This window comes from Streptomyces mashuensis, from assembly GCF_014654785.1.
In the GTDB taxonomy this organism is placed as follows: Bacteria; Actinomycetota; Actinomycetes; order Streptomycetales; family Streptomycetaceae; genus Streptomyces; species Streptomyces mashuensis.
The window spans coordinates 1-55873 of sequence record NZ_BNBD01000005.1 but is presented as its reverse complement, the minus strand read 5'-3'; the positions used below and the strand labels follow the sequence as shown (position 1 = coordinate 55873).

General features: G+C 72.6%; 57 protein-coding genes and 1 pseudogene (1 of these 58 cut by a window edge). 35 read left to right on the top strand and 23 right to left on the bottom strand.

Annotated features, from left to right (window positions below):
* A pseudogene (locus tag IE305_RS33775) lies at positions 1-120 on the top strand (DUF3099 domain-containing protein); its annotated part reaches 171 nt to the left of the window's first position; the annotation flags it as partial.
* Between the two features lie 6 nt (positions 121-126).
* Here IE305_RS33775 and IE305_RS14370 read toward each other — a convergent pair.
* Complete coding sequence (locus IE305_RS14370; RefSeq protein WP_190129948.1) at positions 127-492, bottom strand: DsrE family protein; 366 nt, start codon at positions 490-492, stop codon at positions 127-129.
* A gap of 249 nt (positions 493-741) precedes the next feature.
* On the opposite strand from IE305_RS14370, the gene IE305_RS14365 reads away from it, so the two are divergent.
* The 6 genes from IE305_RS14365 (at position 742) to ygfZ (ending at position 6094) form a co-directional block, all read left to right on the top strand.
* Entirely contained in the window at positions 742-1371 is a 630-nt protein-coding gene (locus IE305_RS14365) for a heme-binding beta-barrel domain-containing protein (protein ID WP_190129947.1), read from the top strand.
* Positions 1372-1693: 322 nt separating this feature from the next.
* On the top strand, positions 1694-2713 hold the full coding sequence (locus IE305_RS14360; protein WP_190130314.1) for a FecCD family ABC transporter permease: 1020 nt from the start codon (positions 1694-1696) through the stop codon (positions 2711-2713).
* 2 nt (positions 2714-2715) lie between these two features.
* Positions 2716-3513 carry an ABC transporter ATP-binding protein gene (locus IE305_RS14355; RefSeq protein WP_190130313.1) on the top strand — a complete coding sequence of 266 codons (798 nt, stop codon included), beginning with the start codon at positions 2716-2718 and terminating at the stop codon, positions 3511-3513.
* The gene (locus IE305_RS14350) at positions 3500-4558 is read left to right on the top strand and encodes an ABC transporter substrate-binding protein (protein WP_190129946.1); all 1059 of its coding nucleotides are present in this window, start codon (positions 3500-3502) and stop codon (positions 4556-4558) included. Before IE305_RS14355 ends, IE305_RS14350 begins: the two co-directional genes overlap by 14 nt.
* A gap of 25 nt (positions 4559-4583) precedes the next feature.
* Positions 4584-5093, top strand: a complete 510-nt coding sequence (locus IE305_RS14345) for a Fur family transcriptional regulator (protein ID WP_229890968.1) — start codon at positions 4584-4586, stop codon at positions 5091-5093.
* Positions 5094-5113: 20 nt separating this feature from the next.
* Complete coding sequence (gene ygfZ / locus IE305_RS14340) at positions 5114-6094, top strand: CAF17-like 4Fe-4S cluster assembly/insertion protein YgfZ (protein ID WP_190129945.1); 981 nt, start codon at positions 5114-5116, stop codon at positions 6092-6094.
* A gap of 21 nt (positions 6095-6115) precedes the next feature.
* Here ygfZ and dtd read toward each other — a convergent pair whose 3' ends face one another.
* A complete protein-coding gene (gene dtd / locus IE305_RS14335; RefSeq protein ID WP_190129944.1) occupies positions 6116-6541 on the bottom strand; it encodes a D-aminoacyl-tRNA deacylase in 426 nt (141 codons plus the stop codon).
* Positions 6542-6676: 135 nt separating this feature from the next.
* Here dtd and IE305_RS14330 point away from each other — a divergent pair, with 135 nt between their 5' ends.
* From IE305_RS14330 to IE305_RS14320, 3 genes are all read left to right on the top strand, one after another.
* Positions 6677-7300, top strand: a complete 624-nt coding sequence (locus IE305_RS14330) for an RsiG family protein (protein WP_229890966.1) — start codon at positions 6677-6679, stop codon at positions 7298-7300.
* Between the two features lie 107 nt (positions 7301-7407).
* Entirely contained in the window at positions 7408-8649 is a 1242-nt protein-coding gene (locus tag IE305_RS14325) for a GNAT family N-acetyltransferase (protein WP_190129943.1), read from the top strand.
* Between the two features lie 199 nt (positions 8650-8848).
* Positions 8849-9445 (top strand): NADPH-dependent FMN reductase, encoded by a 597-nt coding sequence (locus IE305_RS14320; protein ID WP_190129942.1) that lies wholly within the window; start codon positions 8849-8851, stop codon positions 9443-9445.
* Positions 9446-9461: 16 nt separating this feature from the next.
* Here the strand turns inward: IE305_RS14320 and IE305_RS14315 are convergent, their stop codons facing one another.
* On the bottom strand, positions 9462-10277 hold the full coding sequence (locus tag IE305_RS14315; RefSeq protein WP_190129941.1) for an SDR family oxidoreductase: 816 nt from the start codon (positions 10275-10277) through the stop codon (positions 9462-9464).
* Positions 10278-10359: 82 nt separating this feature from the next.
* On the opposite strand from IE305_RS14315, the gene IE305_RS14310 reads away from it, so the two are divergent.
* From IE305_RS14310 to IE305_RS14300, 3 genes are all read left to right on the top strand, one after another.
* Positions 10360-13494, top strand: a complete 3135-nt coding sequence (locus IE305_RS14310; protein WP_190129940.1) for an AfsR/SARP family transcriptional regulator — start codon at positions 10360-10362, stop codon at positions 13492-13494.
* A 19-nt stretch (positions 13495-13513) separates the two neighbouring features.
* Positions 13514-14434 carry an LAETG motif-containing sortase-dependent surface protein gene (locus tag IE305_RS14305; protein WP_190129939.1) on the top strand — a complete coding sequence of 307 codons (921 nt, stop codon included), beginning with the start codon at positions 13514-13516 and terminating at the stop codon, positions 14432-14434.
* A 170-nt stretch (positions 14435-14604) separates the two neighbouring features.
* Positions 14605-15372 (top strand): putative protein N(5)-glutamine methyltransferase, encoded by a 768-nt coding sequence (locus IE305_RS14300; RefSeq protein ID WP_190129938.1) that lies wholly within the window; start codon positions 14605-14607, stop codon positions 15370-15372.
* A gap of 243 nt (positions 15373-15615) precedes the next feature.
* On the opposite strand, the gene IE305_RS14295 is transcribed toward IE305_RS14300, so the two are convergent.
* The 4 genes from IE305_RS14295 to IE305_RS14280 form a co-directional block, all read right to left on the bottom strand.
* The gene (locus IE305_RS14295) at positions 15616-15978 is read right to left on the bottom strand and encodes a hypothetical protein (RefSeq protein ID WP_190129937.1); all 363 of its coding nucleotides are present in this window, start codon (positions 15976-15978) and stop codon (positions 15616-15618) included.
* A gap of 161 nt (positions 15979-16139) precedes the next feature.
* Positions 16140-17564, bottom strand: coding sequence for a hypothetical protein (locus IE305_RS14290; protein ID WP_229890964.1), 1425 nt, complete (start codon positions 17562-17564; stop codon positions 16140-16142).
* 22 nt (positions 17565-17586) lie between these two features.
* On the bottom strand, positions 17587-18066 hold the full coding sequence (locus IE305_RS14285; protein WP_190129936.1) for a hypothetical protein: 480 nt from the start codon (positions 18064-18066) through the stop codon (positions 17587-17589).
* 54 nt (positions 18067-18120) lie between these two features.
* Positions 18121-19089: a GlxA family transcriptional regulator gene (locus IE305_RS14280; RefSeq protein ID WP_190130310.1), complete on the bottom strand. Its 969-nt coding sequence runs from the start codon at positions 19087-19089 to the stop codon at positions 18121-18123.
* A gap of 118 nt (positions 19090-19207) precedes the next feature.
* Here IE305_RS14280 and IE305_RS14275 point away from each other — a divergent pair, with 118 nt between their 5' ends.
* Both IE305_RS14275 and IE305_RS14270 read left to right on the top strand, forming a co-directional pair.
* The gene (locus IE305_RS14275) at positions 19208-20161 is read left to right on the top strand and encodes an NADP-dependent oxidoreductase (protein WP_190129935.1); all 954 of its coding nucleotides are present in this window, start codon (positions 19208-19210) and stop codon (positions 20159-20161) included.
* Positions 20162-20255: 94 nt separating this feature from the next.
* Positions 20256-20918: an SDR family NAD(P)-dependent oxidoreductase gene (locus IE305_RS14270; RefSeq protein ID WP_190129934.1), complete on the top strand. Its 663-nt coding sequence runs from the start codon at positions 20256-20258 to the stop codon at positions 20916-20918.
* A gap of 47 nt (positions 20919-20965) precedes the next feature.
* On the opposite strand, the gene IE305_RS14265 is transcribed toward IE305_RS14270, so the two are convergent.
* Together IE305_RS14265 and IE305_RS14260 are read right to left on the bottom strand one after the other, a co-directional pair.
* Positions 20966-22105: a serine hydrolase domain-containing protein gene (locus IE305_RS14265; protein ID WP_190129933.1), complete on the bottom strand. Its 1140-nt coding sequence runs from the start codon at positions 22103-22105 to the stop codon at positions 20966-20968.
* A 147-nt stretch (positions 22106-22252) separates the two neighbouring features.
* Complete coding sequence (locus IE305_RS14260; protein ID WP_190130309.1) at positions 22253-23155, bottom strand: alpha/beta fold hydrolase; 903 nt, start codon at positions 23153-23155, stop codon at positions 22253-22255.
* A 193-nt stretch (positions 23156-23348) separates the two neighbouring features.
* On the opposite strand from IE305_RS14260, the gene IE305_RS14255 reads away from it, so the two are divergent.
* Both IE305_RS14255 and IE305_RS14250 read left to right on the top strand, forming a co-directional pair.
* A complete protein-coding gene (locus IE305_RS14255; RefSeq protein WP_190129932.1) occupies positions 23349-23978 on the top strand; it encodes a TetR/AcrR family transcriptional regulator in 630 nt (209 codons plus the stop codon).
* 77 nt (positions 23979-24055) lie between these two features.
* Positions 24056-24856 carry a methyltransferase domain-containing protein gene (locus tag IE305_RS14250; RefSeq protein WP_190129931.1) on the top strand — a complete coding sequence of 267 codons (801 nt, stop codon included), beginning with the start codon at positions 24056-24058 and terminating at the stop codon, positions 24854-24856.
* A 37-nt stretch (positions 24857-24893) separates the two neighbouring features.
* Here IE305_RS14250 and IE305_RS14245 read toward each other — a convergent pair whose 3' ends face one another.
* Positions 24894-25265 (bottom strand): VOC family protein, encoded by a 372-nt coding sequence (locus IE305_RS14245; protein ID WP_190129930.1) that lies wholly within the window; start codon positions 25263-25265, stop codon positions 24894-24896.
* Positions 25266-25415: 150 nt separating this feature from the next.
* On the opposite strand from IE305_RS14245, the gene IE305_RS14240 reads away from it, so the two are divergent.
* From IE305_RS14240 to IE305_RS14230, 3 genes are all read left to right on the top strand, one after another.
* Complete coding sequence (locus IE305_RS14240; protein ID WP_190129929.1) at positions 25416-25805, top strand: helix-turn-helix domain-containing protein; 390 nt, start codon at positions 25416-25418, stop codon at positions 25803-25805.
* A 45-nt stretch (positions 25806-25850) separates the two neighbouring features.
* Positions 25851-26465, top strand: coding sequence for a hypothetical protein (locus tag IE305_RS14235; protein WP_190129928.1), 615 nt, complete (start codon positions 25851-25853; stop codon positions 26463-26465).
* A gap of 109 nt (positions 26466-26574) precedes the next feature.
* Positions 26575-26916: a DUF2516 family protein gene (locus IE305_RS14230; RefSeq protein ID WP_190129927.1), complete on the top strand. Its 342-nt coding sequence runs from the start codon at positions 26575-26577 to the stop codon at positions 26914-26916.
* Positions 26917-26948: 32 nt separating this feature from the next.
* Here IE305_RS14230 and IE305_RS14225 read toward each other — a convergent pair whose 3' ends face one another.
* Both IE305_RS14225 and IE305_RS14220 read right to left on the bottom strand, forming a co-directional pair.
* The gene (locus IE305_RS14225) at positions 26949-28211 is read right to left on the bottom strand and encodes a PP2C family protein-serine/threonine phosphatase (protein ID WP_190130308.1); all 1263 of its coding nucleotides are present in this window, start codon (positions 28209-28211) and stop codon (positions 26949-26951) included.
* A 354-nt stretch (positions 28212-28565) separates the two neighbouring features.
* Positions 28566-29753, bottom strand: a complete 1188-nt coding sequence (locus IE305_RS14220) for a C40 family peptidase (RefSeq protein WP_229890962.1) — start codon at positions 29751-29753, stop codon at positions 28566-28568.
* Positions 29754-30187: 434 nt separating this feature from the next.
* On the opposite strand from IE305_RS14220, the gene pstS reads away from it, so the two are divergent.
* The 4 genes from pstS (at position 30188) to pstB (ending at position 34353) form a co-directional block, all read left to right on the top strand.
* Positions 30188-31315: a phosphate ABC transporter substrate-binding protein PstS gene (pstS, locus tag IE305_RS14215; protein WP_190129926.1), complete on the top strand. Its 1128-nt coding sequence runs from the start codon at positions 30188-30190 to the stop codon at positions 31313-31315.
* Between the two features lie 143 nt (positions 31316-31458).
* The gene (gene pstC / locus IE305_RS14210) at positions 31459-32448 is read left to right on the top strand and encodes a phosphate ABC transporter permease subunit PstC (RefSeq protein WP_190129925.1); all 990 of its coding nucleotides are present in this window, start codon (positions 31459-31461) and stop codon (positions 32446-32448) included.
* Positions 32445-33539 carry a phosphate ABC transporter permease PstA gene (gene pstA, locus IE305_RS14205; RefSeq protein ID WP_190129924.1) on the top strand — a complete coding sequence of 365 codons (1095 nt, stop codon included), beginning with the start codon at positions 32445-32447 and terminating at the stop codon, positions 33537-33539. The genes pstC and pstA overlap by 4 nt, the downstream gene beginning before the upstream one ends.
* Positions 33540-33573: 34 nt before the next feature.
* The gene (pstB, locus tag IE305_RS14200; RefSeq protein WP_190129923.1) at positions 33574-34353 is read left to right on the top strand and encodes a phosphate ABC transporter ATP-binding protein PstB; all 780 of its coding nucleotides are present in this window, start codon (positions 33574-33576) and stop codon (positions 34351-34353) included.
* Between the two features lie 121 nt (positions 34354-34474).
* Here pstB and IE305_RS14195 read toward each other — a convergent pair whose 3' ends face one another.
* Positions 34475-35473 (bottom strand): inorganic phosphate transporter, encoded by a 999-nt coding sequence (locus tag IE305_RS14195; protein WP_190129922.1) that lies wholly within the window; start codon positions 35471-35473, stop codon positions 34475-34477.
* Positions 35474-35479: 6 nt separating this feature from the next.
* Positions 35480-36100: a DUF47 domain-containing protein gene (locus IE305_RS14190; RefSeq protein ID WP_190129921.1), complete on the bottom strand. Its 621-nt coding sequence runs from the start codon at positions 36098-36100 to the stop codon at positions 35480-35482.
* Between the two features lie 298 nt (positions 36101-36398).
* Here IE305_RS14190 and IE305_RS33490 point away from each other — a divergent pair, with 298 nt between their 5' ends.
* Positions 36399-36836, top strand: coding sequence for a metal-sensitive transcriptional regulator (locus IE305_RS33490; RefSeq protein ID WP_190130306.1), 438 nt, complete (start codon positions 36399-36401; stop codon positions 36834-36836).
* Between the two features lie 74 nt (positions 36837-36910).
* On the opposite strand, the gene IE305_RS14180 is transcribed toward IE305_RS33490, so the two are convergent.
* On the bottom strand, positions 36911-37096 hold the full coding sequence (locus IE305_RS14180) for a hypothetical protein (protein ID WP_190129920.1): 186 nt from the start codon (positions 37094-37096) through the stop codon (positions 36911-36913).
* A 113-nt stretch (positions 37097-37209) separates the two neighbouring features.
* The gene (locus IE305_RS14175) at positions 37210-38163 is read right to left on the bottom strand and encodes a hypothetical protein (RefSeq protein WP_190129919.1); all 954 of its coding nucleotides are present in this window, start codon (positions 38161-38163) and stop codon (positions 37210-37212) included.
* Between the two features lie 126 nt (positions 38164-38289).
* On the opposite strand from IE305_RS14175, the gene IE305_RS14170 reads away from it, so the two are divergent.
* Complete coding sequence (locus IE305_RS14170) at positions 38290-38475, top strand: hypothetical protein (protein WP_190129918.1); 186 nt, start codon at positions 38290-38292, stop codon at positions 38473-38475.
* A 9-nt stretch (positions 38476-38484) separates the two neighbouring features.
* Here the strand turns inward: IE305_RS14170 and IE305_RS14165 are convergent, their stop codons facing one another.
* Both IE305_RS14165 and IE305_RS14160 read right to left on the bottom strand, forming a co-directional pair.
* Entirely contained in the window at positions 38485-39219 is a 735-nt protein-coding gene (locus IE305_RS14165) for a phosphatase PAP2 family protein (protein ID WP_190129917.1), read from the bottom strand.
* Between the two features lie 226 nt (positions 39220-39445).
* A complete protein-coding gene (locus tag IE305_RS14160) occupies positions 39446-40453 on the bottom strand; it encodes a C40 family peptidase (RefSeq protein ID WP_190130305.1) in 1008 nt (335 codons plus the stop codon).
* Between the two features lie 146 nt (positions 40454-40599).
* Between IE305_RS14160 and IE305_RS14155 the strand changes: the two genes are divergently transcribed.
* The gene (locus IE305_RS14155) at positions 40600-40833 is read left to right on the top strand and encodes a DUF397 domain-containing protein (protein ID WP_190129916.1); all 234 of its coding nucleotides are present in this window, start codon (positions 40600-40602) and stop codon (positions 40831-40833) included.
* 26 nt (positions 40834-40859) lie between these two features.
* Here IE305_RS14155 and IE305_RS14150 read toward each other — a convergent pair whose 3' ends face one another.
* Positions 40860-41921, bottom strand: coding sequence for a serine/threonine-protein kinase (locus IE305_RS14150; protein ID WP_229890960.1), 1062 nt, complete (start codon positions 41919-41921; stop codon positions 40860-40862).
* Positions 41922-42290: 369 nt separating this feature from the next.
* Between IE305_RS14150 and IE305_RS14145 the strand changes: the two genes are divergently transcribed.
* The 7 genes from IE305_RS14145 (at position 42291) to IE305_RS14115 (ending at position 50779) form a co-directional block, all read left to right on the top strand.
* The gene (locus IE305_RS14145; protein ID WP_099199098.1) at positions 42291-42599 is read left to right on the top strand and encodes a DUF8827 family protein; all 309 of its coding nucleotides are present in this window, start codon (positions 42291-42293) and stop codon (positions 42597-42599) included.
* A gap of 138 nt (positions 42600-42737) precedes the next feature.
* A complete protein-coding gene (locus IE305_RS14140) occupies positions 42738-43547 on the top strand; it encodes a hypothetical protein (RefSeq protein WP_190129914.1) in 810 nt (269 codons plus the stop codon).
* Positions 43537-44928, top strand: coding sequence for a hypothetical protein (locus IE305_RS14135; protein WP_190129913.1), 1392 nt, complete (start codon positions 43537-43539; stop codon positions 44926-44928). Before IE305_RS14140 ends, IE305_RS14135 begins: the two co-directional genes overlap by 11 nt.
* A gap of 2 nt (positions 44929-44930) precedes the next feature.
* Positions 44931-46484 carry an SCO6880 family protein gene (locus IE305_RS14130; protein WP_190130304.1) on the top strand — a complete coding sequence of 518 codons (1554 nt, stop codon included), beginning with the start codon at positions 44931-44933 and terminating at the stop codon, positions 46482-46484.
* Positions 46485-46494: 10 nt separating this feature from the next.
* On the top strand, positions 46495-47901 hold the full coding sequence (locus tag IE305_RS14125) for an ATP-binding protein (RefSeq protein WP_190129912.1): 1407 nt from the start codon (positions 46495-46497) through the stop codon (positions 47899-47901).
* A gap of 1 nt (position 47902) precedes the next feature.
* Positions 47903-49387: a type IV secretory system conjugative DNA transfer family protein gene (locus IE305_RS14120; protein ID WP_190129911.1), complete on the top strand. Its 1485-nt coding sequence runs from the start codon at positions 47903-47905 to the stop codon at positions 49385-49387.
* 6 nt (positions 49388-49393) lie between these two features.
* Positions 49394-50779 (top strand): amidohydrolase family protein, encoded by a 1386-nt coding sequence (locus IE305_RS14115; RefSeq protein ID WP_190129910.1) that lies wholly within the window; start codon positions 49394-49396, stop codon positions 50777-50779.
* Between the two features lie 37 nt (positions 50780-50816).
* Here IE305_RS14115 and IE305_RS14110 read toward each other — a convergent pair whose 3' ends face one another.
* The 4 genes from IE305_RS14110 to IE305_RS14095 all read right to left on the bottom strand — a co-directional run bounded on the left by IE305_RS14110 (position 50817) and on the right by IE305_RS14095 (position 54737).
* On the bottom strand, positions 50817-52064 hold the full coding sequence (locus IE305_RS14110; protein WP_190129909.1) for a serine hydrolase domain-containing protein: 1248 nt from the start codon (positions 52062-52064) through the stop codon (positions 50817-50819).
* Positions 52065-52241: 177 nt separating this feature from the next.
* Positions 52242-52910, bottom strand: a complete 669-nt coding sequence (locus IE305_RS14105; protein WP_190129908.1) for a response regulator — start codon at positions 52908-52910, stop codon at positions 52242-52244.
* Positions 52907-54166, bottom strand: a complete 1260-nt coding sequence (locus IE305_RS14100; RefSeq protein WP_190129907.1) for a sensor histidine kinase — start codon at positions 54164-54166, stop codon at positions 52907-52909. The genes IE305_RS14105 and IE305_RS14100 overlap by 4 nt, the downstream gene beginning before the upstream one ends.
* Before the next feature lie 13 nt (positions 54167-54179).
* Positions 54180-54737 (bottom strand): GNAT family N-acetyltransferase, encoded by a 558-nt coding sequence (locus IE305_RS14095; protein WP_190129906.1) that lies wholly within the window; start codon positions 54735-54737, stop codon positions 54180-54182.
* A gap of 48 nt (positions 54738-54785) precedes the next feature.
* Between IE305_RS14095 and IE305_RS14090 the strand changes: the two genes are divergently transcribed.
* Complete coding sequence (locus tag IE305_RS14090) at positions 54786-55790, top strand: hydroxyacid dehydrogenase (protein ID WP_229890958.1); 1005 nt, start codon at positions 54786-54788, stop codon at positions 55788-55790.
* The last annotated feature ends 83 nt before the right edge of the window (positions 55791-55873 follow it).

The following is a 55873-nucleotide window of genomic DNA, read 5'->3' as shown; positions in this document are numbered from 1 at the left end:
AACCGCCGCGGCCCGGACGACCGCTGGTGGGACGACCCGTCCGGCGACCCGAAGTCCGACGAGTGGTGGGACGAGCTGGACGGGAAGCGGAAGCAGCCGCCCGACCAGTGGGGCCGCTGAGACACGTCAGTAGACGAGCGCCTGCACGCCGTCCGCCATCGCCTCGCTCACGAACACCTGCGCGCCCGCGATCCGCGCACCCTCGATGAGGTCCTTCTCCTCGATCCCGCGCCGCGCCGCGCACTGCGTGCACAGCGTGATCAGGCCGCCGGCGGCGCGGATGCCCTCGATCAGGTCCGGCAGCGGGGCCGCGTGCGGCAGCTCGAACTCCGCCGCCCGGCCCGGCAGCGCGAACCACGACGACTCGCCGGTCAGCCACAGCGACACCTCGACGCCGCTGGCCGCCGCCACGGCCGCCACCGTGAACGCCTGCGAGCACCGCTCGGGCGCGTCCGCGCCCGCCGTCACCTTGATCACGAGCTTCTTCGCCATGCCGTCACTCTAGGCGCAGCCCAAACCCGCACGCGCCGCGCCGGGCCCGGCCGACTAGACTCGGCGGCGGTCCGTACATTCCTCACTCCGAACGAGGAGCGCGCTCGTGCTTGAGGCAGTCTTCACCACCCTGCTGGTCCTGGTCGCCGTCGGCGTTCTCGCCTTCGCGGGCCTGACCTGGAAGAAGCTGTACCAGGGCCAGCGCTGAGCCGGTCGTCCGCACGCACCCCCTACAGATCGCCTGAGCTCATGATCGAGATTCCGTCCGACCTCCACCCCGACCTGGTGCCCCTGGTCTTCCTCCTCGGCAAGTGGGAGGGTGCCGGCGTCGCCGACTTCCCCGGTGCCGAGAAGTGCAACTTCGGCCAGGAGCTCTCCTTCACCCACGACGGCCGGGACTTCCTCGAGTACGTCTCGCACACCTGGGTGCTCGACTCCGAGGGCAAGAAGGTGCGCCCGCTGGAGACCGAGAGCGGCTACTGGCGGATCGACAAGGACCGCAAGGTCGAGGTCGTCATGATCCGCGACCAGGGCATCGTCGAGGTCTGGTACGGCGAGCTGGCCGACAAGAAGCCGCAGATCGACCTGGCCACCGACGCGGTGGCACGCACGGCCGCCTCCGGCCCGTACTCCGGCGGCAAGCGCCTGTACGGGTACGTCAAGGGCGACCTGCTGTGGGTCGGCGAGAAGGCCACCCCCGAGGTGCCGCTGCGGCCGTACATGTCGGCCCAGCTGAAGAAGGTCCCCGACCTCCAGTCGTGGGCGGCGAGCCTGCCGGAGGACATGCCCGACGGCGTGGCCTTCTTCCGCGAGGACGGCACCCCGTTCGACCCGACGGCCGGCGTCGAGTCCCCGGCCGACAAGCCGGACGACAAGTAAGCACGCGCGTCACACCAGCAGCACCACCACGCCCCGCGGGGGAAGTCCGGTGAGAATCCGGCGCTGACCCGCAACGGTAAGCGGGCGGAGGCAAGCCTCTACGCACCTGCGTAAGCCTCCGCCCGTGAGCCCGATCGCCCGCGGCGCGTGCGGCTCGCACGAGCACTTCCCGCACACTCGCCGTGGACTGCGAGGGAGGGACCCACCGGCGGCGGCACACCTCGCGCCCCGGACCGGGGCGCCCTGCTACCCGTACGGACGCGGCCCGACGACAGCGAGGCCGTCCCCGTGGCGCCACCCGCCCCCCCGCCGCGTCCCCCTCCTGCCCCTCCTCTGCGCGCTGACCGCCGCGCTCCCCCTGTCGGTGCTGTGCTGCACCGCGCTCGGCGCCTCCGGCGTCGGCTGGGGCGACACCCTCCACTACCTCTGGGCGGGCCTGACCGGCGGAACGATCCGGCAGGACGAGGTCGCCGCCTACACCATCGTCTGGGAGCTGCGCCTCCCCCGGGCCCTGCTCGCCGCCGTCGTGGGCGCCGGGCTGGCCGCCGTCGGCGTCGGCGTGCAGGCCATGGTCCGCAACGCCCTCGCCGACCCGTTCGTGCTCGGCATCTCCTCCGGCGCCGCCGTCGGCGCCAACGCCGTCCTCCTCTTCGGCGCCCTCGGCTCGCTGGGCGTCTGGGCGCTGTCCGGCGCCGCCTTCGCCTCCGCCCTCGCCGCCATGACCCTCGTCTACGCGGTGGCCCGCACCGCCCACGGGCTGACGCCGCTGCGGCTCGTCCTGACCGGCAGCGCCATGTACTACGCGTTCTCCGCCGTCACCACGCTCATGGTCTTCAGCGCCGACCGCGGCGAGGCCGCCCGCTCCGCCATGATGTGGCTGCTCGGCAGCCTCGGCGGCGCCACCTGGTCCTCGCTGCCCATCGCCGCGGCCGCCGTGCTGGCCGGCACCGGCTGGCTGCTGTGGTCCGCCCGCGGCCTGAACGCACTGGCCATGGGCGACGAGACGGCCGCCGCCCTCGGCGTCGACGCGGTACGGCTGCGCCGCGGCCTGTTCCTCGTCACGGCCGCCGTCACCGGCGCCGTGGTCGCCGTCAGCGGCGCCATCGGCTTCGTCGGGCATATGGTCCCGCACGTCACCCGCATGCTCGTCGGCGCCGGCCACCGCCGCGTCCTGGCCGTGGCGCCACTGCTGGGCGCGGTGCTGCTGGTCTGGGTCGACCTGGTGTCCCGGCTGCTGCTGGCGCCCGTGGAACTGCCCGTCGGCGTGATCACCGCCCTGATCGGGGTGCCCGGCTTCGTACTGCTGATGCGGCGGCGCGGCTACGTCTTCGGGGGGTCGTGACCGTGCGCGTCGACATCGAGGGCCTGGCCGTCGACATCGCCGGGACCCGGCTGCTGGAGGACGTGACGCTGCGGGCCGGCAGCGGCCGGGTCGTCGGCCTGGTCGGCCCCAACGGCAGCGGCAAATCGACCCTGTTGCGCTGCGTCTACCGGGCGCTGCGGCCGGCCGCCGGCCGGGTGCTGCTCGACGGCGACGACCTGCACGCGCTGACCGCGCGCGAGGGCGCCCGGCGCCTGGCGGCGCTGCCGCAGGAATCGGCGAGCGAGTTCGACTTCACCGCCGCCGAGGTGGTGGCCATGGGCCGGCTGCCGCACCAGAGCGCCGCCGGGCGCGCCTCGGCCGCGGACGCCGCGGCGTGCGCGGCGGCGCTGGCGCAGGTGCGCGCCGCGCACCTGGCCGAGCGCGGCTTCCTCACGTTGTCCGGCGGCGAGAAGCAGCGCGTGCTCATCGCCCGCGCGCTCGCCCAGCAGCCGCGCGTCCTGGTGCTCGACGAGCCCACCAACCACCTGGACATCGCGCAGCAGCTGGAGGTCCTGGCGCTGGTGCGCGGCGCGGGCCCCACCGTCCTCGCGGCGCTGCACGACCTCAACCTCGCCGCCGGCCACTGCGACGTGCTGTGCGTGGTGGCGGGCGGCCGCGTCGTGGCCTCGGGACCGCCGCACGACGTGCTCACCGACGAGCTGCTGGCGGAGGTGTTCGGCGTCCGGGCGCACCGGGTGCCGCACCCGGCCACCGGAGCGCCGCACCTGCTGTTCGACCGCCTGCCGCCTACCGGGGGGACCCCTGATGCACAGCCGTAGCCGACCCGTCCGTAGCGCCCTGACCCTCCTCTGCGCGCTGACCCTGACGGCCTGCGGGGCCAAGGTCGTGGAACCGGCCGCGGAGAAGCCGTCGGCCGGCGGCCACTACCCCGTCACCGTCGAGAACTGCGGCGTGCGGACCACGTACGACAAGGCGCCCGAGCGCGTGGTGACCAACGACGTGGGCATCGCCGAGATCATGTTCGCGCTGGGCCTGGAGGACCGGATGGCCGGCTACGTGGCGCCCGACTACCGCACCGGCCGCACCGACCCCGGCCGCGAGGAGGTGCCCTGGCAGGACGGCTACCGGAAGGTGAAGTGGCTGTCGAAGAAGGAGATCACCAAGGAGCTCGTCCTCGACGCCCGCGCCGACCTGGTCTTCGCGGGCTGGAACTACGGCTTCGGCGAGGGCAACGGCCTCACGCCCGCCGCGCTGAAGAAGCTGGGCGTCGGCTCGTACGTGCTCACCGAGTCCTGCCGCAACGGCACCGGCGGGTCCGGCGTCACCGGCGGGGCCGCGCGCGGCGTGATGCCGCCGCTGGAGGCGCTCTACACGGACCTGGAGGCGCTGGGGCGGATCTTCCACGTCGAGGACCGGGCGCGGCGCCTCGTCGCGGACTTCCGGCAGCAGGTGGCGCGGGCGCAGGCGGGCGTGCCGAAGGACGGGCGGGCGCCGCGGGTGTTCCTCTACGACGACGGGCAGGACAAGCCCGTCACGGCGGGTGCCTTCGCCGGGCCGCACGACATCATCACGAAGGCCGGCGGCGACCACGTGATGAAGGACCTGAAGGACTCGTGGGTGACGGTGGGCTGGGAGAGCGTCGTCGAGCGCGACCCGGAGGTCATCGTCGTCAACAACTACGGGTCGGTGAGCGCCGAGCAGAAGAAGGAGTTCCTGCTGTCGTACCCGCCGCTGGCGAACGTCTCGGCCGTGAAGAACAAGCAGATCTTCGTACTGGACTACGTGGACCTGGTGGAGAGCCCCCGCAACCCGTCCGCGATCGCCGCCCTCGCCCGCTACCTGAACGGCGTTCGGGACCACTGACACCGCACGGCCCTAGACTGGGAGCGTGGTGGACACCGACTGGCAGAGCGATCTCCGCAAGCGCGGCTACCGGCTGACCCCGCAGCGCCAGCTCGTCCTGGAGGCCGTCGACCGGCTCGAGCACGCGACGCCGGACGACATCCTCACCGAGGTCCGCAGGACCGCGGGCGGGGTGAACATCTCGACCGTGTACCGGACGCTGGAGCTGCTGGAGGAGCTCGGCCTGGTCAGCCATGCCCACTTGGGGCACGGTGCGCCCACGTACCACCTCGCGGACCGGCACCACCACATACACCTGGTCTGCCGCGACTGCACCGGCGTGATCGAGGCCGACCTGTCCGTGGCCGAGGAGTTCACCGCCCGGCTGCGCGACGACTTCGGCTTCGACACGGACATGAAGCACTTCGCGATCTTCGGCCGGTGCTCCGGCTGCGCCGCGAAGGCCGCGGGGAAGACCACGGGCAAGGCCGCCGGGACGGGCCCCGGGGCGGGCCCCGGGACGGCCCCCGGGAAGGCCGCCGCCCCTTCGTCGTAGCGCCGCCGTAGGCTTGCCGCATGCTGCGTCATTCGAAGAGCCCTCTGCTGTCGCTGCCCGGCGCCGTTCCCGCCGAGGGCCCGGACGAAGGCGTCGCCGCGCACTACGGCGATCCGTTCCGCGAGCAGCGCGCCCTCGCGGACGGGTCCGGCTTCGTGGACCTCTCGCACCGCGGCGTCGTCACCGTCTCCGGCCCCGAACGGCTGAGCTGGCTGCACCTGCTCCTCACCCAGCACGTGAGCGAGCTGCCGCCCCACCAGGCCGCGCAGGCCCTGATCCTCTCCCCGCACGGCCACGTCGAGCACTTCCTGTACCTGGTGGACGACGGGGAGACGACGTGGGCGCACGTCGAGCCCGGCACGCAGGACGCGCTGATCGCCTACCTGGAGAGCATGAAGTTCTTCTACCGGGTGGAGGTCGCCGACCGCACGGACGCGTACGCCGTCGTCCACCTGCCGGCCGGCTCGATCGCCGAGGCGCCGGCCGACGCGGTCGTCCGCGAGACGCCGCACGGCCGCGACCTGTTCCTGCCGCGCGCCGCGCTGCCGGACTTCGCGGCCGCGCACGGCCCGGCGGCGGGCAGCCTGGCGTACGAGGCGCTGCGCGTCGAGGCGCGGCGGCCGCGGCTGGGCCTGGAGACCGACCACCGCACGATCCCGCACGAGCTGGGCCTGATCGGTGAGGCGGTGCACCTGCAGAAGGGCTGCTACCGCGGCCAGGAGACGGTGGCGCGCGTCCACAACCTGGGGAAGCCGCCGCGCCGCCTGGTCTTCCTGCATCTGGACGGCAGCGAGGTCACCCTCCCGGCCCACGGCGCCCCGGTCCGCCTGGCGTCGGACGGCCCGGAGGGCCGCCAGCTGGGCTTCGTGACGACGTCGGCGCGCCACCACGAGCTGGGGCCGATCGCGCTGGCGCTGGTGAAGCGGAACGTGCCGGTGGACGCCCCGCTGCTGGTCGGGGAGGGCACGGCGGCGGCGCAGGAGGTCGTGGTCGAGCCGTAGAGCAGGCCTCGGCAGGACCGGTCAGACCTCCAGCAGGACCGTGAACGGGCCGTTGTTCGTCAGCGACACCTTCATGTCCGCCCCGAAGCGGCCCGTCTCCACCCGCGCGCCCAGCGCGCGCAGCTGCGCGACGACCTCGTCGACGAGCGGCTCGGCCACCGGCCCCGGCGCCGCCGCGTTCCACGTGGGGCGGCGCCCCTTCCGCGCGTCACCGTAAAGCGTGAACTGCGAGATCACCAGCAAGGGTGCCCCCACGTCCGAGCAGGACTTCTCTTCCTCCAGGACCCGCAGGGACCAGAGCTTCCGCGCCAGCTGGGCCGCCTGCTGCGGCGTGTCGTCGTGCGTCACGCCGACCAGCACGCACAGCCCCTCGCCGAGGATCTCCCCGACGGTCTCCCCGTCGACGACGACCCGCGCCCCGTCCACTCTCTGCACCACCGCACGCATACGGACCATGATGCACTGCGCCCGTACGGGTTCGTTCGGGCGGAGAGGCCCTGCGCCCGGGGCGTACGGAATGGCACGATGCGTGCAGGCGGTGCCGAAGGTCCACCCGCACACCGCCCGAGGGGACGGAACCGCATGACCACACCCACCGAGGACGCATCCGGCACGGCACTGCCCGAGCTCAAGAACCTCAAGGACCTCAAGGCAGTGGACAGCTTGCACGCCAGACCCCCGAGCCAGCGCTCCGGGCCCCTGGCGGACGTCCCCGGCCGCCGGCTGCCGGAGCTGCGCCTGGCGGAGCTGCGCGCGATGCGCCGCGAGGCGCAGCGCGAGGAGGCGGACCTGAGCTATGTGCGCCGGCTGCTGCAGGGCCGGATCGACATCCTGCGGGCCGAGCTGGCGCGCCGGACGGCGCCCGGCGCGCCGGCGGTGGAGCGGCTGCTGGTCGAGCGCCTGACGGAGATCCTCGCCGACGGCCCCTCCGCGCACCGTTCGTCGGCGCGGCACGTGACGTTGCGGACGCCGCGCAGCGAGGAGTACCGCCGGCTGGCCGACGACATGCTGGGCGAGGTGCGCCTGTCCGATCTGGGTGCCCGTACCGACCAGGAGCTCCAGGAGGGGCTGGGCCGGCTGGCGGCGTACGAGCGGCAGGTGTCGTTCCGGCGGCAGCGGGTGCAGCGCACGGCCGACGACTGCAGTGCGGAGATCGCCCGCAGGTACCGCGAGGGGGAGGCACAGGTCGACGACCTCCTCTCGTGACGCGGGTGCCTCCGGGGCCACACCCGCTGGAAGACCGTGTTCCGCCTTGCTGACGGCCGTACGAAAAACGCGTGCGCGCGGCGCGGGGCGGCCTCTAGCGTTTCTTTATGAGCGCCCAGATCCGCACGGTCGAAGAGCCCGACGTCCCCAACTGGATGCGCGCGGTGCGCACCGGTTTCCTCATCCCCTCGCCGGTCACGAAGGAAGACGTCGAGATACGCCGGCCGGGCATGGACCTGGACCGGACGCTCGGGGCCTTCGACGCCGGCCGCTGCGTCGCCACCCTGCGCAGCTTCTCCCAGCAACTGACCGTCCCGGGCGGCGCGAGCATCACCGCCGACGCCATCAGCGCCGTCACCGTCTCGCCCACGCACCGCCGCCGCGGCCTGCTCTCCGGCATGATCGGGCAGGACCTGCTGGCCGCCAAGGAGCGCGGCGACACCGCCGCCACCCTCATCGCCGCCGAGTACCCCATCTACGGCCGCTACGGCTTCGGCCCCGCCACCTCGGCCACCGAGTGGGAGGTGGACATCGCCCGCGCCGGCCTCGGCCGCCGCCACGCGGGCCCCGGCGACGGCGGCCGGCTGGACTTCGCCGACGACGCGGACGTCCGCGAGCTCGGCCCCGGCCTGCACGAACGGGTCCGCGCCCAGCGGCACGGCGTCATCGACCGCAGCACGCGCTGGTGGGCCTTCGCCACCGGCGAACTGACGGACACCACGAGCCCGCGCCGGGAACGGTTCACCGTCCTCTACCGCTCCGCCGCCGGCAGCGTCGACGGCCTGCTGACCTACAGCGTCGACTCCACGTGGGAGAGCAAGCAGCCCCGCTGCTCCGCCGCCGTCAGCGACCTGCTCGCCGTCGACGTGCAGGCCGAACGGGCCCTGTGGCACTACCTCCTGTCGGTCGACTGGCTGACGCGCTTCACCTCCGGCATGCGCGCCCCCGACGACCTGCTGCCGCTGCTGCTGCCCGACCCGCGCGCCGCCCGCGTCGTCACGCAGGGCGACTACCTGTGGCTGCGCCCCCTGGACGTACCGGCGCTGCTCGCCGCCCGTACGTACGCCACCGAGGGCAGCCTCGTCCTCGACGTCACCGACCCCCTGGGCCTGGCCGGCGGGCGCTTCCTGCTGGACGCCGGCCCGGACGGCGCCCACTGCGCGCCCACCGCCCGCCCGGCCGACCTCACGCTGACCGTCGACGCCCTCGGCTCGCTCTCCCTGGGCGACGAGTCCGCCGCCCGGCTGGCCGCGCTGGGCCGCGTGGAGGAGAAGCGGCCGGGTGCCGCCGCCCGGGCCGACCTGCTGCTGCGCACGGCCCGGCGGCCGTGGTGCCCGGACCTCTTCTGAGGCCCTGAAGGGCGCGCAAGGGAGGCGTTGAGACGTGGGTCACGGTTCACCGGACGCCGCTTGACCTCAACCATGGTTGAGGAACGAGGCTCTTCACCAAGCGAACCGGTGCTCCCCGGGCGGCGAACGAACCCCCGGGGAGCACCGCGCCCACACCCCCACCTCCCGCACGCCCGCGACCACTTGGAAGGCCACCGCCATGCCCGAGACCACGCCCTACCGCCTCGCCGTCATCGTCTCCTCCACCCGCGAGGGCCGCTTCGGCACGACGGTCGCCCAGTGGCTCGCCGCCCAGACCGCGCAGCGCCCCGAGATGGACGTCGACGTCATCGACCTCGCCGACCACCCGCTGCCGGTCCAGCTCAGCAACGACCCCTCCCCCGAGGCCGCCGCCGAACTCGCCAAGGTCACGCCGCGGCTGGCCGAGGCCGACGCCTTCATCGTCATCACGCCCGAGTACAACCACAGCTACCCGGCGCCCCTGAAGAACCTCATCGACTGGCACTACACCCAGTGGCAGGCCAAGCCCGTCGCGTTCGTCTCGTACGGCGGCCTCTCCGGCGGCCTGCGCTCCGTCGAGCACTTGCGCCCCGTCTTCGCCGAGCTGCACGCCGTGACCATCCGCGAGACGGTCAGCTTCCACAGCCCCTGGGGCCAGTTCGACGAGACGGGCCGCCACCACGACGAGGAGGCCGGCCAGACCGCCGCGAACGCCGCCAAGACGATGCTCGACCAGCTCACCTGGTGGGCCGTGTCGCTCCGCGAGGCCCGCGCGGTGCGCCCTTACGGCAAGTGAACGGGGCTCCCCGGGTCTAGGCGGCCTCCGCCGGGACCATCACGTGCTGTGCCAGACCGCCGTCGACCGCGAGCTTCACCCCGGTGGTGAACGTCGCGTCGACGGCGAGGAACAGCGCCGCCCGCGCCACCTCGTCCGCCGAGCCGTGCCGGCGCATCGGCGTGGTGGCGTCCCCGATCGCCCGGAAGTGGTCCTGCTCCTCCGGCGACAGGCCCGCCACGCCCATCGTCGGGGTGTCGATGAAGCCGGGGCTCACCGCGTTCACCCGGATGCCACGGCCCACCAGCTCGGACGCCAGCACCTGGGCGAACGACCACAGCGCCGCCTTGGTGCCCGAGTAGACCGCCATCCCCGGGTAGCCCATGACGTCCGCCACGGACGTGGTGAACACGATCGACCCGCCCTCGCGCAGCAGCGGCAGCAGGCGCTGCACCGTGAAGAACGCGCCCTTCGTGTTCACCGAGAACTGGAAGTCGTACGACTCCTCGGTCACCTCGGAGACCGGCCCCAGCTCGGAGACGCCCGCGTTGACGAAGAGGTGGTCGACGTGGCCGAGGACCTTCCCGACCGTCCCGCCCAGGGCGGCGATGTCGCCCATGTCGGCCGCGTCGGACCGCACGACGTGCACGGCCGGGCCGAACTCGGCCTGAGCGGCGGCCAGGTTCTTCTCGTTGCGGCCGGTCAGCAGCACCTCGGCGCCCCCGGCGACCAGGCGCCGGGCGATGGCGAGACCCATGCCGATGGTGCCGCCGATGACGACGGCCTTCTTGCCCGCGTACTGCTGCGCGTTCTGCTCGTTGTTCTGCTTGTTCTGCTGCTCGTTGCTGTTCATGCTCCTACCTTTGCGGCGGCCGCTGTTGGTTTCCTGTCGGTCCGCTGCCGGTGGGCGGCAGGCGCGGGGTTAGGGTCGGCGCATGCTGTTCGGGGTGCTCGGCCCGCCGACCGTGTGGGACGAGGCGGGGGAACCGGTCGTGGTGGGCGAGGCGAAGGCCCGCGCCCTGCTCGCCCTGCTGCTCGCACACGAGGGACGGACGGTCTCCGCCGGCCGCCTGCTGGACGCCTTGTGGGGCGAGGACCTGCCCCGGCACCCCGCCAACGCCCTCCAGGGCAAGGTCTCGCAGCTGCGCCGCGCCCTCGGCCGTGACCGCGTGGAACGCCGCCCGCCCGGCTACCGGCTGCGCCTTGAGCCCGGCGAGACGGACGCGGACCGCTTCCGCACGCTGCTGGAACGGGCGCGGGACGGCTCCGGCACGGCGCGCGAGCGCGCGGACCGGCTGACGGAAGCACTCGCGCTGTGGCGCGGCCCCGCGTACGACGGGTACGCCGCGTCGTACCCCCTGGTGCGCACGGCCGCGCTCGGGCTGGAGGAACTGCGGCTGACGGCACTGGAGGACCGGGCCGAGGCCCGTCTGGAACTCGGCGAACACCCCGTCCTCTGCGCCGAACTGGGCGAACTGGTGGCCCGGCACCCGCTGCGCGAGCGACTGCGCGGCCTCCAGCTGCGGGCGCTGTACGGCGCGGGACGGCAGAGCGAGGCCCTGGCCTCGTACGCGGACCTGCGCAACCGTCTCGCCGACGAGCTCGGCCTCGACCCGGGCCCCGAACTGGCCGCGCTGCACCAGCGGATCCTCACCCAGGACCTGGAACCGGGGGCCACCGTCCAGGACCGGCCCCGCGCCCACCTCCCCGCGCCCCTCACCGGCCTCGTGGGCCGGGAGGCGGCCGTCGCGGAGACGGCCGCGCTGCTGGCGGGCGTACGGCTCGTGACGCTCACCGGGCCCGGCGGCGTCGGCAAGACCGCGCTCGCGGTCGAGGCGGCGGCCCGCTTCGCGGAGCGGTACGCGGCCGACTGCCCCGACGGCGTGTGGTTCGTCGAACCGGCCGGACGCCACGAGGGCCCCGGCGGCACGGACAGCCTCGCCGAAGTGCTCGCCGGCGCCCTGGGCGTACGGGACGACGGCACGACCGGCGCCGCGGAACGCCTGGCGGCCGCCCTGCGCGGCCGGCGGGCACTGCTCGTCCTCGACAACTGCGAACAGGCAGCCGACGCCGCCGCCCGCCTCGTCGCGCTGCTCCTGCGCACCGCGCCGGGCCTGCGCGTCCTGGCGACCAGCCGCGAACCCCTGGGCCCGGCCGCCGAGACCGTACGCGTGGTGGAGCCGCTGCCGCAGGACGACGCGGTACGGCTGTTCGCGGCGCGGGCCGCGGCCGCCGCGCCCGGCTTCGCCCTGGACGGGCACACGCGCGGGGCCGTCGAGGAGATCTGCCGCCGCCTGGACGGGCTGCCGCTGGCCCTGGAACTCGCCGCCACGCGCGTGCGCGCGCTGGGCGTGCACGAGCTGGCCGGGCGGCTCGACGACCGGTTCCGGCTGCTGGGCGGCGGCCGGCGCGGCGTACCGGAGCGGCAGCAGACGCTGCGCGCCGTCATCGACTGGAGCTGGGAGCTGCTGCCCGCGCCGGAGCGCATCGTGCTGCGCCGCCTGTCCGTGCACGCCGACGGCTGCTCGACGGCGGCGGCCGAGGCGGTGTGCGCCGGCGAGGGCGTGGCGCGCGAGGACGTGGTGGAGCTGCTGGCCCGGCTGGTCGACCGGTCGCTGGTGGTGGCCGTGCCCGACGGCCCGTACGGGACGCGGTACCGGCTCCTGGAGTCGGTGGCCGCGTACGCCGCGGAGCGCCTGCGCGAGGCGGAGGACCCGGCCGCCGTACGCGCCCGTCACCTGCGGCACTACACGGCGCTGGCCGAGGAGGCCCGCCCCGGGCTCCGCGGCCCGCGGCAGGGCGAGTGGCTGCGGCGCCTGGACACCGACGGCGCCAACCTGCGGGCGGCGCTGGACACGGCGGCCGACCTGGGCGACGGCGCCTCGGCGGCCCGCCTGGTGGCGGCGCTGTCGTGGTACTGGCTGCTGCGGGGGCGCCTGAACGAGGCGCGGAGGCGCGCGGAAGCGGCCCTGTCCCTGCCGGGGGCGACGGACGACGTCCGGGCCCTGCACGGCGGCTTCGCGCTGCTGACGGGGCAGCGCGTGCCCCTCGTACGGCCGGCGGAGGGCGCCGCCGAGGCGGAGTGGTTCCACGCGTACGCCCTCTTCCACACGGGCGAGCCGGCGGCGGCGGAGGCGCTGGCCGCACGGGCCCTGGCAGGCTTCGAGGCGGCGGGCGACCGCTGGGGCACGGCCGCGGTCCTCGGCCTGCGGTCGCTGACGGCACTGCTGCGGGGCGACGCGGCGGCACAACGGCGCGACGGGGAACGCAGCGCGGCGCTCTTCCGCGACCTGGGCGACCGCTGGGGAGAGCTCCAGAGCGTGGGAGCGCTGGCCCAGCTGGCGGAAATACGCGGCGACTACGCGGAGGCCGGGCGGCTGCTGACCACGGCCCTCGCCCACGCGGAGGAACTGGACCTGGGCCCCGAGCGGGTGTTCACACGGTCCCGCCTCGGCCGGGTGGCCCTCCTCACCGGCGACCACGACCGCGCCCGTGAGCTGCACGAACGGGCCCGGCGCGACGCGGCGGAGCAGGGCTTCAAGTTCGGTGAGGTGCACGCCGAACTGGGCCTGGCCCTCACCCTGCGCCGCCAGGGCGCCCCGGCGGCCGCGGAGCCGCTGCTGCGGCGCATCCACGACTGGTACCGCGAGGTGTCGGAGGAGGGCGGCAACGCGCTGGTCCTCGCCGAACTGGGCTTCATCGCCGAACTCCGCGGCGACGTCACGTCCGCGTACGCCCACCACCACGAGGCCCTCCGCGCCGCCCACGCCCTGGGCGACCCCCGCGGCATGGCCCTCCCCCTGGAGGGCCTGGCCGCCACCACGCTTCTTGCGGGCCACCCGTCCCGCGCGGCAGCACTCCTGGGCGCGGCCGCCGCAGCCCGCGCGGCAGCGGGCGCCCCGCTGCCGGCGGCCGAGCGGGGCGACGTGGACCGGGTGACGTCGGGGGCACGGGAGGCGCTGGGGAAGGACGGGTACGAGGCGGCGTACGAGGCGGGTTGGGCGCGGGGATGGCACGAGGTGGTGCGGGAGGTACTGGAGTGTCCCGATACGGTGGGGCACACCATCTGACGATCGGGGGGTTTGTCTCATGAACGTGTCCCGCATAGCGACGGCCGTGGCAACGGCCGTCATCGCACCGGCGGCACTGCTGGCGGTGCCGGCTGCGGCTGCGGAGCAGCCGGCCGGAACGACGCAGACGCAGACTTCGGAGAAGAAGGAGGCGCCGCGCGAAGCAACGATCAGAGTCAAGGAGTACCCCAAGGAACTGGTGGCCGGGGGCGACTGGGCGTACTTCACGTTCGTCGTGGACAACAGAGGCGGCGAGCGCATCGACCCCTTCCAGACCACCTTCCTGCTCAACAGCCTGGGGAAGACCGACCCCAAGGCCGACAACAAGCACCAGCTGGAGGTGAAGCAGAAGGACGGCACCTGGAAGGACCTGATGGACCCGCGCCACGGCTCGGTCGTCATCGGCACCCTCAAGGGTGACCCGATGGACAAGGACGAGGTCCGGACCATCGAACTCCGCACCAAGCTGACGTCCGACTTCCCCAAGGGCAAGGCGAACGTCCTCATCGACATCTCGGGGACGGAGGTGAACCGGCTGAAGCGGCTCGAGGTGGTGTCGAAGCCCACGGGCAACTCGCCTTCGCCGACCACCACCACGTCGCAGTCGCCGAGCCCCACGCACTCGACGTCGCCCTCCCCCACCGCCTCGACCTCGGCCAAGCCCACGGCATCGCCGTCGGCCTCGGCGACGGCGTCGGCATCGCCGTCCGTGTCGGCATCCGCGTCCGCGTCGGCGTCCGCCACCACCGGCACCGGAACGGGCACGGGTACGGGCACGGGTACGGGCACCGGCGGCACCGTCGCCCAGGGCAGCAACGGCGCCCTGGCGACCACCGGCGCGGGCTCCGCCACGCCGTGGATCGTCGGCGGCAGCGCGGCGGCCCTCGCGGCCGGCACGGTGCTGGTGGTCAAGACGCGCCGCCGCACAGCGGACAACTGACGACCGACCGGGTATCGTTGCGCCCTACAGCGGAACCGCGACCGAGGAGGTGAGACCCATCAACGCCATGTCAGGCAGGGTGCTCACCGACCCCGAACCCTAGAAGCGCAGCGACGCACGCACCGGGAGAGCACCCTTCGGCAGCCACGCCACCGAAAGGTTTCTCCCGGATGTCCCTCGTCACCCGTCTCCGCTCCGCCGGCTGTGTCTTCGCGGAGGAGGAAGCGGAACTCCTGCTGTCCACCGCCCGTACCGCGACCGAGCTGGAGACCATGGCCGCCCGCCGGGTGGCCGGTCTCCCGCTCGAACACGTACTGGGCTGGGCCGCGTTCGCCGGCCTGCGCCTCGCCGTGGGGCCGGGCGTGTTCGTCCCGCGCCGCCGCACCGAGTTCCTGGTCCGGCAGGCGGCCACCCGCACCGCCCCCGGTGCGGTGGTCGTCGACCTGTGCTGCGGCTCGGGCGCGGTGGGCGCCGCGCTGGCGGCACGCCGCCCCGGCATCACGCTCCACGCCGCGGACCTCGACCCCGCGGCCACGTCCTGCGCCCGCCGCAACCTCGCGCCGTACGACGCGTACGTGCACGAGGGCGACCTGTACGCGGCCCTGCCGCCGGGCCTGCGCGGCACGGTCGACGTCCTCGTGGCGAACGCCCCGTACGTCCCCACGTCGGAGATCCCCCTCCTCCCCCCGGAAGCCCGCGACCACGAACCCCACCTCTCCCTGGACGGCGGCCCGGACGGCCTCACCCTCCACCGCCGCGTGGCGGAATCAGCCCAGGAGTGGCTGGCACCGACCGGCCACCTCCTGATCGAAACGAGCACCCACCAGGCCGCGGCGACCGCCGCCGCGATGAAGGCGGCGGGCCTGCGGACCCGGGTGACGACGTGCGAGGAACTGGACGCGACGGTGGTGATCGGTCAGGCGACGCCGGAGAGGTAGACGCGCGTGGTGCGCTCGTCCAGCCGGTGGACGTCGATGTCGACGTAGTTCAGCTCACCCTTGCAGTTGTCGTTGCACACCTGCGCCTCTCGTACGCCGTCGAGGGTGGCCGGGTCGGGAAGCCGGATACGGCGGAACTCCTCCCTCGGCTCGTCGGGGGAATGCCAGGGCTTCGGCCGGAGCCTCAGCCGGTCCTGCGGGACGAGCGCGCCCCGGACGTCGTCGACTGCGGCGGGTCGTCACTCAGTCCGTACCGCTCAGGTAGACGCGGCTGTTCCGGTCGTCGAGGCGGTGGACCGCCACTTCCAGCGAGTCGAGGTGTGCCTTGTTGCAGTCGAGGCACACCCAGCCCGCTCGCACGTCCTTCAGCGTGTCCGGCTCCGGGAGACCGAGGTGCGCAAAACCGGTCGAGTCTCCGGAGGACTTCGTCTCTGCGCCCTTGAGAGGGAGCTTGGGCTTCAGCTCCCTCTCGGGCGAGAGCCCTTCGACAAAGGCATCGGCCCGCTCGGTGGGTACGGTGAATGCCAGCATCAGCACGTCGTCCTGCCAGCCTCTCAGCACGGCGGCGCGGGCATCGGTGGCACCGGCGGGCAGCGTGATCTCCATCTGCCGGCTCACACTGGCGGGCGTCGCGTCCTTGTCCCAGTTGGGACTCCGCAGATCGCCGTCTGACGAACACCCGGCCAGGCCACCGACAACAGCGGCAACCAAGATTCCGGCCGCTCCGGGCCGCCACGGTCTCCTCCCCGTCCGACCGGTAGTGCTCGTCATCGTGCGTCTCCGTTGCGTGCGATGTCGGTTCGTGTTCCGTCCCGGCCCGGATCGGCCGGCGGGCTGGGGAGAGCCCCTGGATTTCCAAGGTCGTAGTGCTGCAGTGACCCGCTGCCGCGCATGTCGTATTCCTTGGCGAGGCCGGTGGTGTGCAGACGCGCCATGTCCGCGTCCGTCATGGTCGTCGGGCCGACCTTCGTGGACTTGCCGGGGTCCCAGTTGTAGCGGTCCCATACGTTGACCTGGTAATCCAGGCTCACCTTGGGCTTGCCGTCCTCGCCCGGGACGACGGTCACGACGCCGGTGGTGTTCGCGTTGGCCGACCCGACCGCGTAGAACCAGTTCAGGTCCCGGTGCTTGTACTTGCCGCGTTCCGACTCCACCGGGATGACGACCGGCCGTCCGCCCGACTTCTCGAATTCCTCCAGGCCCTTTTGCCGCCACTCGGCCGCATTCTCGGCCAAGGTGCCTTGGGCACAGGCCCGCAGCGCTTGGTCGTCCGTGAGCATGCGGTCGACATCGAGTTCGATGGGCGTCCCTGTACCCCTGAGATAGTGGTCCATATTCCGCGCGGCGTCCGTGTAGCCCTTGAAATCGCCACCCACCGACATGGCATTGGCCTGGGCCAGAACCCAGTAGTCGTGTTTTCCGGGCGACTCCACGTCGTAGGCACCGGCCCCCTCGTCGGGCCGGACCCGCATAATGCGCGGTGCCAGAACCCCCGCCTCCAGCAACCCCTTCCGCTGCTTCTCCCACAGCTTCGCCCGTGCCTCCGGGCTCAGCGACTCCCACAGCCGCCGCAGTTCGCCCTTCTGTTCCTTGCTCGCGTGGCCGCCCTTCGCCGCCAGGTTCAGTGCCCGCGGCAGCATGTCCTCGTCGAGCGACGTGTACCGCGCATGACCCGCGTTGTACGGGTCATTGCCGTGGCTCGCCTGCAACGCGCGCGTGGCCGCCGCGTCCACCTCGGCCGCGTGGCGGACCAGGTCGGCGAGCGTTTCGGCGTACCACTGCATCTTCTCCTTGTTCTTCTCCTCGGTCGGCTTGACCGTGCAGACCGCCTCCGTCACGCGGATCGCGCCGCCCTGGCCCTCCATGACCACGAAGCCGTCCTCGCCCGCGTCCTTCGTCAGCGCCTTGGCGCGGCGTTGCAGGCCCGTCAGCTCCGTGTGGGCGTCCTGGACGACCCTCCATATGCTTTCCGCCTCGTGGTGGAGGTCCTCGACCTCCACCACCGTCTTTCCGACGAAACCTTTCGTCACCGTGGCGTTCGCACCGGCCCACGCCGCGCCGTCCGCCTTCGCCTTGAGGCCGTCCCTCGCCTGCCGGGCGAGTTTCTCCAAGGCTTCGGTCACCTTCTTCCAGTCCGACACGGCAGTACCGAGCTTGCCGAGGTCGACCTGCATCAAATCCCCGTAGTTCACGCCCTCCCCCTTACTTACCGGCTCAGTGGAAGTACTCGTTCAGACGCGACACGGACACCGCCGCGCCGTTGCGCTGCCGCAGTACCGCCGCCAGCTGCGCGTCGTCCTGGCCGTGCGCCTGCTGCGAGTAGTCCAGGTGGTTGGATATGTGCGCGCACGCCTGGAGTACGGCTTTGACCTGCGCCGACCACATCTCCACCGTGGTCTCCAACTGCCCGCCCATCGCGAAGCCGTGGCTCTTGAGCGCCGCCGCGGCCTGCATGGTGGAGCCGCGGCCGTCCTTGTCCGCGCCCAGGCCCGCGATGTCGGCCTGATCGTGCAGTTGACCGAAGAGTTCGTACGCCTCGTGGCCCACGGCGCCCAGGTCGTCCTGGTGCACCACGAGGTCGCCCGTTCCGGCGGCCTTGCCGCCGTCCGGCGCCTGCACCCCGTTCAGGCGCATCCGCACGGCCCCGCCGTCACCCGCAGTGGCCTTCAGGCTCTCCCACTCGTCCCACCCCATGTCTTCCGCCCCTCTCGTCGCGTGGACCAAGCATCATCGTCCAACGCGCGCCCCTCAACGCTCCCCTGCCGGCTGGAACGTGCGGCGGTACGTCTGGGGCGAGACGCCCAGCGTGGCGTGGAGGTGCTGGCGGAGGGAGGCGCCCGTGCCGAAGCCCGCGTGGCGGGCGACGCGGTCGACGGGCCAGGTCGTGGTCTCCAGGAGGTGGCGCGCCAGGTCGATGCGTTGGGCGGTGAGCCACTGGCCCGGGCTCGTGCCGACCTCCTCGCGGAAGCGGCGCGTGAACGTGCGGACGCTGACCCGCGCATGCGCGGCCAACTGGGCGAGGCCGAGGGGCTCGCCGAGGCGTTCCATGGCCCAGGCGCGGGTCGGGGCGGTGGTGCTGGCCGCCGGCTCGGGGACGGGGCGCTTGATGTACTGGGCCTGGCCGCCGTCGCGCCACGGCGGTACGACGCAGGTGCGGGCCACCTCGTTGGCGATCTCACTGCCGTGGTCGCGGCGTACGAGGTGCAGGCACAGGTCGATACCGGCCGCGACGCCCGCGGACGTCAGCACGTCGCCGTCGTCGACGAACAGCACGTCCGGGTCGACCCGCACCGTCGTGAACAGGCGGCGCATCTGTTCCGCCTCGTGCCAGTGCGTGGTCGCGGGCCGGTGGTCGAGGAGACCGGCGGCGGCCAGGACGTAGCCGCCGGTGCAGATGCCGACCATGCGCGTGCCCGGCCGCACGACGGCCAGCGCCTCGGCGATCTCCGCGGGCAGCAGCCCGTCCGCCCGGATGGCGTCCAGGGCGTGCGACGGCGGGATGACCACCGTGTCGGCCGTGGCCAGCACGGACGCGTCGTGCGCGACGGAAATGCCGTAGTCGGCCTCGGTGCGGACCGGACCGCCGTCCGGGCTGCACGTGAGCACCTCGTACAGCGGGCGCCCGGCCGCGTCGCGCGCGGCGCCGAAGATGCGGGACGGGATGCCCAGCTCGAAGGGGACGACCCCGTCGAGGGCCAGGACGACGACACGGTGGATGACCTGCATGGCCCGATTCTTTCAGATGGTGGCCATCGGGCCACTGCCGACGGGCACGGGGCCCCGGCAGGCTGGAGCCCACCCCACAGGTCCCACCTGCACAGCAAGGAGAACCACCATGCGCGCGATCGTCGCCGAGGGCCCCGGCGGCCCCGACGTGCTCCGGGTCGTCGAGACCGACCGCCCCGAGCCCGGGCCGACCGAGATCCTGGTCCGCGTCCACGCCGCCGGCGTGAACCCCGTCGACTGGAAGACCCGCGCCCGCGGCTTCGGCGTGGACGGCGCCGAGGCGCCGTTCATCCCCGGCTACGACGTCTCCGGCGTCGTCGAGGCCGTCGGCGCCGGCGTCACCCTCTTCCGGCCGGGCGACGCGGTCTACGGCATGCCGCGCTTCCCCCACTTCGCCGGCGCCTACGCCGACTACGTCACCGCGCCCTCCCGCCACTTCGCGCACCGCCCCGCGGGCCTCGACCACGTCCAGGCCGCCGCGCTCCCCCTCGCCGCGCTCACCGCCTGGCAGGCCCTCGTCGACACGGCGGACGTGCAGCCCGGCGAGCGCGTCCTGGTCCACGCCGCCGCGGGCGGCGTCGGCCACCTCGCGGTGCAGATCGCCAAGGCCCGCGGCGCCCACGTCATCGGCACCGCCCGCGAGGCCAAGCACGCCTTCCTCCGCGAGCTGGGCGCCGACGAGACGATCGACTACACGCAGCAGGACTTCGCCGAGGTGCTGCGCGACACCGGTGCCGACGTCGTCCTGGAGACGATCGGCGGTCCGCAGACCGCGCGCTCGCTGAGCGTCCTGCGCCCGGGCGGCCGGCTCGTGTCAATCGTGCCGCCGGACGACGCGTTCCCCGCGGCGGCGGAAGCGGCCCGCGCGGAGGGCAAGCAGGCCGGCTTCGTCATGGTGGAGCCGGACCGCGCTGCCCTGCTGGAGATCGCCAAGCTCGTCGAGGACGGCCGGCTGCGCGTACGCGTGGACACGACCCTGCCCCTGGAGAAGGCCGCGGAGGCCCACGCACTGGGCGAGACGGACCGCACCACCGGGAAGATCGTGCTGACGGTCGCCGACTGACCCGTCCCCGCACAGCCCCCACGAGCGGCGGGTCCGTCACTCCGGCGGCCCGCAGCGGGTGCCGCACGGGCCGCGGACCGGCCACTCTGGCTGCATGCCGACGCCCGTCCCCCTCTCGTGGATCGTCACCAGCACCTCCAGCGGCAGCTCGGCCGGTCTGGGCCGCCACCTCACCGAGATGCTGCTCGCGCGCGGCGACCGGCTGCACACCGCCGAACTGGACGTCACCGCGGGCCCTGCCGTGCGCCGCGCCGTCGACGAGGCGTTCGCCGCCCTCGGCCGGGCCGACATCGTGGTCTGCGACGCCGGGCACGCCCTGCCCGTCACCACCGGCGACCTCACCGACGAGCAGATCGCCCGGCTGGTCGTCACCGACCTGCTCGGGCCGGTGCGGGTCGCCCGCGCCGCCCTGCACCACCTGCGCGTGCAGGGCGGCGGGCACATCGTCCAGATCGCCGGGGCGTGGGAGCTGGAGGGCTTCTTCGACGCGCTGGCCGACGAGGCGGCGCCGTACGGCATCGGCACCACGCTCGTCCGTACGACCCTCGCCGGCGGCACGCTGCGGCCCGTCGCCGACCCGGCCAAGACGGCCCGCGCCATCATCGACTGCGCCGCCCTCGACCCGGCGCCGCGCCGGCTCACCCTCGGCAGCGACGCCTACGAGGCCGAGCTCGCGGCCCTCACCGCCCGCCTGGCGGAACTCGAAGCGCAGCGGGAGCTCGCGTACGCGGCGGACACGGACGACGTACGGCACTGACCTCCGCAGCAGCGCCCAGCTCACCCGGCTCAGCCTGTTCACCCTGCTCAGCCGCATAGTGCCGCCTCCAGCATGCTGCCCAGCGACGCGGCCAGGGGCTGCCCGGCGGCCAGCGGGAACGCTCTCGTGGTGACGGAGGCGACGACCCGGCGCGTACGGTCGGGGGTGGTCACGGCCAGGGTGAAGTAGCCGTGTATTTCGCCGTTGTGGCCCAGGGCGTCGATGCCGCAGCTGGTGCGGAAGCGGTGGATGCCGAGTCCGTAGCCCTGCGCGGCCGCGTCGCTGCGCAGCAGCTCGGCCGTCTGTGCCGGGGGCAGCAGCCGGCCGCCGACGAGCGCGGTGAGGAAGCGGTCGAGGTCGTCGGCGCTGGAGATCATCGCGCCGGCCGCGCCGGCCAGGCTGGGGTTCAGCTCGCTGATGTCGACGGGGGCGGCGTCCGGGGAGGCGCGGAAGTAGCCGTGGGCGTGCGGGCCGGGAAGGCGGGGGTCGTCCTCGGGCGCGCTGGTGGCGCGGAGGCCGAGGGGGCGGACGATGCGGTCGGTCACCTCGGCGTTCCACGTCCGTCCCGTGACGGCGGTGACGAGCAGGCCGGCGACGATGTAGTTGGTGTCCGAGTACGACCACCTGCTGCCGGGCGGGAAGAGCAGCGGGGCGTCGGCGACGCGGGCGACCAGGTCCCGCGCGTCGTAGTGCCGGTAGCGGTTGCGCAGGAAGGCGGCGCCCTCGGCCGGGATGGCGGAGACGTAGCTGGGGAGGCCGCTGGAGTGGTGCAGCAGCATGCGGACGGTGACGGCGTCCTTGTCGGGCGGCAGCAGTCCCGGCAGGTGGCGGCGCACGGGATCGTCCAGGCCGAGCCTGCCCTCGGCGGCCAGTTGCAGCAGCACGGTGGCCACGAAGGTCTTGGTGACGCTGCCGATACGGAACCGGCCGCGTAAGGGCACGGGGGCAGGCGCGCGCGCCGAACCGGGTTGCCCGCCGTCGAGCGTGGCCGCGCCGGCGCGCAATCTCATGGTCCGCCGCCCCTCACGGACGGTCGCGGTGGCGCCGACGGCACCGTCGGCCACCACGCGGTCGAGCGCGGCCTGTAACGCGCGCCCGGCCCTGGGCTCGGGGCGCGAGCCGGGACCGGCGGCCGCGGTGACGGTCAGAGCCGTCACCACGGCGAGCACAGCAAGCAGATGGCGCATGATCAGCTCCCGGCACGTCGCACATACGGGACAGTTGACCTGACTCGTACGACTCTAGGAACCGGCCCGCACCACGCACATCCGGGAAACCCCCCACTTCATACCCCGACAATCCCCCCATCCGCCGCCGCCCCGCCAGCCGCCCCCTCAGCCGTCCACGGCGTCCACGGCGTCCATGAACCCCAGCATCCGGCCGTTGACCTCCTCCGCGTGGTCGATCTGCGGGCCGTGGCCGGTCCGGGAGAGGATCTCGACCCGCGCTCCCGGCACCAGCCGGGGCACCCGCTCGGCCTGCCGCTGCGGGTGCACGAGGAGGCTGCGCCTGCCGAGCACGAGGTAGAGCGGCGTACGGATGGTGGACAGTTCCTCGTCGGACAGCGGCAGCGGCGCGGGCCGGCGGATGCGGTAGGCGCGCACGCCCGCGTGGACCATGCGGCGCAGCTCCGGCACGACGAGGACGGGCTGCTCCAGCCAGGCCGCCAGCCGCGGGCGCAGCGCCTTGGGCGCGAACGTCGCGAAGAGGCTGACGAAGATCCACGCGAAGAAACGGAGGCCCACCTTCTCCAGGCCGCCCGGGTCGAGCAGCGTGACGGAGGCGAGGCGGCCGGGCCTGCGGTGCGCCTGGTTCAGGACGAGCCAGCCGCCGTAGGAGGTGCCGACGAGATGCACGCGGTCGAGTCCGAGGCCGGCGAGCGCCTCGTCGAGCCACTGCGCGGCGCGTTCGGGCTGGTGGATGGCCTCCCGCTGGGTGCTGCGCCCGGGGTCGCCGGGGGTGTCGAGCGCGTAGACGGGGCGATCGGCGCTGAGGGCGGGGGTGTTGGGGTACCACATCGCGGAGCAGGAGCCCGCTCCGTGCACGAGCACGACGGGGGTGCGGTCGCGGGCGGCCGGGTCGGCGGGCTCGTAGCGGTAGACGTGCGTGGTGCCGAACGAGGTCTCCACGTCCGTCTCCGCGACGGGCGACGCGCCCAGCGCGTACACCGCGTCGCACGCCTCGTAGTAGCGGTCGCGCCAGGCGTCGCTCACGAAGCGGCCGACGTCGGGCCGCATGTCGGGCCGCACGTCGGGCCGGTTGCGGGTCATGGTCTCGGGCACGGCCACCACCTCCACGGGGGAACGGCTGCAATCAGCTGCGAAGCGCAGCGATCAGCTTTCGTGATACGAACGTACCACGTACGTGATACGGCTGTACCATCAAGATTGAGGGACCCGAACACGGGCCGGACCGGAGGAGGAACACCCGATGCCGAAGCGCGTCGACCACGCGGAACGGCGGGACCAGATCGCGGAGGCGCTCCTCCGCGTCGCCGGGCGGCGCGGGCTGCACGCCGTGGGCATGCGCGACGTGGCCGCGGAGGCCGGCGTGTCACTGCGGCTGGTGCAGTACTACTTCGAGACGAAGGAAAAGCTGCTGCTCCACGGCCTGCGGCACCTGGCCGCCCGGTTCGGGGAGCGGGTCACCGCCCGGATCGGGGCGGCGGGGCCTGCGCCGGGCCCCCGCGAGAGGGTCGAGGCCATGCTGACGGCGGCGCTGCCGACCGACGAGGAGAGCCGCACCTTCCACCTCGTCTACACGTCGTACGCCGTCCTGTCCGTCACGGACCCGGCGCTCGCCGCGCAGCCCTTCATCAAGGACCCGGACGCCGCCGAGAGCGCCCTCACCGAACTGCTGCGCCAAGCACAGGAGTCGGGCCTCGCCCGGCCGGACCTCGACGCCCGCCTGGAGGCCGTCGGCCTGCTCGCCCTGTCCGCGGGCCTGGGCACCAGCGTCCTCGTCGGCCAGCGCACCCCGGAGTCGGCCATCACCGTCCTGACCCACCACCTGGACCGGATCTTCCAGCCCGCCCCCGGCGCACAGCCGGCGGCAGGCTGACCCCTACGCCCCCGCCGATCGCCGACCGCCGATCAGCCAGCGGCGACCCCCGAAACCCCGTCTGCCACAATCACCCCATGGCTGACCACGACGGCTACCTCCTGGACAACCAGCAGCCGGAAGCGGGCGAACGCTTCGGCCCCCTGGCCGAGTTGTTCGACCCTGTGACGTTCCGGCACGTCGACCGGCTCGGGATCACCACCGGCATGCGGTGCTGGGAGGTCGGCGCCGGCGGCCCGTCCGTGCCCCTCGGGCTCGCCGAACGGGTCGGGTCCACGGGCACGGTGGTCGCCACCGACATCGACGTGTCCTGGACCCGCCACATCAGCGGCGGCACGATCGAGGTCCTGCGCCACGACGTGGCGGCCGACCCGCCGCCGCCCGGCGGCTTCGACCTCGTCCACGCACGGCTGGTCCTCGTCCACGTCACCGAACGCGCCGAGGCGCTGCGCCGCATGGTCCAGGCGCTGCGGCCCGGGGGATGGCTGCTGCTGGAGGACGCCGACCCGGCGCTGCTCCCCCTGATGTACCCCGACGAGTCGGGCCCCGAGCAGCGCCTCGCCAACCGTCTGCGGTCCGGCTTCCGCACCCTGATGGCCGACCGCGGCGCGGACCTCGCGTACGGGCGGACCCTGCCCCGGGTACTGCGCGAGGCCGGCCTCGAATCCGTCGAGGCGGACGCGTACTTCCCGATCACCTCACCGGCGTGCGCCGCCCTCGAGGCCACGACCGTACGCCAGGTCCGCCACCACCTGGTGGCCGCGGGACTCGCCACGGACGAGGAGATCGACCGCCATCTGGCCAACGTCACCGCCGGCCGCCTCGACGTCGGCACCGCCCCCCTGGTCTCCGCCTGGGGCCGCGCCCCGTCCCGCTGAAAACGGCGACAGAGTGCAGCTCAGCTGAGGCGGCCGCTCAGCTCAGGCGGCCGCTCAGGAGGCAGAACTCGTTGCCTTCGGGGTCGGCCAGGACGTGCCAGGACTCGTCGCCGCGCTGGCCGACGTCGGCCGGGCGTGCCCCGAGCTTCAGGAGGCGTTCGAGCTCGGCGTCCTGATCGCGGTCGGTGGCGTTGACGTCGAAGTGCATCCGCAGCTGCCCCGTCTTGGGCTCGGCGGCGGGGAGGAAGAACAGCGTCGGCTGCAACCCGCCGAATCCTTCCCGCGGCCCGATCTCCACCGTGCCCTCTTCGGTGCTGAGCACGACGAAGTCCAGCACCTCGCACCAGAACGCCGCCAGCCGCTGCGGATCCTGGCTGGGAATGACCAGTTCGGAGATTCGAGAAGCCATGGCGGGCACCCTACGGGGCATCAGTCCCGTGCAGCCACTGGTTGAACGAGCCCGGCGCGGCCACCGGCCGCAGTCCTCGCGCCCCACCGAATGGCTACTTTTGCAAGCGCCTGCTTGCAAAAGTTAGCAAGCTGCGGCAGCATCGCACCCATGGCATCACTCAACGTCGGCAACCTCGGCGAGTTCCTGCGCGAGCAGCGGCGCACCGCGCAGCTGACGCTGCGCCAGCTCGCCGATGCGGCGGGAGTGTCCAACCCGTACCTCAGCCAGATCGAGCGCGGGCTGCGCCGGCCCAGTGCCGAGATCCTGCAGCAGCTGGCCAAGGCGCTGCGGATATCGGCCGAGACGCTGTACGTGCAGGCCGGGATCCTCGACGAGAGGGACCGGGAGGAGGCCGGGGTGCGCAGCGCGATCCTCGCCGACCCCTCGATCGACGAGCGGCAGAAGCAGGTGCTGCTCCAGATCTACGAGTCCTTCCGCAAGGAGAACCGCCCGGCCGCCGGCGAAGGCGACCGTGGCGCGCCGCGCGACACCACCTGAGCGACGACAGAGCACATCCTCGAGCCGATCCGGGAGACCATCGCAATGGCCCTCACCCAAGACATCCGCAAGGCAGCCACCGACACCGGTTACGCCGCGGCCGGCGCCGTCGACCTCGCGGCCGAGAAGGTCGGGCAGCTCGTCGCCGAGGCGCCCGGCCGCATCGAGCAGCTGCGCAGCACCGACCCCAAGGCGGTCGGCGAGCGCGTGACCCAGCAGGCCAAGGAGGTGCAGGAGCGGGTCGGCGCCAAGGTCACCGAGTTCCTGGCCTCCCTCGACACCGACCTGAAGAAGCTCGGCCAGAACGCCCAGGACCTCGCCCTGCAGGGCGTCGGCCAGGCCGTCGGCCTCGCCGCCAAGGGCGGCGAGAAGTTCGAGCAGCTCGCCGAGCGCGGCCGTACGGCCGTGAAGACCTGGCGCGGCGAGGCCGCCGAGGAGATCAGCGAGATCGCCGTCGCCGTCGAGCCCGGCAGCGACACCGGCAGCGACGCGAAGAGCGAGCAGAGCGGCCAGGGCGACAAGGCCGAGGCCGCGAAGGCGGACACCAAGGCCGGGGACAAGGCGGAGGACAAGGCCGACGACAAGGCGGACGACAAGCCCGCCGCCCGCCGCACCACCGCCGCCCGCAAGGCGCCCGCCGCCAAGAAGACCGGCGAGTGACACGACGGTCCGGGCACGCTTCCCGTGCCCGGACCGTTTCTCCGGTACGTCCCGGGCGCCGCCCGGGTACGGTGGCAGGGACGGCACTCATCGACGCGAGGTGGACGGCATGCTGGTGGAAGGCTTCGGCGAGCTCCTTTCCTGGGTCTCCCTCGGTCTGCTCGTCTTCTCGTTCTTCGCCCTCGTCGACGCGGCGGTACGGCGCCAGGACGCCTACCGTGCGGCGGACAAGCAGAACAAGGGCTTCTGGCTGATCATCCTGGGCATCGCCGTCGCGGTGCAGTTCTTCTTCGGCATCCTGGACTTCCTGCCGATCATCGGCCTGATCGCCACGATCGTCTACGTGGTCGACGTCCGGCCGGCCCTGCGGCAGGTGAGCGGGCGCGGCGGCCCCCGCCGCCGGGGCTCCAGCTCCGACGGACCGTACGGGCCGTACAACGGCGGTCGCTGAGCACGACCGCGTACCGGCGGGCCCGGGGGCTGTCAGCCGCCGTGCTCCAGCAGCACCACGGCCACGTCGTCCGTCAGTTCGCCGCCGTTGAGCGCGCGGACCTCCGTCACGGCGGCCTCCAGGAGCTCCTCGCCGCGCAGGCCGTCCTTCAGCCGGCGCCGGACGAGCTCGATCATGCCCTCCTCGCCCAGCCGCCGCGTGCCCGCGCCGATGCGGCCCTCGATCAGGCCGTCGGTGTACATCATCAGGCCCCACGCGTCGCCGAGTTCGACCGGCCGGTGCTTCCACCGGCCGGCTCCGGGCAGGCCCAGCGCGGGGCCGGCCGCGTCCTGCGGCAGCAGCGCCGGTGCCTGGCCGGGGCGCAGCAGCAGCGGGGCCGGGTGGCCGGCCAGGCAGAGGTCCGCCGACCGCCCGTCCGGGGCGATGTCGACCGTGCAGAGCGTCGCGAAGATCTCCTCGTCCGCCCGTTCGTGCTCCAGCACCTGCTGGAGCGTGTCGAGCAGCTCGTCGCCGCACACCCCGGCGAGGATCAGCGCCCGCCAGGCGATGCGCAGTTCGACGCCGAGGGCGGCCTCGTCCGGGCCGTGGCCGCAGACGTCGCCGATCATCGCGTGGACGGTGCCGTCGGGGGTGCGCACGGTGTCGTAGAAGTCGCCGCCGAGCAGGGCGCGGCTGCGGCCGGGCCGGTAGTGGGCGGCGAACCGCAGCGGGGAGCCGTCCAGCAGGGGGTTCGGCAGCAGGCCGCGTTCCAGGCGGGCGTTCTCCTGGGCGCGCAGGCGGGTCTCGGTGAGCTGGTGCTGGGCGCGGTCGGCGCGCTTGCGTTCGACGGCGTAGCGGATGGCGCGGCTGAGCACCTTGCCGTCGAGTTCGTCGCGGAAGAGGTAGTCCTGGGCGCCGACGCGCACCGCTTCGGCGGCGCGTTCGGCGTCGGCCTCGGCGGTCAGGGCCAGCACGGCCTGGTGCGGGGCGAGCCGCAGCACCTGCCGCAGGGTCTCCAGTTCGTCGGGCGCGGTACCGGCCTGTGCGCTGCCGGCCTGCGCGCCGGGCGTGCAGTCGAGGGGCGGCAGGCCGAGGTCGAGGAGGATGCACTGCACGTCGTCGGTGAGCAGCCGTTCGGCCTCGGTGAGGTTGCGGGCGGTGCGGACGCGCACGGGCCGGCCGGCGCCGCCGGCCATGCCCGCCATGTCGGGACCGGAGAGCGAGCCGCCGGGGTCGTCCTCGATCACGAGCAGGGTGAGCCCGCCGTCGGGCAGCGCGGCCGGCTGATCGGCCTGCCTCGGAGCGGGTACGGGCATCATTCGATTCCTTCCTTCCCCAGCTGATGCTGAGGGCGCCCCCACCCCCCGAAGGGAGGCACTTCGCCGTCGACGAGTACCGAACGTGACCCTAGCGCCAGAGCCCTGCCCAACGGAATGGTACGAAGCCACTCGCCTCTGTCATATGCCCTCGCCACCAAGGGAATTGACGTGAAAACCGACCCGAATGGGCGCGTGCGCGATGACATTCCTCACGTCGTACAGGCGTACGACCGTACGGACGGTACGGGCCCCGATGCGCCCCGCGTACGCGCCGGCGTACGCCGTGATACGCGCCTCGTGACGCCCTTCACTCCACCCGCCGGCACCCCGCGCCCCGGCCCCGCCGCGGTATCACCCCGGCCGCACGACCCCCAGGATCGGCATCGTGCCCGCCCCCGCGTACGTGACCTGCCGGCCCGGCCGCGGCGCGTGCACGATCGTCCCGTTTCCCACGTACAGCCCCACATGACTGGCGTCGCTGAAGTAGATCACCAGGTCACCGGGGCGCATGTCCTTCACGTCCACCTTCGGCAGCTGCCGCCACTGCTCCTGCGACGTCCGCGGAATGGCCCGGCCCCCCGCCGCCCACGCCTGGAGCGTCAGCCCGGAGCAGTCGAACGTGTCGGGCCCCTGGGCGCCCCACACGTAGTTCTTGCCGAGCTGCGCGACGGCGTACTCCACCACGCGCCGCGCCGCACCCGTCGCCGCGCCCGCCCCCAGCGCGCCCTTGCCGGCGTCCGTGGACAGCCACGCCGCCTGCGACGACCGGGCCCGCTCGTCCTCCAGCTCCTTCAGCCGCGCCCGCTCCCGCTCCGCCAGGCCCTCCTCGACCTTCTTCGCGGCCGCCAGCCTGGCCTCGACCTCCTTCTTCGCCTCCTCCTTCCTCTTCCGCTCCGCGTCCAGCGCCTTCCAGCGCTGCTTCGCCTCCTTGGTGTACTTCTCCAGGTCGGCGCGGGTGGTCTCCACCTGCGTCAGCAGGGTGTGCGTGGCCTGCTCGCCCTTACGGGCCAGCCGCACCCCGTCGAGGAAGGTGTCCGGCGAGGAGCTCAGGACGAGCTGTGTGCGCGGCGTGAGACCGCCGCTGCGGTACTGGGCGCGGGCCAGGGCCCCGGTGTCCCGGCGCAGCCGGTCCATGCGCTGCTGCGCCTCGCCCAGCCGCCGGCCGAGGTCGGAGACGTTCTTCTCCTGAAGCCGCTGCTCCTCGTTGGCGGCGTTGTACGAGTCGGTGGCCGCCTCGGCCTTGCGGTAGAGGCTGTCGATCTCCTTGCGGACCTGTTCCAGGCTCTGCGCGCCGGAGCCGCCCCCCGGTGCCGGCGGCGCGGGGTCCGCCCAGGCGGCGCCCGGCGCCCAGAGGGCGCCCACCAAGCCCGCCGCGCACACCACGGCCACGACCCCGGCGGCCCGCCCGCGCCGCCCGTACGACCCGTACGCCCCATACGCTCCGGGCGGCACCTCGCCCGGCGCGCCGCCCGTAACCCCGCGCCAGCCGCCGCCCCGGCCGTCGCCCTCCCTGTCCGCCGACCCCACCGCAGACCCCACCGGCCACCTCCGCGACTTCCGCCCCACGCCTGACGTACCGTCATACGAGATCCGGATGCTGCCACGCCCCGCCCGGATCCAAAAGAGACCCGCGTCACACCGGCGTAGAGTCCGCGCCACCGGCGGGCAGGCCGGAGCCCGCGGCGGGCCCCGCACCCGGCCACCGACGGCCCCGCGCCCGGCCGCCGACGGGCCCCGCGCCCGGCCACCGGCGGCCACCAGCAGGCCCCGCCCGGGACCGGCACCGCCGGCTCCGGACGGGGCCACCACACCGATGGCCGAGGTTCACCCCTCGTTCACTCGGCTCCGGCGGCTGCTTCACCTGATCTGCCTAATTTCCCCGAGTAGAGGGTGCGGGTCGGAGTGACCGGCCGCACCCGCCCACCTCTCGCACGCCGCCCACCGCGGCGGCTCCCGGAAGGAACTCCCCAACAGTGAAGCTCCAGCGCAAGAACCGGCTTCGCACCGTCGCTCTCGGCGCCCTCGCCGTCTCCAGCGCCCTGGCCCTCACGGCGTGCGGCTCCGACAACAACGGCGGCGGCCAGTCGGGCGGTGACGCCACCAAGGCCGCCGGCAGCATCAAGTGCGAGGGGAAGGGCCAGCTGCTGGCCTCCGGGTCCACCGCGCAGAAGAACGCCATGGACCTGTGGGTCAAGAACTTCATGGCCGCCTGCAAGGACATCCAGATCAACTACAAGCCGACCGGCTCGGGCGCCGGCATCCAGGAGTTCCTGCAGGGCAAGACCGCCTTCGCCGGCTCCGACTCGCCGCTGAAGCCCGAGGAGGTCACCAAGTCCAAGGACGTCCTCAAGGGCGGTCAGGGCATCAACCTGCCCATGGTCGGCGGCCCGATCGCGGTCGGCTACAACGTCCCGGGCGTGAAGAACCTGGTCCTCGACGCCGACACGCTCGCCAAGATCTTCGACTCGAAGATCGAGAAGTGGAACGACGACGCGATCAAGAAGCTCAACCCGGACGCCAAGCTCCCCGACCTGAAGGTCCAGCCGTTCCACCGCTCGGACGAGTCGGGCACCACGGACAACTTCACCAAGTACCTCAAGGCCGCCGCCGACAAGTCCTGGCCGTACGAGCCCGCCAAGGCGTGGAAGGCCAAGGGCGGCCAGTCGGCCGACGGTTCGGCCGGCGTCTCCTCGCAGGTCCACCAGACCGAGGGCGCCATCTCGTACTTCGAGCTGTCCTACGCCAAGGCCAACAGCATCGACACCGTCCGCCTCAACACCGGCGCCTCCGCCCCCGTCGAGGCCACCTCCGAGAACGCCTCCAAGGCCATCGCCGAGGCGAAGGTCGCCGGCACCGGCTCCGACCTCGCGCTGAAGCTGAACTACACCACCAAGGCCGAGGGCGCCTACCCGATCACCCTGGTCACGTACGAGATCGTGGGCGACAAGGGCAACAAGGCCGAGAGCCTGCCGGCCGTGAAGTCCTTCCTCACCTACATCGCCGGCCAGGACGGCCAGGCAGTCCTGAAGGACCTGGGCTACGCCCCGCTCCCCAACGAGATCGCCACCAAGGTCCGCGAGACCATCTCCTCCCTGTCCTGACCCCGCGGGCGGGGCCGCCCCAACGGCCCCGCCCCCCGTACACCTTTCCGGTGCACCGCCGCGCCAGGGGGCGCCCCCACGGGCCCCGGCCTCCCCGTCACGCCCCGCCGGGAGCCGCCCCCGCAGACCGGAGACAGCCACCCATGGACATATCCCCAGCTCCAGCCACCGCCCCCGGGGCCCCGGCCCCGGAACCGGACCCGGCCCGGGCGAAGAACGCCACCCGCCCCGGCGACCGCGTCTTCCTCGCCCTCTCCCGCGGCTCCGGCATCCTCCTCCTGGTGATCATGGCCGCCATCGCGGTCTTCCTCACCGTCCGGGCCGCCAACGCCCTCTCCCACGACGAGGGCAACTTCTTCACCACCTTCGAGTGGAGCGCCAACGCCACCCCGCCCGTCTTCGGCATCGCCGTCCTGGCCTTCGGCACGGTCGTCAGCTCGCTGATCGCGATGGCCATCGCGGTCCCCGTCGCCATCGGCATCGCGCTCTTCATCACGCACTACGCGCCGCGCAAGCTCGCCACGCCGCTGTCCTACGTGATCGACCTGCTCGCCGCCGTGCCGTCCATCGTCTACGGCCTGTGGGGCGCCCTCTTCCTCGTCCCGCACCTCAAGGACCTCTACGCCTGGCTGAACGACTGGTTCGGCTGGACCGGCATCCTCGAGTACCACGACGGCGCGCCGCGCTCGCTGTTCACCATCGGCATCCTGCTGGCGATCATGATCCTGCCGATCGTCACCAGCGTCAGCCGTGAGGTGTTCCGGCAGACGCCGCGGATGAACGAGGAGGCCGCCCTCGCCCTCGGCGCGACCCGCTGGGAAGTCATCCGGATGGCCGTCCTCCCCTTCGGCCGCTCGGGCGTGATCAGCGCCTCCATGCTCGGCCTGGGCCGCGCCCTCGGCGAGACGATGGCCGTCGCGACCGTCCTCTCCCCCAGCTTCGAGATCGGCAAGAGCCTGCTCGACCCGGGCGGCGGCACCTTCGCCCAGAACATCGCCAGCAGCTTCAAGGAGTCCGGCGAACTGGGCAAGGACGCACTCATCGCCTCCGGCCTCGTCCTCTTCGTCCTCACCCTCCTGGTCAACGGCGCCGCCCGGATGATCATCGCGCGGCGCAAGGAGTACGCGGCATGAGCGAGGCCATGATGGACCAGCCCGTCATCACCGACACGCCCTCCGGCAGTGCGCCCCTCCCCCGCACCTCCCTGCACCGCCCCCGCCTGCCCCGCTGGGCGCCCTACGCGCTCGCGGCCGGCTCGGCGGCGGCCGGCTCGGCCGTCGGCCTGGCCGCGGGCCTGGGCAGCCACGTGCAGTGGGGCCTGATCGCCGCCCTCCTCTACGTGCTGTCGACGCTCGGCGTCGCCACCCGCGTCGAGGGCCTGCGGCAGGCCAAGGACCGCCTGGCCACCACCCTCGTCTGGGTCTGCTTCCTGGTCGCCGTCGTGCCGCTCGTCTCCCTCGTCTGGGAGACGGTCTCGCGCGGCGTGAAGGTCCTGGACGGCACCTTCCTCAGCCACTCCATGGCGGGCGTCCTCACCATCCAGCCGGGCGGCGGCGTCTACCACGCCATCATCGGCACGCTGGAGCAGGTGGGCATCGCCACCGCCATCGCCGCGCCCGTCGGCCTGCTGACCGCCGTCTACCTGGTGGAGTACGGCCGCGGCCGGCTCGCCAGGGCCGTCACCTTCTTCGTCGACGTCATGACGGGCATCCCGTCGATCGTCGCGGGCCTGTTCGTCCTCAGCTTCTGGATCCTGATGCTGGACTTCGGCTACTCCGGCCTCGCGGGCTCCATGGCGCTCGCCATCCTGATGATGCCGGTCGTCGTCCGCTCCACGGAGGAGATGCTCAAGCTCGTCCCCAACGAGCTGCGCGAGGCGAGCCTCGCCCTCGGCGTGCCCAAGTGGCGCACCATCCTCAAGGTCGTGCTGCCCACCGCGATCGGCGGCATCGCCACCGGCGTGATGCTCGCGGTCGCCCGCATCGCCGGCGAGTCCGCCCCGATCGTCCTGCTGGTCTTCGGCTCGCAGGTGATCAACAACAACCCCTTCGAGGGCGCCCAGTCGTCGCTGCCGTACTACATCTACGAGCAGTGGGCGGCCGGCAACGAGGCCAGCTACGACCGCGCCTGGGCCGCGGCCCTGGTCCTCATCGCCTTCGTCATGATCCTCAACCTGGTGGCCAGGGGCATCGCCCGCTGGAAGGCCCCCAAGACGAGCCGCTGACGCGGTCGAACACCCCGAAAGAAGCAGTGATCCCATGGCCAAGCGCATCGACGTCAGCGGCCTGACCGCCTACTACGGCTCCCACAAGGCCATCGAGGACATCTCGATGACCGTCGAGCCCCGCTCCGTGACCGCCTTCATCGGCCCGTCCGGCTGTGGCAAGTCCACCTTCCTGCGCACCCTGAACCGCATGCACGAGGTCACCCCCGGCGGCCGCGTCGAGGGCAAGGTGCTGCTGGACGACGAGAACCTCTACGGCGCCGGTGTCGACCCCGTCTCCGTACGCCGCACCGTCGGCATGGTCTTCCAGCGCCCGAACCCGTTCCCCACCATGTCGATCTACGAGAACGTGGTGGCCGGCGTCCGCCTCAACGGCGGCCGGCTCCGCAAGGCGGACCTCGACGCCCTCGTGGAGCGGTCGCTGCAGGGCGCCAACCTGTGGAAGGAGGTCAAGGACCGGCTCGACAAGCCCGGCGCCGGCCTCTCCGGCGGCCAGCAGCAGCGCCTGTGCATCGCCCGCGCGATCGCCGTGGAGCCGCAGGTGCTGCTGATGGACGAGCCCTGCTCGGCCCTCGACCCGATCTCCACGCTGGCGATCGAGGACCTGATCGGCGAGCTGAAGGAACGGTTCACGATCGTGATCGTCACCCACAACATGCAGCAGGCCGCCCGCGTCTCGGACCGCACGGCCTTCTTCAACCTGGCGGGCGTCGGCCAGCCGGGCAAGCTGGTGGAGATCGACGACACGCAGCGCATCTTCTCCAACCCCTCCGTGCAGGCCACGGAGGACTACATCTCGGGCCGCTTCGGCTAGACCGCGCCCCTCCCGAGCCGCCTTGCGGTGCTGCATGGCGGTGCCGCCGCAAGGCGAAGGGCCCGCCCCCTGCTCGTACCAGGGGGCGGGCCCGTGCCGTTCGGTGTCTTCCGGTGTCCGGTCAGCCGAAGGCCAGGTTGACCAGCCAGAAGCTGAACGCGGCCACGAGCGCCGCGGCCGGCATGGTGATGAACCAGCCGAGCACGATGTTCTTCGCGACGCCCCAGCGCACCGCGCGGGTGCCCTTGGTGGAGCCCACACCCATGATCGCCGAGGTGATGACGTGGGTGGTGGAGATCGGCGCGTGGTACATGAACGACGCGGTGTACATGACGGAGGCGGCCGTCGTCTCCGCGGCGAAGCCCTGCGGCGGGTCCAGCTCGATGATCCGGCGGCCGAGGGTCCGCATGATCCGCCAGCCGCCCGCGTACGTACCGAGGGAGAGCGTGATCGCGCAGGCGAGCTTCACCCACAGCGGGATCGCCTCGTCCTTGCCCTGCACGTCACCGATGACCAGCGCCATCACGACGATGCCCATGGTCTTCTGCGCGTCCTGCAGGCCGTGGCCGAGCGCCATGCCGGCGGCGGACACCGTCTGGGCGATGCGGAAGCCGCGCTTGGCCTTGTGCGGGTTGGCCCTGCGGAAGAGCCACAGGATCACGACCATCACCAGGTAGCCCAGGATCAGGCCGACGAACGGCGAGAGGAACATCGGAACGACGACCTTCTCGACGACGCCCGACCAGATGACGGTCGTGCCGCCCGCGAGCGCCGCGCCCACCATGCCGCCGAACAGGGCGTGCGAGGAGGACGAGGGCAGGCCGAAGTACCAGGTGATCATGTTCCAGGCGACCGCGCCCACCAGGGCCGAGAAGAGGATGCCCATCCCCTTGTCGCCCACCGGCGTCTCGATCAGGCCCTTGCTGACCGTCTTGGCGACGCCGCTGCCGAGGAAGGCACCGGCGAGGTTCATCACGGCGGCCATGGCCAGCGCCGCGCGCGGCGTCAGCGCGCGCGTCGAGACCGAGGTCGCGATGGCGTTGGCGGAGTCGTGGAAACCGTTGGTATAGGTGAAGCCCAGCGCGACCGCGATGGTCACGACGAGTGCGAACGTATCCACCGGAGGTCAGGACTCCTTGACCGCGATGGTCTCGACCGTGTTCGCCACGTGCTCGAACGCGTCCGCGGCCTCTTCCAGCACGTCCACGACCTGCTTGAGCTTCAGCACCTCGATGGCGTCGTACTTGCCGTTGAAGAGCTGGGCCAGCAGCTTGCGGTGGATCTGGTCGGCCTGGTTCTCCAGCCGGTTGACCTCGATCCAGTACTCGGTGAGGTTGGTCATCGTGCGCAGGTTCGGCATGGCCTCGGCCGTCAGCTCGGCGGCCCGCGCCAGCACCTCGATCTGCTGCTCGACGCCCTTGGGGAGCTCCTCGATCTGGTAGAGGACGACCAGGTCGACGGCCTCCTCCATGAAGTCCATGATGTCGTCGAGCGAGCCCGCGAGGGAGTAGATGTCCTCGCGGTCGAAGGGCGTGATGAAGGAGGAGTTCAGCTGGTGGAAGATCGCGTGCGTCGCGTCGTCCCCCGCGTGCTCCGCTGCCCGCATGCGCTCGGAGATTTCGGCCCGGGCGGACGCGTCCGCGCCCAGCAGTTCCATCAGGAGCTTCGAGCCCGTGACGATGTTGTCCGCGGAGGCCGCGAACATGTCGTAGAAGCTCGTCTCCCTGGGGGTCAGACGAAAGCGCACGTGAGATCCTCGGGGTACAGCGGATTCGGTCTCGTTGATGCTAGGCGCATCATCCAGCCACAGCTAACTGGCATTACCTCAGTGTCGCCCATCGGGCAGAGTGCTCAGGAATCGCGGTACCGGCCCGGACCGGTGATTGTCGGTACGATATACCCGGCGGGGGTATGAGAAACGGGCAATCCGGACCGACCCGCCGGATATCACCGCTTCCCCGGCCGCCCCGCGAACAAGCAGGGGACAACCAGCGATGAGCAGCACAGATGCCCCCGACCGCCCCGACACCCCAGCGGAGGACGCCATGACCACCACGGACGCCGGAGTGACCAGCGCCACTGAGGGCCGGTCCGGGCCGGAATCCGGTACGCCCTCCCACGGCGAGGCCGCCGCCTGCCACGGCCACGCCGGCGCGGCGTCCACCACTGCGGCCGCCGGCGCCTCCCCCGCCGTACCGGGCCCGCACGGCTACAGCGAGCAGAAGGACCAGCACCTCAAGCGGCTGCGCCGGATCGAGGGCCAGATCCGCGGCCTCCAGCGCATGGTCGAGGAGGACGTCTACTGCATCGACATACTCACCCAGGTCTCCGCCGGCACCAAGGCCCTGCAGAGCTTCGCCCTCCAGCTCCTCCAGGAGCACCTGCGCCACTGCGTCGCGGACGCGGCCCGCAAGGGCGGCGACGAGGTGGAGGCGAAGGTCGCCGAGGCCACGGCGGCGATCGCACGGCTGCTGCGTACGTAGCGGGCGCCGGGTACGCAGGCGCGGCCCGGAGGAAGGGGCGCGGCCGGGCGGGAGGCGCGGCCCGGCGGGGTGCGTCAGCCCTCCGGCGCGGCCTCGCCCCGGCCCGGCTGGCGCACCACCCTGAGCACCTCGTCGATGCGGTCCTGACTCAGGCGCTCCTCCACCGCACTGGACGCGGCGATCATCAAATCGCCGTAGAGGTCGATCTCGATGAGGGCCACGGGATCCGGCCCGCCGGACGAACCGCGCCGCGAAACCACGTGATTCACCTCCTCGGGTCTTTCACACCTACGGCATTCCAGCGTAGTGATCGGTACACAGGCCGCGCATGGCACAGAAGGACCATTTCCATGGCCAACTACGCCCGCTCGCGCTATTTCTGCGGGGAAGCCACCGTGCCCGCATAGATTTCGCCGGGCGCGGGCAGCTCGATGACGGGCCGCGGCCCGAAGCCGAACAACTCGACCACCGACTCCACCGTCATCGACGGCGGCGGCCCCGAGGGAGCGGCGCTCGCCGCCACCGCCGGCCCCACCCCGAACCGGTACCGCACCAGGCGGGGCCGGCCCGCCTCGTCCAGATAGGCGTCGAACGCCACCATGCCACTGGAGAACCCTTTCGCCGCGGCGGCCAGCGGCGCCCGGTCCCGGGCCGGCGCCTGCCGCGCCGCCCGCTCCAGGTCGATCGTCCCCCAGTAGTGCGCCACCCGCACCCCGCGCAACCGGTCCTCCCCGGCGTACGCCACCTCACGCGCGCCGGCCAGCAGTTCGGCCGCCGCCAGGGGGTCCGTCGCGCCGCTCGTCAGCAGGTTGCCGTCCGGCAGCGCGCCCGTCTCCAGCCGCACCCACTTGTCCGCCAGCACCCCGGCCCCGCGGTTCTTCATATAGAGCGCGCCCGGAACGAAAACCTCCGTGATCGGCCGGTGCCCCGCCCGTCCCGCCTCTCCCTCCGGCAACAACACCGTCAGCCGCCCCACCGGCCGCGCGAAGTCGTACGTCCCCAGGCCCCGGATCGTCAGCCGCGTACCCCCGCTCACCGTCTCCATGGCCGTCCGCACCTGCGCCCCGCCCGCGTCCGCCAGCGTCCCCGCCGCCCGCCGTACGACCTCCAGCGCACGCACCGGGTCCACGGCCGTGCCCCGGAAGCCGCCCAGGCTCACCGGCTGCACCCGGCCGCCGCCCGCGGCCCGGCCCCCTCTGCCGTCGGCCGCGCCGTCCGCCCCGTCCCGCTCCCCGCAGCCGGACAGCACGAGCAGCCCGAGGGCCAGACCGCCCGCCACCGCCGTGGCGACGGCCGCGCCCGCACGCCCGTGCCCGTGCACCGCCATGACCGTGAGCCCCTCGCTGGGAACGTACGAACTGTACGAAATGGACCAGGTGCCACATAGGTGTGAAACCTGTTCTCTCCAACGACCGCCCGGGGCTCGCCGTCACGGCCCGGTAGCGTGAGCCACGTGTCCGAACACGTCACCGCGCCCCACCCCGCGGAGCACACGACCACCACCACCGAACGCGGCTCCTTCTGCACGGCCCGCTGCTCCTGCGGCTGGTACGGGCCGGCCCGCCGGGCCCGCTCGCTCGCCCGCGAGGACGCCGAGCAGCATGAACGGGCGGCACTGCCGGGGCAGCGCCGCCCGTAACTCACGCCGCTACGCCGCCAGGTCGCGGTCGTGCCGCAGCGGTGACTCCCGCTCCTCGCCCACCATGTCGACCCCCGCCGCCGGCACCACCGACGGGCCGGCCGCACCCGGGGCCCGTACGAGCCGGGCGGCGCGCGTCCCCGCGACCCACCGCGTCAACGGCGTGAGCGCCATCATCGCCAGCGGCGCCAGCAGCAGCGCCACCGCCGTACCGAGCGCGAGGCCGCCGACGACGTCCGTCGGGTAGTGCACGCCCAGGTAGACCCGGGAGAAGCCCTCCAGCACCGCCAGCCCGATGCCGACGAGGCCGTACTTGCGGTGCGCCACGAACAGGCCGACGGCGAGCGCCATCGTCAGCGTCGCGTGGTCGCTGACGAACGAGTAGTCCGTCTTCCCCGGCACCAGCACGTCCAGCCCGTGGTGGTCGAGGAAGGGGCGGGGCCGCCGGACGAACCCCCGGATCGGAATGTTGACCAGCAGCGCGATCCCGGCCGCCAGCGGTGCCCACAGCAGCGCCGCCACACCGGCCGGCGCGTCCTTGCCGCGGCGCACGCTCCACCAGGCGCACAGCATCAGCACGGCGAAGCCGCACACGATGCCGTACTCGCCGACGAACTCCATCGTCCGGTCCACCCAGCCCGGCGCGGACCGGGCGATCCCGTTGATGTCGTAGAGAAGGCTGACGTCGGGGTTCGTCTCGCCCCCGGCCATCGGCATGGAGTCTCCCGTCACGAGTCCAGCCATCGCCCGGCCCCTATCTGTCGCCTGTCGCTACGTCGGTCACCGACCCCCGTTGGTCCGTGCGCCGCAGCGTGCGGCGCTGCTTTCCCACTTCAATGGAACGCCCGGCTCCGGCCGGCCGTTCCCCTCTCCACCCAATGATCACTAGGACGTTATCCAAGGGTGACCCACCACCCTTCCCCGAGGGCGGCGTTCATCCCCCGTTCACCCCGCGTCGCTCACGCCCCGCTCACACCGCGCCCCGGCGCGGCAGCGCCTTCGCGCCGTCCGTCGTCACCCGCGTCGCTCCGATGTAGTCCGGCTGCGAGTCGATCTTCTCGAACCGGATGACTGCCCCCGTGCGCGGCGCATGGATCATGTAGCCGCCACCGACGTACAGCCCCACGTGGTGGATGGTCCGCGGGTCCTTCAGGTCGGTGGCATAGAACACGAGGTCGCCGGGCAGGAGCTCGTCCCTCTTGGGGTGCGGCCCCGCGTTCCACTGGTCGTTCGCCACGCGCGGCAGTTCGATGCCGACGGTGGCGTACGCGGCCTTGGTCAGGCCCGAGCAGTCGAACCGCCCGTTGTCCTCCGGCGTGCCGTCGCCGCCCCACAGGTAGGGCGTGCCCAGCTTCTCCTGCGCGAAGTAGATGGCACCCGCGGCCTGCTGCGACGGCGCCACCCTGCCCACGGGCCGGGCGAAGCTCTTCTCCAGGCTGCGGATGGACCGCACGTACCCCTGTGTCTCGTTGTACGGCGGGATGCCGCCGGCCTTGATGACGGCGTACGAGCCCGCGTTGTACGAGGCGAGCATATTGTCCGTGAGGTCGCCCGGCACGTTTTTGATGTACTGCGCCAGGTCGCAGTCGTACGCGGCGGCGGACGGGATGGCGTCGGCCGGGTCCCAGATGTCCCGCTTGCCGTCCCCGTTGCCGTCGATGGCGTGGCCGGCCCACGTCTCGGGGATGAACTGCGCTATCCCGCGGGCGTCGGCCGGGCTGACGGCCCGGGGGTTCCAGTTGCTCTCGGTGTACAACTGCGCCGCCAGGATCGCGGGATTGAGCGCGGGACAGAGGTTGCCCCACTTGGCGACGAGACCCTGGTACTGCTCGGGGACGGAACCCTGCGCGAGCCCCACGGTGCCGCGGGCGGTCCCGGCGATGCTCCCCGCGGCCACGTACACGCCGACGAAGAGCAGGCCCAGCAGCCCCAGGCACAACCCGGCGCCGATGCCCACCCCGGCCCAGACCTTGCGCACCTCGCCATCCTCCCCACTCACGGAACAACGTCCAAGACTGCATCAGCCGACGGGCCGTCACCAGAGGGCATTCCACGACCCGGTGTTCGCGCCGGTGCACCCGGACCGCACGGCGCACGCGCCCCCGGCCCACTATGGTGAGCGCCATGTCGCAGTCGCAGCGAGTGCCGGACGGCCTGAAGTGGATCCCCGCCACCGACGACGAGACCATGGAGGTCTACCTGGAGGTGGCGTTCGGCGAGAACGGCGACGACAACGTCTACATCCGGGAGAACACCAACCCGGAGAAGGTGGTCATCACCACCAGCAAGAAGTGGGACGCCTTCGTGCTGGGCGTACGGGCGGGCGAGTTCGACCACTTCGTCGAGGACATCGACTAGCCGCCCGGCATCCGCGGAGGCACGGCTCAGAAGAGCACGGCGCCCACCATCGCCGCCAGGCAGAACACCACCACGCCGGCCAGCGCACCCATGACCAGCTGCGGCCGGCGGAACACGGCCGCGGCGGGCCGCGCCTGCCGCGCCGACGGCAGCGCGTACGTGGTCGTGGTCTCCCGCTGAAGGGCGGGCGGTACGCCCGGCGGTGCGGAGGGCATGGGCGGAACGGCCGGCCCGGGCAGGGGCTCCTGCCGGGCCTGCGGGAGGGGCTGGGGCCGGTCCCGCCACGCCTCGCCGCCGAAGAACTCCGCGGCCTCCTGGGCGGAGGGCCGGTCCTCCGGCTGCTTGGCGAGCATCCGCAGCAGGAAGGTCTCGAAGGCGCACGGCAGGTCGGGCCGCTGCCCGCGCGGCGGCACGGGCGGACTGTCCACGTGCATGTACAGCAGCGTGGTGGGGTTCTCGGACCAGAAGGGCGGCCGGCCCACGAGCAGCTGGTACAGCACGCAGCCCAGCGCGTAGACGTCCGACTCCGGCCCGGCCGTGCGGCCCAGGGCCCGCTCGGGCGCGAGGTACGTGCTGGTGCCGACGATCTGGCCGGCGCGGGTCAGCCCGGCGGAGGTCTCGTCGACGAAGCGGGCGATGCCGAAGTCGCCGATCTTCAGGGCGCCCGTGCCGGTGTCCACCATGAGGTTGCCCGGCTTCACGTCCCGGTGGACGACTCCCTGCCGGTGCGCCGCGGCCAGCCCGGAGGCCGCCTGCGCGGCCAGCGCGGCCACGCGCCGCACGGGCAGCGTGCCCTGCGCGGTGAGCTCGGCGGCCAGGCTCGGCCCCTGGACCAGCTCCATCACCAGGTAGAAGCGGCCCTCCCACTCGCCGAAGTCGTAGGCGGCGACGACGTTCGGATGGTTGAGACGGGCGGCCGTCTGGGCCTCCATGCGGAAGCGCGTCGCGGCGGAATCGTCGCCGTCGTCGCCGAGGAGCAGCTTCACGGCCACCTGCCGGCCCAGCACCTCGTCGAAGCCCTGCAGGACCTCGCCCATGCCGCCGCGGCCGAGCGGCTCCCCCAACCGGTAACGACCGGCAACCAGCACTCGTACCACCTTTGATCCATACCCGTGCGCAGAGCAGGAAGAGTACCCACCGGACACACAGTCGTTCGAACACCGTCTCTCCCCCGCCTTCCGCCCGGCCCCCGCCCGACATTGCTCGGCGTCATCACACGTGATACACACGGTCACCATAAGCGGACCCACCGACAACGCCCTTCGCCGTCGCCCTTCCGCCGCCCCGCCGCAGGTCAGGGGCGGGTCAAGGCCGTGACGGTGATCACTCGTACGAGGAGCGACAAAAAATGCCGCCAAATCGACATGCGAATGCGGGGTTGTCGGCGAAGATAGGGCCTGACCTCTGCCGTCCGGCGAGGGCACGACAACTACCCGTTTTGGGGCGGTGAGTTAGCGATGTTTCTGGCGGCCGGCAAGGGCGACATCAACACCATCATTGGCGGAATCGCCCCGAACTGGGGCCCGTTCGGGCAGCTCGGCAGGGAAGCCCGCGTGATGATCGAGGTCATCATGGCGGTGGCCATCCTGCTGTGCCTGGCGATCGCCATCTGGGGCGCGGCGAAGCAGCGCATCGGTGCGACGGCGTTGCGCGACACGTTCAGCGCGGAACAGGGCAAGGGCCTCATCGTCGCCGGCCTGACCGGCGTCTTCATCATCGGCTCGCTCGGGACGCTGTTCACCATCGTCTACGGCATGGCCGTCTGACCGCCCCACACCACTCCGGGTTCGCCACCTGATGCCCCCTCACTCCCCCTCGCCCAGCCCCGGGATTCCCTTCACACCGCTACCGTCATATACGGGCGGCAAGGCAGCGACGACGACCCACGAGGGAGCAGGCGAGCGATGAGTCCCGGCGACGACGGCCACATGACCCGTACGCGGCTGCCCGAGGGCGAGGCCGACCCGTACCCCGCGGCAAGACGCCGGGGCCCTTCGGGCCGGAGGAACCTGGCCATGGGCGCCGGCGTGGTGGTCCTCCTGCTCGCGGCCATCGCCTTCGCCAACCGGGGCGGCGACGACGGCACCCCCACGGCGGCGGACAAAGCAACCCGCCCGTCCCCGGCCGCAACCCGCCCTTCGGGCGTCAAACCGGTCGACGGCAAGACCGGAGACATCGCGTCCGGCTTCGCACACACGGAACAGGGGGCGCAGTCGGCGGCGGCGAACTACGCGGTGGCGCTGGGCGGGGACGGGATGTTCAGGGCGGAGAGCCGCCGGGCGATCGTGGACGCGGTGTACGCCCCCGAGTTCGCCGACGCGCGTCGCGGCGACCTCGACAAGGTCTACTCCGACCCCGGCTTCCTGAACAAGATCGGTCTCGACGGGAGCGGCAACGCGCCGAAAGGCATGACCTTCGTGTCCCGCACCAACCCCGTCGGCACCAGGACGCTCAAGTACGAGGGTGACACGGCCAGCGTCGCCGTCTGGTACAGCACGCTGTTCGGCATCGCCGGCGAGGGCTCGAAGACCCCGGTGTCCGAGGGCTGGTACACCAACACCTTCGACCTGAAGTGGACAGGCGACGACTGGAAGATCACCGGCTTCACGCAGAAGGACGGGCCGACGCCCGTCGGCAGGGACCAGGCCGCTTCCACGGCCAAGGACATGTCGGACGCCGTCCAAGGGTTCGGAGGGTTCACCTATGCCCGCTAGCGGTCGCGTCGGCAGGCTCATCGCCACCGTTGCCTCGCTCCAGGCGTTGGTCGTCGTGCTCTCCGCGCGCGCCTTCGCAGCGCCGTCCCCCACCCCGACGCCGGCTCCTGGAGCAAGCGGCTCCACCGGCCCGACGCCCACGCCGTCGGGCAGCGCAGCCGCCACACCAGCGCCGAGCGCCGGGGCGAGCAACGACCCCTGCGACCTGATTCGCGGACCCGCAAAGGACTACTGCAAAGGTGGCACCGGAGCCGGAACCACCACCCCCTCCCAAACCGCCCCCGCGGACTCCGTCGACCCCCTTTCCTCCCTGGCCAAGGGATGCGCCGACGCCGCCTCCTGGATCATTCACAAGCTTTCCGACGCCGTCCGCGCCACGGGGCAGGTCGACTTCACCAACGGCACCTTCCTCCGCCAGTACGCCGTCGTCTTCGCCGCCTCCACCGTTCTCACGCTCATCCTCTGGCTGCTCGCCGTCGCCAAGCGTGCCGTGCGCGGGGTGCCGTTCAGCGAGGCGGTCACCGAGGCCGTCGGGTTCCTGTGGCTGACCGTGCTGGCCTCCGCGTTCACGCCGCTCGTGCTCTACACCGTCACGTCCGCCACCGACGCCGTCACCGAGGCGATCATTCGCGGCACGGCCGCCAACAACGACCAGTTCTTCGGCGGGTTCTCCGAGGCCCTGAAGAAGGGCGACGGCATCGGCGGCGGGCCGATCATGCTGATCGTCGTGTCCCTGGTCTCGGTCCTCGCCGCGGGCGTGCTGTGGCTGGAGCTCGTGGTGCGGGCCGCGCTGCTGTACGTAGGGGCGCTCCTCGGTACCGCCGTGTACTCGGGGCTGGTCGACAAGAACATGTGGGGCCATGTCCGCCGCTGGGCCGGCATCATGATCGCGGTGATCCTCGTCAAGCCGGTCATCATGATCGTGCTGGGCCTGGCCGGCGCGCTGTCGACCGGCAAGGGCCCCGGGGCCTTCTCCGCCGTCGTGTCCGGGCTGGCCATCATCATTCTCGCGATCTTCGCCAGCGCCATGATCTACCGCTTCGTCCCCGGCTTCGGCGACGAGATCATCAAGAGCCGCAGCGCCAGCAGCGACGCCGCCTCGCGCCAGGCCGCGGCCGTGATCTCCTCGCCCGCCGCGCTCGTCAAGCAGGGCATCACCACGCACAGCGCCCGCGGCGACGGCGGCAGCCGGACGGCCCGGCCCGCGCACTCCGTCTCCGGCGGCGTCACCGCCCACAGCGCCCGCCCCGCCACCGCACCGCCACCACCCGCCGCCGCCCCGGCCGCCGGCACCGGCGGCGGAAGCGCTCCCTCCGCCATTCCCGCGCCCCGCGCGCAGAACAACAGCACGAGCACGACATCCGGAGGTGAGCGGAGTTGACGATCCAGGCGCAGTCCCAGCCGGTCGCGGCCCGCCGGACGTATCTGATCGGCCGCGCCCGGCCCAATGCCGTCGTCGGCAAGAACCGGGAGAGCGGCGAGATCGCACTGATCATCGCCGGCGCCTTCCTCGGCATGATGTGCGGGCTGCTCGTGCCGGTGCTGCCGCTGCGGATCGTCACGCTCACCGGCTTCCCGGCGCTCGCCCTGGCAGCCGTCTACGTGCCGTACCGGCACCGCACGTTCTACAAGTGGTTCGAGATCAACCGCTCCTACAAGCGGATCGTGCGCAAGGGCGCGACGTACCGTTCCTCCGCCATGGAGGCCGGCACCCGCCTGGACGGGCGGGAGGTGGAGGTCGGGCCGCCGCCGGGCATCGGGCGCATCAACTGGCTCGCCGCGCCCTTCGGGCCCGACGAGATCGCCGTGCTGCTGCACGCCGACCGCCGCACCGTCACCGCCGCCATCGAGATCGAGGGGCCCGGCGTGGGCCTGCGCGACTCGGAGGACCAGGAGGCCCTGGTCGAACGGTTCGGCACCCTCCTCAAGCACGTCGCCAACGGCGACGGCTACGTCACCCGCATCCAGATGCTCGCCCGCACCCTCCCCGCCGACCCCGACGCGCACGCCAAGGACGTCGAACGGCGCGGCGACGAGCGGGCACCGGAGTGGCTCAAGAACTCCTACGACCAGCTCCAGTCGATGGTGTCGACCTCCTCGGAGCAGCACCGCGCCTACCTGGTGGCGTGCATGCACTACAGCCGGGAACTGGCCGCCGAGGCCCAGGCCATCGCACGCGCCGCCCGCCAGGAGGGCGGCCGCCGGCACATCGACCGCGACGCTGGCCTCGCCGTCGTCATGGCCCGCGAACTCACCGACATCTGCGCACGGCTCGCCGAGGCCGACATCCGGGTGCGGCAGCCGCTGGGCCAGGCCCGCCTGGCGTCCCTCGTCCACTCCATGTACGACCCCGACCACCCCATCGACCACATCCAGGCCATGACGAAGCGCAACGCCTGGCCGGCCGAGCTCGACGCCACCGACGCCACGCACCTCAAGGCCAAGACCCGTGAGTCGTCAACCCGCGCGCCCTGGTGTCACGCCACCGCATGGGTCAAGGAATGGCCGATGACCCCCGTGGGGGTGAACTTCCTCGCCCCGCTCCTCGTCCACACCCCCGACGTGATCCGCACCGTCGCCGTCTGCATGGACCTCGAACCCACCGATGTGGCCATCGAGCGCATGCTCACGGAGAAGACCAACGACGACGCCGACGCCTCCCGCGCCGCCAAGATGAACCGCGTCGTCGACCCCCGCGACGTCGCCCACCACTCCCGCGTCGACCAGCGCGGCGAGGACCTCGCCAGCGGCGCGGCCGGCGTCAACCTCGTCGGGTACATCACCGTCTCCTCGCGCTCCCCCGAGGCCCTGGCGCGCGACAAGAGGACCATCAGAGCCTCGGCCGGCAAGAGCTACCTCAAGCTCGAGTGGTGCGACCGGGAACACCACAGGGCGTTCGTCAACACGCTGCCGTTCGCGACCGGCATCCGACGATAGGGGCAATGCCGTGCTCGATCCGCTCGCCACCCTCACCGACGCGTTCACCAGCTTCCTGTTCGGCAAGGTGGAGACCACCCGGCTGCCGGTCCGCACCTCCACCGGGCAGGCGCAGGCCGTCTACCTGCCCACGGCCGCCCCGGGGCTCGGCGACTCGGGCGTCATCATCGGCCGCGAGGTCTACTCCGGCAAGGGCTACATCTACGACCCCTTCCAGCTCTACGGCCAGCAGCTGCCCGCCCCCCACTGGCTCGTCCTCGGCGAGTCCGGCAACGGCAAGTCGGCGCTGGAGAAGACCTATGTGCTGCGCCAGCTGCGCTTCCGCGATCGGCAGGTCGTCGTCCTCGACGCGCAGGGCGAGGACGGCGTCGGCGAGTGGAACCTCATCGCCCAGCAGCTCGGCATAACCCCCATCCGGCTCGACCCCATGGCCGCCCTCGACGGCGGCATCCGCCTCAACCCGCTCGACCCGGCCATCACCACCACCGGCCAGCTGGCCCTCCTCCGCACCATCATCGAGGTGGCCACCGGCCGCGGCCTCGACGAACGCGCCGGCTTCGCCCTCAAGGTCGCCCACGCCTACGTCAACGAGACGATCAGGGACCGGCAGCCCGTCCTCACCGACATCGTCGAACAGCTCCGCCACCCCGAGGCCGAGTCGGCCGAGTCGATGAACGTCGACATAGACGACGTACGCGCCTGGGGCCTGGACGTCGCCCTGGTCCTGGACCGCCTGGTCGACGGTGACCTCCGCGGCATGTTCGACGGCCCGACGACCGCCGGCATCGACCTCGACGCCCCCCTGATCGTCTTCGACCTGTCCCACATCGACCGCAACTCCATCGCCATGCCCATCCTCATGGCGATCGTCGGCGTGTGGCTGGAACACACCTGGATCCGGCCCGACCGGCGCAAGCGCATCTTCCTCGTCGAAGAGGCCTGGCACATCATCAACTCGCCGTTCGTCGCCCAGCTCTTCCAGCGCCTCCTCAAGTTCGGCCGCCGCCTCGGCCTGTCCTTCGTGGCCGTCGTCCACCACCTCTCCGACGTCGTCGACGGCGCGGCGGCCAAGGAGGCCGCCGCCATCCTCAAGATGGCGTCCACCCGCACCATCTACGCCCAGAAGGCGGACGAGGCCCGCGCCACCGGCCGCGTCCTCGGCCTCCCCCGCTGGGCCGTGGAGATCATTCCCACGCTCACGCCGGGCATCGCCGTCTGGGACGTCAACGGCAACGTCCAGGTCGTCAAACACCTCGTCACCGACGCCGAACGCCCCCTCGTCTACACCGACCGCGCCATGACGGAGGACGGCGACACCGCCCGCGACCTGGCCGCGGAGGCCGCGGTCGCCGAGCGCGCCGCCGCCGCGATGGAGGCGGAGTTCTACGGCTCGTCGTCCGAGTCCACGGTGGCCTGACATGGCGGCGGTACGGAGCGGCGGCAACGGCGCCGGCGAACGCGGCATCCCCGACGGCGTCCTGCTCAGCGTCATCGGCTTCCTGCTGGGCCTGACGTTCCTGGTCTGGGCCGCAGGCGGCCTGGCAGGGCTCCTCGCCCACGGCGACTGGCCCGACGGCATGTCCCTCGCCCGCACCCCGCTCGCCATGCGCCACCTCATGACCCAGCCCCGCGACCTCCCCGCCGCCTGGCCGGACACCCCCCACGACCAGCTTCCCGGGTACGGTCTCTTCTGGGGCCTGCTCGTGAGCGAGGTGCTGGTGTCGGTGGTGCTGATGACGTTCGTGATCGGCACGGTCGCCCGCTGGCGCCTGGTCCGCGCCCGCAGGGCGGAGGCCACGGCCGAACCAGCACCACAGGACGACGACCGTACGGCCACGACCCCAGCCACTGCCACGACTGCGGCTGCGACGACACCGCCGGCGACCGAGCCCGCTCCCACAGCAACGGAAACGCCCCCTGCGGCCCCCGCCGTGGCGCCCGTCCCCGCACCACGCCCCGCCACCGACCTCGCCCCCGCGCCGCCGCCACGTCTGCTCTTCACCACCGCGCGCCGGGCCCCGGCCACCCGCGCGGTCCTGGACGCGCCCGGCGCGGTCCTCGTCGTCACCAGCGACCCCGCCCTGTGGGCGGACACCAAGGCGGCCAGGGCCAAGCTCGGCCCGGTGCTCGTATTCGACCCCACCCACCGCCTGGACACGCCCGACCGGCTCCGCTGGAACCCCACCAGCGGCTGTACGTCCCGCGACACGGCCGCCGCCCGCGCCACGGCGCTCCTCGCCCCCGTACGGCCTCCGAGCGCCCTGGACTCGGCGACCGCCGACACCGCCGAGACCCTGCTGCGGTGCTGGCTGCACGCCGCCGCCGTCGACGGCCGCCCCTTCCGCCAGGTGCACCGCTGGGCCCAGGGCGCCGCCGCCCACGAACCGGTCCGCATCCTCCGCACGAACCCCAAGGCCACGGCGGGCGTCGCGGGCGAGCTCGAATCGGCCCTCACCGGCCACCCGGAACGCAAGGAGATGGCCCAGGAGTTGACGAGCCGCGCCCTCAACGCCCTCTCGGCAGTCCACATCCGTGACGCCTGTACCCCCCATCGGGCCAATTCCCTTGCGCTGGAATCTTTTGCCGCCGAAGGGGGAACCCTGTACGTGGTGGGTGAGGCGATTGAGGACCCGCGCACCCGCCCGGGTGCGATGCCCTTGCTCACCGCACTCGCCTCAAGCGTGGTCGAGCACGGCCGCCGCATGGCCGCACGGTCATCCTCCGGCCGGCTCGACCCACCACTCAGCCTCGTGCTGGACGACGTGGCGGCGGTGGCACCGCTGCCCGACCTCCCCGACCTGCTGGCGGACGGGGAGGCCCAGGGCCTTCCCACGCTCGCCCTGATGCGCTCCGAGGAACAGGCCCGGGCCCGCTGGCCGCGCCAGACCCTGACCACGAGGTAGGTCCTCATGCCCGCCGACCCCACGGCCGTCACCGCCCTCACCCACGCGACCCTGATCGCCGCACCGGGCGAGCGCCCTCCCGAGCCGGACATGACCCTCCTCCTCACCGGTGACCGCATCACCGCCGTCGGCCCTTCCGCCACCACACCCGTCCCACCCGGCGCCCGTACCGTCGACCTCACGGGCCGCTACGTCGTCCCGGGCCTCTTCGACGCCCACGTCCACACGATCCGCGCCGCCACCGACACCACCCGGCTGTATCCCCTCATGGGCGTGACGACCGTCCGCGAGATGTGGGGCACCCCCGCCGCCCATGCCGTACGCGCCCGGGCCGAACGCGGCGACGCACTCGGGCCCCGGTGGGTGATGGCGAGCACCTTCGTGGACGGCTCCCCGGGCCTGTGGACGGCCGACCTGTGGGCGGCACCGACCATCGAGGCCGGCACCGAGGCCGAGGCCCGCGAGGCCGTGCGCAGGATCGCCGCCGACGGCGCCGACTTTGTGAAGGTCTACACCCGGCTGGGCCGGGAGCCCTTCCACGCCCTGGCCGACGAGGCCCGCCGCCGGGGCCTTCCCTTCGCCGGCCACTGCCCCGACGCCGTACCCGTCACCGAGGCGTCCGACGCCGGACAGCTCACCGTCGAGCATCTCCACCCCCTTCTGCTGTCGACCTCCGCCGAGGAGGCCGGCCTCCGCCAGGGCCTGGCCCGCGTCCGCGTGGACCCGGGCGAGGGCAGCACCATGCGCCGCTACCACGACTGGTTCGTCCAGGTCCGCGCCCTGGAGCAGCGGGCCGTGCAGTCGTACGACCGGGGCCGCGCCCACCGCGCCTTCGACCACCTGGCCCGGAACCGCACGTACATCACCCCCACCCTGGGCATGCACCGCACGATCGAACGGCCCGATACCGCCCGGGACCACGCCGACGAGTGGCGCTACGTCCCCCACCGGCTCAGCGCCGCCTGGCCCCAGCAGCTCGAACCGCTCCTCTCCCCCGGCACCGGCCCGCTCTTCGAGCGCCGGCTCCGCACCGTCGGCGAACTCCACGCCCGCGGAGTCCCTCTCCTCGCCGGCACCGACACTGGCACCCCCTGCCTCGTGCCCGGCTTCGCCCTGCACCACGAACTCGCCCTGCTCACCGACGCCGGCCTGCCCCCTGCCGTCGCCCTGCACGCCGCCACCGTCGCACCGGCCCGTGCCTTCGGCCTGGCCGGCACCCTCGGCACGATCAGCCCCGGCAAGGCCGCCGACCTCGTCGTCCTCGCCGCCGACCCTCTACGGGACATCCGCAACACCCTGCGCATCACCGCAGTGGTCACCCGGGGCCGGCTCATCGACGAGCCGGAGCGCCACCGCCTCCTGGAGGACCTGGCCTCCGGGCCGGCTTCCTGACCACGTCCCCCGGACACCGGCCCGGTGCGCCACTACGTCACTTCTTCGCGGGCGCAAGAGCCGCCTGCGTGATGGCGGCGACGACCGGGTTGGTCGCCTTTCCCTTGGCGTCCGTGGAGTTGACCGCGTAGACGAGGGAACGGGACAGGTTGCGGGTGGCGGCGAAGCCGTCCACGTAGCCGTAGCGACTGCCCGTCTTGCCGTAGAGGTAGGTGTGGTCGTCGAGCCGGGAGCGCTGCATACCGCTGGTGTACGTGGCCGGCTTGGTGGACGCCGGGTTCTCCTCGTCGTACGCCGGCACAGGGGGCACCGTGAACATCATCTCCAGCTGCGGCTGCGGGACGACCCGGCCGCTGAAGAGGGCTGTCATGAACCGTTCGAGGTCCGCGGTGGTCGATATGAGGTCACCGGACGCCCAGGTCTCGGACTGGTCCCACTCGGTCACATCGACCAGGCGCGAACTGCCGTCCGCCTGCTTGACCGCCTGGTATCCGTGCACGTGGCGGCCACGGATGCCCTGCTCGTCACCCACGCTGTAGGTGTCCTCGAGGCCGAGCGGCTCGATGACGCGGTGCCGCAGCTCCTGCTCGTAGCGGTGCCCGGTGGCCTTCTCGATCAGCAGGCCGAGCACGTTGTAGTCGGTGTTGGAGTAGTTCTGCTTGCTGCCCGGCGTGAACAGCGAGCCCTTGCCGAGCCCGCTCTGCACGAGCGCCCGGTGGTCCCAGGTCGTGTACCGCCCCTTGTCCCAGTCCGGGCCGTCCGGCATGCCCCTGGTGTCGCCGCCCGGCAGACCGCTCGTGTAGTCGAGCAGGTGCTTGACCTTCACCTCCGGCCAGCCGGCGGGGAGCAGACCCGGCAGGTAGCGCTGCACCGAGCCCTCCAGGTCCAGCTTGCCCTCGTGCACCAGCTGCAGCACCACCGCCGCCGTGAAGGTCTTGGTGACGCTGCCGACCCGGAACCGCTCGTCACCCTTCATGGCCCGGTGCGTACGGATATCGGCCTCGCCCGAGGCGCCCTGCCAGCTGCCCCGTCCGTCCCGGAACCGCGCCTGGGCCGCCGTGGCGCCCTTCAGCGGAGGAGCGATCGCCCGGCGCAGCGCCTCGGCGTTCGGCACCGTCCGCGCAGCGGCCGGAGCCGCCGCCCGGGCGGGCACGTCGTCCCGCGCGTGCGGTGACGAGGCGGACGCCGTACTGACCGCCACCGCCCCGAGAACGGCCGCGACGGTCGTGGCGGCCACAGCGGCGAGGACGGCACGTCCGGCGCGCGGCAAGCTGGTTCGGCCCATGAGGAATCTCCCGAAGAGTGCTGAGGGGCATCGCGGAACATCGCGACACAAGCGCGAACAAGCGCAGAACAAGCGCTTGCGATGCCTCCATCCTCCTGAGCCGGGCCCTCCGGCGGATCGCCGGAACGAGGGATCTTCCCGCCTCCGCCACTCCCTCACGCGAGGGAGCGCGCGCCCTCAGACCGTCGCCGCCCCGGGCGCGATCAGACCCGTCTCGTACGCGCAGACGACCGCCTGGATGCGGTCCCGCAGCCCCAGCTTCGCCAGCACGTTGCTCACGTGCGTCTTCACCGTGTGCTCGCTCACGAACATCTCCGCCGCGATCTCCGGGTTCGACAGGCCCCGCCCCATCAGCACCAGCGTCTGCCGCTCCCGCGGCGTGAGAACGCGCAGCCGGGCCGCCGCCTCCGGCTCGGGCGCCGGCTTCCTGCTGGTGAAGTCGGCCACCAAGCGCCGCGCCACCGACGGCGCCAGCAGCGAGTCGCCGGCCACGACCACCCGCACCGCGTGCACCAGGTCGTCCCGGCGCACGTCCTTCAGCAGGAAGCCGCTGGCGCCCGCGTGCAGCGCCTCGTACACGTAGTCGTCCTGGTCGAAGGTCGTCAGCATGATGGCCCTGGTGTCCGACTCGGCGCACACCACCCGGGCCGCCTCGATGCCGTCCATGCGCGGCATCCGGATGTCGAGCAGCACCACGTCGGGGGCATGCTGCCGGACGGCGTCGACCGCCTCGACCCCGTCCGCAGCCTCCGCGACCACCTCGATGTCCGCCTGGGCCCCCAGGATCAACGCAAAGCCGGCCCGCACCAGTTCCTGGTCGTCGGCCACCACCACACGGATCGTCACGTCCCCACCTCCGCCGCAGAGCAGACCACAAGCGGGAACTCCGCAGCAACGCGGTACCCGCGCCCCTCCGGGCCGGGCCCGAACCGCGCCGACCCGCCGTGCGCCGCCGCCCGCTCCCGGATCCCGACGAGCCCCCGGCCCCCGGACACCACCGCCGTACCGTTTCTGCTCCGCCGGCCGGCACCGGCCCCGACACCGGCACCGCCGCTGCCGCCGCCGTCGTCCTCCACCCCCACCGTCAGCCGTTCGGCGGACCAGCCCAGACGTACGTCCACGACGGCCCCGGCCCCGGCGTGCTTCAGCACGTTCGTCAGCGCCTCCTGCACGACGCGGTAGACCGCCACCTCCACGTCCGGAGCGAGCGCCCGCTGCTCGCCCTCCGTCGCGAGACGGACCACCAGCCCCGCCCGCCTCACCTCCTCGACCAGGTCGCCGAGCCCGGCCAGCGTCGGCTGCGGCGCACGCGACGCGCCCGCCTCCCCGTCCTCCCGGAGCACGCCCAGCATCCGGCGGAGCTGCACCATCGCGTCCCGCCCGGCCCCGGCGATCGCATCGAACACCGCCTCGGCCCGCTCCGGATCGGACCGCACCAACAGCGGCCCCGCCTCGGCCTGCACCATCATCAGGCTCACCGCGTGGGAGAGCACGTCGTGCATCTCCCGCGCTATGCGGGCACGTTCACGCTCCGCCGCACGAGCGACCTCGACCAGCCGCGCCTTCTCCAGCTCCGCGGCCCGCTGCTCCACCGCCTCGGTGTACGCCTGCCGGGTACGCGTCAGCACGCCCAGCACGTACACCATGCTGAACAGGAAGAACGAGAAGAAGTACTCGCGCGCCGTGTTCGTCTTCACGGCCACCGACAGCCCCACCAGCGGCACGCCCGCCCAGAGCGTGACCCGCCGCTGCCAGACGCCGCCCGTGGCCGCGACGGTGAAGAACGCCACCACCGAGCTGTACGGCAGCGGCTGCCCCGGCCCGTGCATCGGCACGTACGCGAAGCCGGCCGCCGTGATCGCCAGCAGGCAGGCGAGCGGGGCACGCGAGCGCCAGAGCAGCGGCACCACCGTCAGCGTCGTCATCACGTACGCCCACCAGGTCGCCGGCGGCACGTCCGCCGCCCGCGGCACGACGAAGGGGACGGTCACCGCGATCTGCACGACGCCCGTGACGACGGCGTCGACCACCCAGGGGTTGGCCCTGCGCAGCCGGTGGAGGAGCGGCCCGAGCGACACCCGGGCGGGTGACGGCGAGGTCATGTACGTACGCCTCTCACGCGTCAGGCCGGCCGACTGCCAGCTCGTACTCCGTCGCCGACGGGTCCCGCTCCATGGGCACCGTCACCCCCGTCTCCTCGAACCCCAGCTTCCGGTACAGCGCCATGGCCCGCAGGTTCCGTTCGTGCACGTACAACCGGGCGCGCTCGACCCGTACGTCCGGACGGCCCCACGACCACTCGACCGCGGCCCGCAGCAACTCCTCGGCCAGCCCGGTGCCCCGCCCGGCGGGCCGCACGTACACGCCGACGAGGTGCGTCTGCGGTACGGTCGGCGAGCCGCCGAAGACGGCTTCCTGGCCGGGGAGTTCGACGAGGACGGTCACGCTCCCGGTCCATGTTCCGTCGGGCGCCTCCGCGACCAGCGTGGTGACGGACTTCCCTTCGGCCGCGTCAGCGGTGCGCTGCTGCCAGTGGCTGTCGGGCCTGGCCACCGCGTCCTCGTACGTGTCGAGGAAAGCTATGGACGCGACGGGGTCCTGGAGCGCGTCGAGGCGGAGTTCCTTGGCCTGGCGCCATTCGTCGGCGCGGATTTGGCGGATGGTGTGCTTCATTGGGTGATCGTCGCACCAAGCCGCCGGAAAGCGGGAACACATAAACGCATGGGTGCCCGTGACCGGCCGACGATCGTGGTGGCGATGGGGGCCGAGGAGGAACGCCTCGTCCTTCCGCCGGACGTCCGCACACGGCTGGCGCTCTGCGGCACGGTGGCGACGGGGCTCGGTGAACTCCACCGTGCCGACGTCCTCCTCACCGGGTGGGGCTGCCCGCCCCTCACGGACGAACTCCTCGAGCGTGCAGGACGCCTGCGGCTGGTGGTGCATGCGGCGGGATCGGTGAAATGGCTGCTGCCGGGCTCCGGCTCCGGCTCGGGCTCGTGGTGGGACCGGGGTGTCACGGTCACGACGGCGGCCGACGCCAATGCGGAACCGGTCGCGGATTTCGCGTACGGTGCCGTGCTCCTCGCCCTGAAACAAGCGCTCGGCACAGCAGCGGTCTATGCGTCGAGGGGCGGAGAGGCGGGCCGGCCGGGATTCCTCGAACGCCACGGTGCGGACGGAGCCGTTGTGGGCGTGGTGGGGGCTTCCCGTGTCGGGCGGCGGCTCATCGCGCGCCTACGGACGGGACGTCTGCGCATTCTGCTCCACGACCCGTACGTGTCCGTGCCCGAGGCGGCACAGCGACTGGGTGCCGAGCGGGTCGGGCTCGACGAGTTGTGTGCCCGGAGTTCGGTCGTCACCCTGCATGCGCCTGAGCTGCCGGAGACACGGCACATGCTCAATGCGGGGCGCCTGGCGCTGATTCAGGACGGTGGCACGGTCATCAACACGGCCCGGGGGTCGCTCGTCGACACGGACGCGCTGGTGCAGGAATGCGCTGCGGGCCGGCTGGCGGCCTTCCTCGACGTCACGGACCCCGAGCCCCTGCCGCAGGGCCACCCGCTGCTCGGCCTGCCGAACGTCCTGGTCACCCCGCATATCGCGGGTGCTCAGGGCAGCGAGGTGCGCCGGCTTGGGGTGTACGCCGTGGAGGAAATCGAGCGATGGGTACGGGGATTGCCGCTGCGGGGGCGGGTGGAGAAGTACGACCTCGGCCGGCTGGCGTGAGGGTGCGGGAGTGGAATGGCCCGGAACGCAAAAATGCCGTAGGCCCCGGTCAAAAACCAGGGCCTACGGCTCAAAAATTGTTC

Bases quoted from the DNA above. Each gene is read 5' to 3' on its own strand.
- IE305_RS14365 (WP_190129947.1), top strand. From the start codon at position 742: ATGATCGAGATTCCGTCCGACCTCCACCCCGACCTGGTGCCCCTGGTC.
- IE305_RS14140 (WP_190129914.1), top strand. From the start codon at position 42,738: ATGAGTCCCGGCGACGACGGCCACATGACCCGTACGCGGCTGCCCGAG.
- IE305_RS14115 (WP_190129910.1), top strand. From the start codon at position 49,394: ATGCCCGCCGACCCCACGGCCGTCACCGCCCTCACCCACGCGACCCTG.
- IE305_RS14165 (WP_190129917.1), bottom strand. From the start codon at position 39,219: ATGGCTGGACTCGTGACGGGAGACTCCATGCCGATGGCCGGGGGCGAG.
- IE305_RS14250 (WP_190129931.1), top strand. From the start codon at position 24,056: ATGGCTGACCACGACGGCTACCTCCTGGACAACCAGCAGCCGGAAGCG.
- IE305_RS14325 (WP_190129943.1), top strand. From the start codon at position 7,408: ATGAGCGCCCAGATCCGCACGGTCGAAGAGCCCGACGTCCCCAACTGG.
- IE305_RS14310 (WP_190129940.1), top strand. From the start codon at position 10,360: ATGCTGTTCGGGGTGCTCGGCCCGCCGACCGTGTGGGACGAGGCGGGG.
- IE305_RS14285 (WP_190129936.1), bottom strand. From the start codon at position 18,066: ATGGGGTGGGACGAGTGGGAGAGCCTGAAGGCCACTGCGGGTGACGGC.
- IE305_RS14305 (WP_190129939.1), top strand. From the start codon at position 13,514: ATGAACGTGTCCCGCATAGCGACGGCCGTGGCAACGGCCGTCATCGCA.
- IE305_RS14330 (WP_229890966.1), top strand. From the start codon at position 6,677: ATGACCACACCCACCGAGGACGCATCCGGCACGGCACTGCCCGAGCTC.
- pstC (WP_190129925.1), top strand. From the start codon at position 31,459: ATGGACATATCCCCAGCTCCAGCCACCGCCCCCGGGGCCCCGGCCCCG.
- IE305_RS33490 (WP_190130306.1), top strand. From the start codon at position 36,399: ATGACCACCACGGACGCCGGAGTGACCAGCGCCACTGAGGGCCGGTCC.
- IE305_RS14315 (WP_190129941.1), bottom strand. From the start codon at position 10,277: ATGAACAGCAACGAGCAGCAGAACAAGCAGAACAACGAGCAGAACGCG.
- IE305_RS14095 (WP_190129906.1), bottom strand. From the start codon at position 54,737: ATGAAGCACACCATCCGCCAAATCCGCGCCGACGAATGGCGCCAGGCC.
- dtd (WP_190129944.1), bottom strand. From the start codon at position 6,541: ATGCGTGCGGTGGTGCAGAGAGTGGACGGGGCGCGGGTCGTCGTCGAC.
- IE305_RS14145 (WP_099199098.1), top strand. From the start codon at position 42,291: ATGTTTCTGGCGGCCGGCAAGGGCGACATCAACACCATCATTGGCGGA.
- IE305_RS14255 (WP_190129932.1), top strand. From the start codon at position 23,349: ATGCCGAAGCGCGTCGACCACGCGGAACGGCGGGACCAGATCGCGGAG.
- IE305_RS14350 (WP_190129946.1), top strand. From the start codon at position 3,500: ATGCACAGCCGTAGCCGACCCGTCCGTAGCGCCCTGACCCTCCTCTGC.
- IE305_RS14135 (WP_190129913.1), top strand. From the start codon at position 43,537: ATGCCCGCTAGCGGTCGCGTCGGCAGGCTCATCGCCACCGTTGCCTCG.
- IE305_RS14265 (WP_190129933.1), bottom strand. From the start codon at position 22,105: ATGCGCCATCTGCTTGCTGTGCTCGCCGTGGTGACGGCTCTGACCGTC.
- IE305_RS14370 (WP_190129948.1), bottom strand. From the start codon at position 492: ATGGCGAAGAAGCTCGTGATCAAGGTGACGGCGGGCGCGGACGCGCCC.
- IE305_RS14110 (WP_190129909.1), bottom strand. From the start codon at position 52,064: ATGGGCCGAACCAGCTTGCCGCGCGCCGGACGTGCCGTCCTCGCCGCT.
- pstB (WP_190129923.1), top strand. From the start codon at position 33,574: ATGGCCAAGCGCATCGACGTCAGCGGCCTGACCGCCTACTACGGCTCC.
- IE305_RS14120 (WP_190129911.1), top strand. From the start codon at position 47,903: ATGGCGGCGGTACGGAGCGGCGGCAACGGCGCCGGCGAACGCGGCATC.
- IE305_RS14245 (WP_190129930.1), bottom strand. From the start codon at position 25,265: ATGGCTTCTCGAATCTCCGAACTGGTCATTCCCAGCCAGGATCCGCAG.
- IE305_RS14175 (WP_190129919.1), bottom strand. From the start codon at position 38,163: ATGGCGGTGCACGGGCACGGGCGTGCGGGCGCGGCCGTCGCCACGGCG.
- IE305_RS14300 (WP_190129938.1), top strand. From the start codon at position 14,605: ATGTCCCTCGTCACCCGTCTCCGCTCCGCCGGCTGTGTCTTCGCGGAG.
- IE305_RS14230 (WP_190129927.1), top strand. From the start codon at position 26,575: ATGCTGGTGGAAGGCTTCGGCGAGCTCCTTTCCTGGGTCTCCCTCGGT.
- IE305_RS14155 (WP_190129916.1), top strand. From the start codon at position 40,600: ATGTCGCAGTCGCAGCGAGTGCCGGACGGCCTGAAGTGGATCCCCGCC.
- IE305_RS14275 (WP_190129935.1), top strand. From the start codon at position 19,208: ATGCGCGCGATCGTCGCCGAGGGCCCCGGCGGCCCCGACGTGCTCCGG.
- IE305_RS14090 (WP_229890958.1), top strand. From the start codon at position 54,786: ATGGGTGCCCGTGACCGGCCGACGATCGTGGTGGCGATGGGGGCCGAG.
- IE305_RS14100 (WP_190129907.1), bottom strand. From the start codon at position 54,166: ATGACCTCGCCGTCACCCGCCCGGGTGTCGCTCGGGCCGCTCCTCCAC.
- IE305_RS14295 (WP_190129937.1), bottom strand. From the start codon at position 15,978: ATGGAGATCACGCTGCCCGCCGGTGCCACCGATGCCCGCGCCGCCGTG.
- IE305_RS14240 (WP_190129929.1), top strand. From the start codon at position 25,416: ATGGCATCACTCAACGTCGGCAACCTCGGCGAGTTCCTGCGCGAGCAG.
- IE305_RS14225 (WP_190130308.1), bottom strand. From the start codon at position 28,211: ATGCCCGTACCCGCTCCGAGGCAGGCCGATCAGCCGGCCGCGCTGCCC.
- pstA (WP_190129924.1), top strand. From the start codon at position 32,445: ATGAGCGAGGCCATGATGGACCAGCCCGTCATCACCGACACGCCCTCC.
- IE305_RS14260 (WP_190130309.1), bottom strand. From the start codon at position 23,155: ATGCGGCCCGACGTCGGCCGCTTCGTGAGCGACGCCTGGCGCGACCGC.
- IE305_RS14235 (WP_190129928.1), top strand. From the start codon at position 25,851: ATGGCCCTCACCCAAGACATCCGCAAGGCAGCCACCGACACCGGTTAC.
- IE305_RS14270 (WP_190129934.1), top strand. From the start codon at position 20,256: ATGCCGACGCCCGTCCCCCTCTCGTGGATCGTCACCAGCACCTCCAGC.
- IE305_RS14320 (WP_190129942.1), top strand. From the start codon at position 8,849: ATGCCCGAGACCACGCCCTACCGCCTCGCCGTCATCGTCTCCTCCACC.
- ygfZ (WP_190129945.1), top strand. From the start codon at position 5,114: ATGCTGCGTCATTCGAAGAGCCCTCTGCTGTCGCTGCCCGGCGCCGTT.